Source organism: Desulfatibacillum aliphaticivorans DSM 15576, assembly GCF_000429905.1.
In the GTDB taxonomy this organism is placed as follows: Bacteria; Desulfobacterota; Desulfobacteria; order Desulfobacterales; family Desulfatibacillaceae; genus Desulfatibacillum; species Desulfatibacillum aliphaticivorans.
In genome coordinates this window covers 1-57,671 of sequence record NZ_AUCT01000030.1, presented here as the reverse complement: position 1 = coordinate 57,671, position 57,671 = coordinate 1, and the positions used below count along the sequence as shown (strand labels likewise).

Here is a 57,671-nt window from a genome sequence, read left to right as displayed (position 1 = left end):
GCCTTGGGCATCGATGAATTGACGGCCGCCGCCAAAAAGAAATTGGTGGAAGAGGGGATAGCCGAAGCCGAAAAAGTGGAAGACGCGCAGTTTAAGCAAATTCTTCTCGCAGACATGCTGCAATGCATGACCATCAGCCTTGTGGAATACCACTTGTGGCAAGGCGATTTTGTCTCTGAAGTCAGCGAAAAGCCCAAGGTCAGCCCTTTGGGCGCTGCATACGCCAAAATGCGTCCCCGGACGGTCAATCAGCGCCACGAAACCGTGCCCCTGGACGCGGCTCTGATGAACATGATTCCTTTGGCGGACGGAACCCGGGACAAGGCGGCGCTGGTGGAAGGCATGGTCGCCCTGGTGAAAGAAGGCGTCCTTTCCCTAAAACGCGAAGGCAAACCCGTTGAGGACCCGGAATTCATTCAAACGACCATGGAAAAGGTCGTTGAGAACGGACTGAATTACCTGAAGAACAACGCGCTGCTGGTTGGATGATTTCGTTCACGCCAAACTAAGGTTCAAATAAAAACCGCCGGCCCGGAAATCAATCCGGGCCGGCGGCGTTATTTTTGCGTGAAGATCTCCTTTGCTGCCGAGGCATGGCCGCGGCGCACCCTCTTAACGCAACTTTCGGGAATCAATTTTTCTGCATATATTCAAAGGATTGCAGTAGGCTATGAGGTGTAAAGCATCAAGGCCGGCGTCCCCAAAACTCCCTCCCCCTTGACGGGGGAGGGTTGGGGTGGGGGTGATATTGTACGTTATTACGGATAGTTCCCCCCCATCCTGCCCTTCCCCCGCCAGGGGGGAAGGGACCATGACTCTCGGGCTCTGGCATATAGATAAATCTGAGCCGCATACATAAATGCTTGATTTCAAAGCACTACTTCCAATCCCGAAAGTTGAGTTCTTAACTTGCCGCCCTGGGCGGCAGCCGACAAACAGTCTTGCCGGGCGCTGCCCTATAGGCCGGGCTGGACGACCATGTTGATCCTGTTATGTTCCTTATCCAAAGAGAAAACCAAACCGCCCCCGGCCGACTTGTTGGCGCTGGACGTCAACTCATTGATAACGTCCAAGCCTTCCTGCACCGTCGAAATGACCACTATTTCGGGCTCGGACTCAGGGGTTGAAAAGTCCAATGAGTCGGCGCCGGAATAAGCCCTTTCCTCCGAAAGACGCATGTCGAGATCAAAATTCCGAAACTCATCGTCCAAGGATTCCGCTCTCGCAGAGTCCCCTTCATTCCCCAGAGGCTCCAGGTCCGCGTTTTGCCTGCAAGGCTTTTCGGGTCCCTTGCAAATGCGCCCCTGGATGTTCGTCGGCGTTTCGACAGCCGCTAATTCCTCAGCGCTCATATCTTCCATGGCAAAAGCGCCCGGCATGCCCGTCGCCCATGATAGAGCAGCGAGTATGATGAAGCTCAAACAAGTCTTCTTAAGCATGGCGTACCCCTCCCGGCCGATAGTCCTGTTAGTCTACCATAGTAGTCGCAGCAAGAAGGCCATATGTTACAAAATCAGGTTTTTTCCTCCAATAGTCCTGATTTTACCAAAGCATGGCAACGGCGTCCTCCAGGGACATCTGCACGGACCTGCCCCGCACCGTAACGGTGACGTAAGGATTGGCGCAACTCGTGCTTGAGAAATCCACTTCCACGCCGTTGACCGTAATGGTTCCCCCGTTGGGAATGCCGCAGTCCGTGTCGATGGTTACGTTTTCAAACACGCATTCGTAAGTCTTGCGTCCTTTTTTGATGTCCGCAGTTCCGTTAATCCCGTTGCTGTCGTAGACCAGCTTGGCCTGGATCGTCACGGATTCGCCGTCCATTTCCAGGCTGACGTCCGTGTCTACGGTCACGGATTCCAGGGACCCGTCGTTCGTATTGATGACGAAGGCCGAAGACCCGTTAAACGTGCTGGCGCAGAACTGCAGGTTGGTGGTTTCGCTAATGAACGCCACCGCATTTTCTATGGTATCGAAGTCGAAAACGCCTGTGATCTGGCCGTTGATGGTGCAAGCCTCTGTGGTGACATTGTTGAATGTTATGGTGTATATGAAAAATTCAAACGGCTTGGACACTTCCACGACTACCTCACCCGTGGCGTTGCAGGGCTCCGAACCGTCAAAGGTGATGGTGAGCTTTTTTTGAAGCGCCTGGACGTTTATTGATCCGCAGGCAAAGGAAGAACCGTTGTATGCATTAAACCAGTCGGTCAGGGTTCCGTCAATTTTTCTTGAGCGGAGACTATTCTCCGCCTGCCATATGGCTGCTTCGTCCAACAGGTTGCCAATAGCCTCCTGGGTGGAGTTGTCGCCTCCCACGGCGGCCAGCAGGGCGTTTATGGGATCTTCCATCATAAGAAGGTTCATGACCTCGTCAATGGACATGGTTGTGCTCAGGTTTCCGGCGGAGACGGCCACGGTGGGATCGTCGCAGGTGGTTGCGGAGAAATCCAGGGTCACGCCGTTGATGGTCATGGCTCCGCCGTTGGGAATGCCGCAGGCCGGATCGATGGTTATGTTGTCAAAGGTGCAGTCAAAGGTTTTTCCGTCCACCGTCAGGATTGCATCGCCTGAAAGGCCCGCGCCGGGCATATAAAAGACTTCTGCGTCCACGGCGACGCTTTTTTGGTTGTATTCAAACTCCGCAACCGTGTCTACGGCGATGTAATTGAGGGAGCCGGTGGTGGAGTCCACGGAAACTGTAAAGGTCCCGGCCAGTTCGTTGCCGCACAGGGAGAGGTTGGAGCTTGTATGTTGAAAAAGCACGGCGCCGTCGCCGAAAATCAGGGTGGACTGGGTCTGGCCGTCAATGACGCAGCCTTCCACCTCGATCTGGTTGAAATCCATGGCCCAATCAATGCCGTCCTGGGTCTGCGTGCCCGTGATGGTCAACGTGCCCGTGATGCCGCAGGTTCCGTCAAACTCCAGGGACAGGGCGGGCGCGCCTATGATAATGGCGACGTCGCCGCATCCGAAGGTCGTTGCGATTTCGTTAAGTACGTCGTCCACGGTGTAGGCTTTGCGGTCGCCGAAACCGTATTTTTCCTGCGCTTCCTGGATGCCGGTCTGCTCCATGACCTCCTGCAGGCCTTCCAGTCCTTCCGTGACTTGATCGGCTCCGCTCAGGAAGTTCAGCATATAGGTCGCCGGGTCTTCCGCCTTAAGCAGGTTGACGGCGTCTTCCAGGGAGAGTTGCGCGCTGACGCCCCGGACCGTAGCCGTGACCACCGGGTTATCGCAGGTGGTATTGGAGAAGTCCAAGACCACCCCGTTGACGACCAGAATTCCGCCGTTGGGTATGCCGCAGGCCCAGTCAATGGTGATGTTGTACAGGGTGCAGTCGTAATATCCGTCGTCCGTGGTCAGGTCCACGTTTCCGCTCACGCCCTGGGAATCCCTGGTGAGATCGGAAACCACGGTGATTTGTCCGTTCCCCGTGTCGTAAGTGACGGCGTTGGCCATGGAAGCGGATTCCAGAGACCCGTCCGTCGCGTCCACGGTCACGGAAAAGGTTCCGTTCAGGGTCGCTCCGCAGGCGGTCAGGTTGCTGGATGTATGGGTGTAGGTGATGTTTCCCGAGTCAAAGGAGAGGGTGGACGAGGCCTGGCCGTCGATGGTGCAGGTTCCCACCGTCACCTGATCGTAGTCCATTTCAAATATAATGGCGGACTCCGGCTTGGTGACGGTTACGGTAATCACGCCGTCCACGCCGCATTCGGAGGCAGGGTCGAAGTCGAACACCACCTGCCGGGCCAAAAGGCCCACGGATACACTGCCGCAGGCGAAATCCGCCGTGCGCAGGTTGTTGTATATTGTATCCGGATCGCCCAACACTTTGCGGCTGTCGTCCATGGCGTTATCCAGGTTGAGCATTTCCACGGCGTCGTTCATGTCCTCCACGCCGGAAACCATGGAGGCAAGCTCCTCCATCAAAAAGTTGACGGCTTCTTCGCCCAAAACCAGGTTCAGGGCGTCTTTCAGGTTCATTTCAACCGGTACGCCCCGGATGTACACAACCACCGTGGGATCGTCGCAGGTGGTGTTGGAAAAATCCATGACAAAGCCGTTGATGGAAATAGTCCCGGAGTTGGGGATGCCGCAGGCCGGGTCCACGGTCACGCCGCTGATGACAAAGGAGTAATCCTGGCCGTCCATGCTGGTCGTGGCCGTGCCGTCAACGGTTCCGTCCGGGTTGTAGGTGATTTCCGCGGTGATATCCACCACCGTTCCATCGTCCATGGTAAAGGACGTGGTGTTGGCCACGGTGACCGTGCCGATTTCTCCGGTGTTTTTGTCCATAACGACGGTAATGGAGCCGTTCAGGGCCACGCCGCACACGCTCAGGGCCGTGGATTGAATAATAATCGTGGCCGTATCGCCGGAAACAGCGACCTTGACCGTTGCCGCGCCGTTGATCACGCAGCCGTTATAATTGACGTCCGTAAAGGTCATGCTGAAGACCGTGTACTGGCCGTCCGTGCTCACGGTCACTACGATGGTCCCTACCATGCCGCAGCCGCTTAGGGTGAACGTCACGGTATTGGCGCCGTTATCCGCCACGGACCCGCACGAAAAACTGGAGGCGTTGGCCAGGTAGGCGTAGGCGTCTCCGCTTTCCACGGCGGCGATCAGCCCCAGGGCGTCAAACACGGCGAGCAGGTTTTCCACCGCCGTCTCGCCGTTGGGGTCGTTCATATACAGAATGGTCTGGTCCGTGGATTGCTGGTAATCCCCTTGCTCCTCCTGGGTCAGGCCCTGGCCCGAAAATCCCGCCACGGTCTGGAGCGCATAGATGGCTTCGTTGAGGGTGATTTGTCCGTCTCCGTCAATGTCGCCTATTACGGCCCCGTGGGCTGTTGACAAAAAGGTCAATAGAACCAGAATAGCCACAATCGCCTTCTTCATGGATGCCTCCTTGGGTCAAGATGATGAAACAGTTATGCTAAAGCGCTGACGCTATGATGGACGCCGGGGTCGCCAAAAAAATGGCGTGCGGAGCGCTTCTGCCTTTCAGGTTCGTTCAAGCCGATTTTTTTAATTTTTGGTAAGATATGGGAGTTCCCCAAGCATTGTCGTCCCAAATCCATTTGCCTGCAGAATAATTAGGGCATGGATGCAATAAGCAGGCCATGTAAGCCTGCTTCCCCTCTGTCTCCAATAGCGCATATAAGCGGGGAGGCCCCGCACTGAATTTCACGCGTTACGGCTGCATTTGTCCTGATAATTCTGAATCCTGATTTGTTTCGACCGCTCGATTGTAACTGAACGCTTATTTTCAGGTCAACGAATGGACTTTGACTTTTCGCATGCTGCATGAGAAAATTCTTTAAGCCATGCAGCGTCCAAAATTTTGTTTCTATTCAGGGGGATTAAGCGGCGCTTTGGCGGGAGTTTTTTCAGGCAAATGCAACGGATTCGCTTAATACACTTAAAAAAGGAGTCTCCCATGCAGGATATTCTGGAAGCAATCGCCAAAAAAATCGCGGAAGGCGGAAGGAACATCGCCTTCACCGGCGCAGGCATCTCCACGGAGTCGGGGATTCCGGATTTTCGCAGCCAGGGCGGGATCTGGGATCAGTACCGGCCTGTGTATTTTGACGAGTTCATGTCCTCCCGGGACGCCAGAGTCCGCTATTGGGACCAGAAAATCGCCATGTGGGACGGCCTGGAAAAAGCCAGGCCCAACGCAGGTCATCAAGCCCTGGCCAAACTCTACGACATGGGCCTGCTGGAGGCGATCATCACCCAGAACATCGACGGCTTGCATCAGGAGTCGGGCATACCCGGCGATAAAGTCATCGAGCTTCACGGAAACACGCGCCGGGTCAGGTGCATGACCTGCGGAGAAACATCCACCGTGGCCGAGGCCAAGCAGCGCATCCTGGGCGGAGACCCCGCGCCCGAATGCCATTGCGGCGGATATTTGAAGCCCGACACCATATCCTTCGGCCAGGCCATGCCGCAAAAAGAGGTGGAAGCAGCCGCCCGGCTGTCGTCATCCTGCGACTTTTTTCTGGTTGTGGGGTCCACCCTGGTGGTGCACCCCGCAGCCATGATGCCGGAATACGCCCGGCGCGCTGGGGCCTATTTGGCCATCGTCAACCTGTCGGACACGCCTTACGACAACGCCTGCCAGGCCTTGGTCAGGGAAAAAGCCGGACCCGTGCTGCAGGCCATCGCCGATCTGGCGGAGGAGTATCGGTAAATAATAATTGCCATTTTTAACCGAACAAAAATAGGGAATTCAACCGACGCCGGCCGGCCGCCGAATAGTCCCAATTTCAACCATCTTTCCCGATCGCGCCTTTTGGCCTCCGGCCCCAGGCATTGCATGCCTGGGCCGCCCTGTCCAATGATCGGTCATGGTTAGCGGAGCGACTCCCGCACCCATCTGAAAAACGCATGACGGACCTAAAATGTTGGGTTCGAAGTCCAAAGACCATGTTGCCGGCGTAGCGCTATTAAGGCGGACTTCTTAACCCAACCTACTATTTTTACATGAAAAGACGTAGGTTGGGTTGAGCTTGCGAAACCCAACAAATGCAAGCTGCGATCCTCCGATAAATTGACCATCGCCCAAACAGCCTGTCAGTGGGTAGCCCTGGCAGAGCCGTATCCTGCCAGGGCGCGCAAGCGCATGTAGTAAGACGTCTTCAGACTTGGAAATCCATGGATTCTGGGCGAAAGGAAGGCGTATCCAAAACCAAACAAAAACAGGAATTCAACCGACGCCGTCCGCCCGCCGGCCATTTCAATTCCTATGATCTTTCCTGGTCGCGCCTTTTGGCCTTGCGGCCCCAGGCATTGCATGCCTGGGCCGCCCAGCGGATTCGCCCAACTCTTTTGTATCTATATGTAATGCTTTTTTCGTAGCTTGCCGTAGCCCACCCACTCAACATCGATGTTGTTCTTACGCAGGAAGTCAATAAATGCTTTTTCTGTATTCATCCCCCGAATTATTGTTCCGTCTGTAAGAACATAATTGATAGTCCATTTCATCCTGACGCTTTTTAAGTCCGACAAAGGGATATGAAGCGGCTCTTTCTTAAAAAGAACCCAAAGAGTCAAGTCGTTATCATGCATGTTGAGAGTTACTTTGTAGGCCATTTTGTGGAAAAGAACCCGAATGAAACCGTAAAGCGGTAAAAAAACAATCACTCCTACACACGTTATTACAGCAGGAAACATTTTTATAACATCGGGATAAAACTTGAAACGGGCGATGAATTCAGCCGCGCCGGCTGCTAAAAGGCCCAATAGGATGAGAATATGGCTATAATTGAAGAATAGCGCCATTGGCCCGAAATCGAATTCATATAGGTCCGATTCCCTATTTTGCATAAAAGCTCCTCCCATGAAGGTCCACAACTTTATTCCAATAGGTTGGCAGAGGTGAGTGATTTTTCTTTAAATAACTGAAATTAAATATAATGTAGCTTGCTTTACGCCTTCCTTATTTTAAAACCTTGATGATTACCAGGGTGATGTCGTCCTCCTGGTGCACGGGGCGGCGGAAGGCTTCCACCGCTTCAAAGACCTTGTCCATGATGACCTGGGCGGATTCATGGGCGTTGTCCGCAATGATCTGCTTGAAGGCTTCCTTGCCGAACATCTCGCCCTGCTGATTTCTGGCTTCCCAAACGCCGTCGGTGCCCACGGCTATGATCTGGCCGGCGTGGATTTCCCGCTCGTATTCTTTGTATTCATAATCCTCTATGCCGCCGAGGAAGATGCCTTCGCCGTTTAATTCGGAGAACTCTCCGGTGTTGGAGTCCAGGACCAGAGCGGGGTCGTGTCCGGCTCTCAGCCACTTGACCTGCTTTTTTTGTGTGTCCAGGTCCATGTAAAACAGGGTCATGAAGCGCCCGGAGAGACCCACGTCGCGGGTCAGCAGTTTGTTGACGTCCGAGACGATGCTGGTGATGCTGCCCCGCATGCTGGAGCGCTGCCGGAACAAAGCACGGGCCGTGGTCATGAGCAGGGCGGAAGGAATGCCGTGGCCGGACACGTCGCCCACCACCACGGTGATTTTATGATCGTTGGTTTCGTCAAATTCCAGGTAATCGTAATAATCGCCGCCGGTTTCGTCCGAATAGACAATGGCGCCGGCGATGTCCAGGCCCGTCACCAGGGGCGCATCCACGGGCAGCAGGTTTTGCTGGACTTCGTGGGCGAGCTCCAAAGCCTTTTTCAACCGCACGTTTTCACGCAGCCTGGGCACCATTTCGTTGAAGGCCGTGATCAGTTCGCCCCGTTCGTCGCTGATTTCAAAGTCCATGTGCACGGAAAAATCGCCCCTGGCAAGGCGTTTGACCGCGTCAATCATTTGATGGATGTGCTTGGTGAACAGGCGGGAAATGATCATGGCGCCGATCACGCCCAGGAGCAGCGCCCAGCACGCGGCGATGAAATTCACCAGCAAATGCTTGCGGGTCAGGCTTTCCACCACTTCATTGGCTTTGTTGATGGAGGAGTTGATGGAGCTCATGGGGGTCACCAGGAGCTTGTAATATTTTCTTCCCACGGGGGCGAAAGCCCAAATGGAGTCCCTTCCTTTGCAGCGGAGGCGGGCCACGCCGGTATTGCCCTGCTCCATGGATTTCAGGACCGCATGGAAAATTTCCCTGTCCTGGGAGTCCAGCCATTCCGTGAAGATCATGCCGGTCCAGTCCCGCGTGGCGGTCACATAATCGTCATGGGCCAGAACCAGGGCGCCAAGCTCTCCGTTATCCGAATTATTCTGCACAAGCAGGTCGTAGGTTTCCACTTTGCCGATCCACGAGGACGGCATGGCCGCCATGTTCAGAACTTCCTCCAAGAGCACGTTCATGCATAGAACCCCCGCCACCTTGCCTTCCGGATCGTGGATCAGGGTGGAGGCGGCAAAGACCACCTGGCCCGTCACTTCGTCCACCATGGGGAAGGTCCAGGTCACGGGATTGTCCGGGCTGGTTTGGGTGAGCGCGGCCCTGTACCAGGGCTTAAGCCGGGGGTCGTAGCCGTCGGGAAATTCTCCATGGCCCGGATAGGCTGCAAACAAGCCGCTTTCCAGGGCTATGCAGGATGTTGCACGGGATTCGCTGTCCCTATAGGCGCTTATAAACTCGTTTCTAAGGCTCGCCAAAACAGCCTTGTCCACGGGATGTTCATCAGGATTCACCCCCGGCGCCGCGGCGATGACGGGATATTCCAGGCTGATGGAATACGGCGTGACCTGGCCGTCCATATGCCGTATTTCATATCCGTCATGGGGGGCCAGGTCAGGCGGGGCTTTGGCTGGATCGTTAAAGTCCTTTTTCCAGTACAAAGAGGCGTCCGATGCGGGGACGGGCATGACGTACAGGTATTCCGCCTTGCGCGCCATGGAGGCCATGCGGAACTCCAAAGCGCTTTCCAATCCCTTTTGGATTTCAGCCGTGTTGCCCACCGTGACTTCCAGAGCCCTTTCCGAAAGCTCCAGCAGGGCCGTGCGGCTGTCGTGCGAAAGCATATTCCCCGCCGTTTTGGTAGCCTTTTGGCTAATGGCGGTCACAACCATGAGCGGTACAAGGGAAAAAATCATTAAGAGGAGAAAGACTTTCCATCTTAATTTCATAGAACGCCTCCAAACCCGATAGATGCTTGTTCATATCATAAAACCCAAAGGATGCAAGACAATCCGTGCCAAGTTTTTTTAGCGCCTTGACCCAAAGAAGGTCCTCCACTATATTCGCCTTTTGAAGTCGTCAAAAAAGAAAAAAAAGGAATATCATAATGAGCCAGGCCCTCGAAAATACACAAACTCCCGACTCTTCCGCTTACATGATCAGCAACGAGCCCTTTTATTTGCCGGTGGGCGACGAAAAGCCCCTTTTCACCGCTGCATATAACGCCAGGCTGCCGGTCATGCTGAAAGGCCCCACAGGATGCGGAAAAACCCGCTTTGTGCAGCACATGGCCTACAAGCTGGGCAGGCCCCTGGTCACCGTCTCGTGCCATGAGGACTTGTTCGCCTCCGACCTCTTGGGCCGCTACCTTTTAAAAGACGACGAAACCGTGTGGGTGGACGGCCCCTTGTCCCGGGCCGTGCGCATGGGCGCCATCTGCTATCTGGACGAAGTGGTGGAAGCCCGTAAGGACACCACCGTGGTCATCCATCCCCTGACCGACGACCGCCGTATTCTCTCCCTGGATAAAAAGGGCGAGGTGGTGGAAGCTCACCCGGATTTTTTGCTGGTGGTTTCGTACAACCCCGGCTACCAGTCCGTGGTCAAGGATCTTAAGCAGAGCACCCGCCAGCGTTTTGTGTGCCTGGAGTTCGAGTATCCCTCCCAGGAGGACGAGGCTAAAATCGTGGAAAAGGAAGGGGGCGTGGACGAAGAAACCGCCTTGTCCCTGGTGGGCCTGGCCCATCGCATCCGCAACCTGCGTGAGCAGGGGCTTGCCGAAGGCGCCAGCACCCGCCTGCTTATCTACGCGGCCCAGTTGATCCGGCAGGGCATTTCCCCCAAGAACGCCTGCCTGACCAGCATGTGCCTGCCCATTACCGATGATCCGGGGTTGTCAGAAACCATATTCGATCTCATCGAAGACCTGTTTTAGAGGATGGGGCCAGCCATGGGTCAGCCCGGCGTAAATGCACAGGAGAATCTGGCCAGGATTCGGGCCTTGATGGAGCCCCTTTCCATCGCTGATCCCGAAACCGCGGAACTGGTGCGAGGCCTTCTCCTTTCCAAGACCCGACTGGAACGCATTCCCCGACTGGCGGAATACGGCATTAAGGCCCTGGCTTCGGAAACCGCCTTCGGCAAGGCGTATTGCCTGGGCATGGCCCGGATTCTGGACGAGCCGGACCGGCGATTCAACCTGTATTGCAACCTGGTCAATCATGCGGGCCGGGAAGGCGCCACCCTGGGCAAGCTGGTGGCCGAATCCATGCCTTTGGCGATTCTTTCGGGCAAAAAAAACATGGGCGCCCGGTTGATCGGCGCCATTTACTCCGTCAAAAAATGGAGCGCCCACGCCATGGAGCGGCCCTTGGAGGCTTTTTCCTGGCTCATGCACCGGGACGACCCGGACGCCGCTGCGGCCTACCTGCACCTGGTCCGCGTTGTGTTCCATCAAAGCATGACCTACCATCAGCGCCTGCTTTTTTCTCAATTATTGCCAAAGGCCGCCAAAAACCTGCCCAAAGCCAGGCGATGCTTTCAGATGCAGGCCCTGGCCAAGGTCGGCAAGGTCAGCCTGGATTGCATCGAGCCCCTGTGCGATGGGCTGGAAAAAGGCGTGCACCTTCTGGACAAAGAAGCCCTGGAGATTTTTACGGACGAAGGCCTGGGCCGGCTTTCCCACAGCCGGGACGCGGCCATGAAGTTTTTGCGCCTGGAATCCAAGCTGGGCGCTGACGCCTTTTCCAGCCTGCAGGTTACGGTTTCCCTGGAATCCAATCGCCAGGTCATCACCCGGTATTTGCGCGCCAGGACCGGCAAGGGACTGAACGTCAAGCCCATCGAGCCTCTTCACAACCGGGGCGTGGGCCGTCACACCCTGTCAATCACCGACGGCAGGGCCGTGTATCTTCCCGGGGAAATGGGCTTTTTCCCGGATAAGGAGAACAACACCGCCCTGTACAAAGCCCTGGCCCGCCTGGAAGCCGGGCTGTGCGAGTTCGAAACCTATGATTTCGACCTGACAAAGGCTGTGTTTGCATGCCGGGCCCGGGGCCTGGAATTCAGCCTGCCCGAAACCCAGTCCCAATACTCGGACCTGTTTTTGTTTTTATCGGAATTCGACGCCTTTCAGATCGCCCGGGACCTGTTCGTCGCCCTGGAGCACGCCAGGGTAGGGCGCCTGCTTTTGGAAAAATACCCCGGCTTCGCCAAGAGCGCATTTCCCTATATGATCGCGGAAATGGAGCGCATCCTGGAGCAGGGCGCGCCTCCCATGACCTGGCTTTACGCCCCCGCAGCGCTGGGTATGGATATGGAAAAATTCCACCTGGATGACGATGTTGCACGGATCATCCAAACTTCTTTAAACGCCTTTCAATCCATGGAAGGCGATCCGCCGGACGTGCATCAAAGCGCGGCCCTGACTGCGGATCTTTACGGCCCGTGGCTGGGATTTTTGCAGTCCTGGTACGGCGTCATGATGGCCAAGGATCTGGTCAGGGAATACCAGCCCATGCAGGTACCCTTCGGCCGAACCATCCTGGCGGGCGGAAACGCGCCCATGCCGGAAAACGACCGCCGGGCGGCCCAGTTGATGGCCAAGCTGTCGCAAATGGGCGTCTACGCCCTCCGGTCCGATTTGAAAAAACGCATGGACTCCCAGCACGGAACCCTGACCGAACAGGATTTGCGCGACCTCATCGTGCAGCCTCCGGAGCAGGGAGCGACCGAGCCCCAGCCTTTGGAGCCCGGGCAGGAGGAGCGCATGGATTTTTCCTCCCTCAGGGACTCGGGCGACCTGGCCCACTCCCTGCCCCAGGACGACGACCTGAACGCCCCGGTCTTCTGGTACAAGGAATGGGACCACAATTCCCAGGATTATTTGCCCGACTACTGCCGGGTGGTGGCTTCGCCCGGCCTGCCCAGCCATGGGGAGTTTTACGACGCCTCGCTCAAGGAGCACTCCGGGCTGGTGAAAAACATCCGAAAGAGTTTTGAGTTGCTCCGGCCCCAGGGGCTGGCCATTCTCCGCCACTGGGTGGAAGGGGACGACTTCGACTATCGGGCCTTGATCGACTACGCCGTGGATCGCAGGATGGGCAGAACCCCGTCCGAAAGGCTGTACATCAAACGGGTCAAGCAAATCCGCGACGTGTCCGTGCTGCTTTTGGTGGACCTTTCCCGCTCCACCAGCAACCTGGCGGCGGGCTCCGAAAAAAGCGTCCTGGACGTGGAAAAGGAAGCCATCGTCCTGTTCTGCGAAGCCCTGGGCGCCGTCGGGGACTCCTTTGCAATCGCAGGCTTTTCCGGCGCCGGCAGGCTTAGGGTGGATTACACCCGGATCAAGGATTTTGAAGAGGCCATGACCCCGGAGGTCAAGCAGCGCATCAGCGGCATGGCGCCTTCCCGCAACACCCGCATGGGGCCGGCCATCCGCCATGCAGCCCACGTGCTTTCCCAGGTTCCCTCCAAGGTGCGTTTGATGATCGTGCTGAGCGACGGTTTCCCCAACGACCTGGAGTACAAGGGCCAATACAGCATTGCCGACACCCGCAAGGCCATCGCCGAAGCGAGGTCCCAGCAGGTCCACGTGCACGCCATTACGGTCAACCTGCAGACCAGCATCAACCTGGATCTCATCTACGGGGGAGTGCACCACAACCTCATCTCCGACGTCCGCGAACTGCCCCACAAACTGCCCAGAATTTATCGGACCCTGACGCGGTAAGAATTCCTGCAAAAAAAACAATAATCACGCCCATGGGCCTCTTTTGGATATCTCACAGCCTTTGGAGTTTCACCAAGAGTGGTTCGCGGCTCCTGCAAACAGGAGCAGGCGGTTTCGCAATCGTGCGCAGCCGGCCAATCAATGCCGACGGCAAACAGACGCCGTATATTTAATCTTGATCAGAAAAGATTACGGATGTTAAGATTATGTAAGGGATAATTCCCGTGGATAGGATTTATGATTGCGAGATCGTCCCGCAGAGCGCTGACAGCCGCCTTTTATTTTGGGGATGGAGCATTATTTTTGTATTATATCAATAGATTAATGTGTCTCCTTCAGGCGATGCGTCAGACGGAAGGGACGGCGATGAATCCAGGATGCATCCTGTTTTCATCCTGCCGCTGTTGATTTCACCCACTGTGCTTGCGGCCCAGGAAGAATGATCCCTCTCTATTCCGCAAGATCGGAATAAAGGAAGTGATGATGCCCATGGAATCTAACGAATTGCAGGGCCCTGCCTCCGCCTGTACGGGGAAGGCGCCCAAGGAAGCTACCGGAATCAAGGGGTTTGACGAAGTTCTCATGGGGGGCGTCCCCAAGGGGGCCATGACGTTGCTTGTGGGAGGGCCGGGTACGGGAAAGACCATGTTCGGCCTGGAGTTTCTCGTCAGGGGCGCAGTGAACGGGGGCCCCGGAATTCTACTGACCTTTGAGGAGCGGAAGGACGCCCTGCGACGCTACGCGAGCTCTTTTGGGTGGGACGTCAAGGCCCTGGAGGAGCAAGGGCGCCTCAGTCTTATAAGCGCGCGCATTAAACCGGACGCTGTGTTTAGCGGAGACTTCGATCTGCAGGGCTTGCTGGGCATCCTGGAGAATAAAATCGCAGAGATGAAAGCTGAGAATATTGTCATTGACGCACCGGACGTCCTGTTGAGGCTCCTTGGAGACGAGGCCAGGGAGCGGGGGGAGTTCCATTTGCTTCATGAGTGGATTCTGGATTCCGGACTGACCGCCATGGTGACGGTCAAGGCGAACGCCGGCGCCCGGACCTTTCGGCATCATGAGTTTTTGGAATATATGGCTGACTGCGTCGTGCACCTGGACCAAAGGGTTTCGGAACAGGTGGTCACAAGGCGCTTGCGCGTGGTGAAATATCGGGGTTCCTCCTATGGAAGGAACGAATATCCTTTTGGGATTACCGGCAGAGGTTTGTGGATCATCCCCGTAACCCAGGCCGATTTACAGCACCGGGCGTTTGGAGAGTCCATCACTTCAGGGGTTAAAGACCTGGACGCCCTGATTTCCGGGGGATATCGCCGTAATTCCTGCACGTTGATCACCGGCGCCAGCGGGACCGGCAAAACCACCTTTGCCTGTTCCTATTGCAGAGCCATAACATCCTTGCATGAAAAGGTTTTATACCTGGATTTTGAGGAGTCCTGGGACGCGCTGGCAAGCTGCATGCTCAGCCCCGGCCTGGACATGAACGCGGCTCTGGACACCGGCCATCTAAAGTTCATTTCCTCCATGCCGGAGTCCCAGGGGATAGAAGAACACCTGATCCAGGCTTTCAAGGCCATCGAGGATTTCCAGCCCCGGCATTTGATCCTGGACGCCATTTCGGCCTGCCGCCGGATGGGCTCCAAGCATTCCGCCTTTGATTATCTTCTCAGGCTGGTCACCCATTGCAAGAAGCAGGGAATAACGGTCCTGCTTACGAACCTGTCCTCGCCGTCCCCCAGGGAGGGAGAGATAACCGGCCTGGATCTTTCATCCATTATTGACACGGTGATTTTGCTGCGCAATGTGGAAACGGACCGGGGATACGAAAGAAAACTCGTTATACTGAAATCACGCGGCCGCAGCCATTCCAACATGATTCATGACTTCAGGATTACCAGCCATGGTGTGAAGGTAATTGAAAGGGAGGCCTCAGATGACGGCTCATGACCAGAATTGCGGCTCCGGCCTGCCGGATTGCCGGGCCGTGCTTTACATTGCCGGAGACGCCCCCAACTCCCGTATCGCTTTGCAAAACATCAAAATGATCCAGGAAAATATATCACAATGGAATTTGAAAGTAGCCATCGTGGATGTTGTTGCAACCCCTGAAGTCGCCCTGGAAAAAGGAATATATCTTACGCCCGCCCTGGAGATCGAGGCTCACGGCATGGAATCCCTGGTTTACGGCAACTTGAGCGATAAGGAAAAAATCCTAGCCCTGTTTGGAGAGAAGCACGATGACGTTCAAGACGCCGCCGTCCTATGAGGAACTGCAAAAGAGGCTAAAACGCGCTGAGGACGCCCTGCAGGCCGTTCGGGACGGTCAGGTGGACGCCATTGTGGGGAATAATCACACCCTGGTGGTGCGTCTGGCGGAGGCGGAGGCCCGGGAAGCGCACATCAAGAATGTTTTGCTGACCATTCGCAGCGTGAACAAACTTTTGGTTTCCGAGGAGACTCCCCTGAGCCTGATAGAAAAGGCCTGCATTCAACTCACGGCCGGTCCAAGCTACCAGAACGCCTGGATCGCCCTGGCGGACTCCCAAACCCATCAGGTCACGGCCGTTAAATCCGGCCGGGCCAGCGGCGGCTTTTTGCAGCTGGAGCGGCAACTGATGCAGGGTGCATATCCCCGCTGTGTGCGGCAATCTTTCCTGGCTGATGAGGTGACGGTGGTCCGGGACGCCCGGCGGGATTGTCCCGAGTGTCCGCTGACGCGGGAGTACGGGGGATGGGCGGTCTTTACTTGCCGTTTGGGGTACAAGGATCGCATCCACGGCGTGTTGTCCGTCTCCGTTCCAGAGGAACTGGCCGGCAATCAGGAGGAGCAAGTCCTGTTCAGGGAGCTTGCCAATGACATAGGGTTCGCCCTGGACAAAATGGCGGCCCAACAACAGGCTGAAAAACGAATAGCCCTGTTGGGGCGCATGCTGGACCTGGCTCCGGCCTCCATAACCATCCATGACTTCAAGGGCCGGTTTCATTATGGAAACCAAGCCACATACACCTTGCACGGCTACGCTGACGAGGAAGAGTTTTTGAACACGGATTTGCATAACCTGGACGCTCCGGAGACCCGGGCCATGCTGCCGGAGCGTTACCGGAAAATCCGGGAGAAGGGGGAAGCGCGCTTTGAAGTCCTTCACCACCGAAAGGACGGATCCACTTTTCCCCTGGAGGTGCTGGCAAGATTCATTGAGTGGGACGGCAAGCCCGCCATTTTAAGCGTCGCCGCCGACATTACGGAACGCAAGAAAGCCGAAGAGGCCCTGCGGGAGAGTGAAAGCAGGGTGCGGACCAAGCTGAACGCCCTCCTTGATCCGGAAGGCGATATTGGGCGTTTGAATCTCGCCGACGTTTTGGACGTTGATCAAATACAATCCCTGATGGACGATTTTCACGCATTGACGGACATCGGAGTGGGCATTATCGACCTGGAGGGAAATGTCCTTGTCGGGACAGGCTGGCAGGATGTCTGCACCAAATTCCACCGGGTTCATCCCGAAACCGCCTTAAATTGCCGTGAAAGCGACACGCTTCTCGCATCCACCGTGGAGCCGGGAACCTTCAAATTGTATAAATGCAAGAACAACATGTGGGATATGGCGACCCCGATTGTCATTGGCGGGAGACACGCCGGCAACCTCTTCCTCGGTCAGTTTTTCTTTGAGGATGAAACGCCCGACGTCGCGGCCTTCCGGGAACAGGCCCGCCGTTATGGATTCGACGAGGAGGCATATCTTAAGGCCTATCTATCCGTCCCTCGCTGGTCGCGTAAAACGGTGGATCAGGTGATGACCTTTTACTGCAATCTCATCAATCTTATCTCCCGCATGTCCTACGCCCATATCAAACTGGCGCGGACCAGCGAGGCCTTGCGTCAAAGCGAGCAGTTGTTCCGTTCTTTCGTGGAGAATGCCAACGACATTGTATACGCCCTTTCCGCCGAAGGCCGGTTTACCTATGTTTCCCCAAATTGGCTGGAGTTCCTGGGCGAACCGGCGGAACGAGCCGTGGGAAAGTCCTTTGAGCCTTATGTCCACCCTGAGGACGTCCACCTGTGCCGCGCCTTCCTGGAAAAAACGGTGATGAACGGCGGCAAACAAGGCGGTCTGGAATATCGGGTCCGGCATCACGACGGGTCCTGGCGGTGGCACATGTCCAAGGGGTCCCCCAACAGGGATGAGTCCGGGAAAGTCACGGGTTATGTCGGCATTGCCCGCGATGTGACCGAAGCAAAGCAAGCCGAAGAAGCGCTGAAAGCCAGCGAAATGCGTTTCAAGGAGATGCTGCGGAATGTGACCTCGGTGGCTGTCCAGGGGTACGCCCTGGACGGCGCGGTAAGCTATTGGAACCATGCCGCGGAAACCTTTTACGGCTACACCGAGGAAGAGGCCCTTGGCCAAAACCTGATAGACTTGATCATTCCTCCCGCCATGCGCGAAGCCGTGCAAACGGAGATGCGCCAAATGGCCGAAACCGGAGAGGCGATCCCGCCGTCCGAGCTGGAATTGATGCGCAAGGACGGTTCGCCCATCCAGGTCTATTCATCCCACGCCTTGGTCCGCCTGCCGGGGCGCGAGCCCGAGTTATTCTGCATTGATATTGATCTCACCGAACATAAACTGGCCGAAAAAAAGCTGCGGGAAGAACGGGAGCAACTGCTCGCCATATTCAACAGCATTGACGAGGTAATCTACATCTCCGACCCGGCAACCCATGAGTTGTTGTATGTCAACAGCTATTTCCAGCGAATGCTGCCGCCCGATTGCCTCGGCGCAAAATGTTACAAAATCATACAAAACCTGGATTCGCCATGCCCTTTCTGCACCAACGATATTATATTGAAGCAAAAACCCGCTTCCCATCACTGGGAATTCCATAACAAGCATGTTGACCGGCATTACGCGATAGCGGATCGCATCATCAGTTGGCCGGATGGCAGGGACGTCCGCTTTGAAATTGCCATAGACATCACCAAACGCAAGCATTTGGAACGGCGCAATCAGGTCCTGGCTAATATTATCAAACGCAGTCAGGATTTCATTGGCGTGGCGGATACGGACCAGGCGGCTTACTTCGTGAATCCAGCCGGGCAGGCGATGGTGGGGCTGGATGGGGAAGAGGCGGTCGCGCAGACCAGGATCGAAGATTACTTCCTGCCTGATGACTTGCCGTACCTCCGGAACACCATTCTTCCCGCCGTTATGCGGGATGGACGATGGGCGGGGGAGTTTCGCTTTCGCCATTTCAAAACGGGTGAAGCGATTCCCGTTCTTTACGACCTTTTCCATACCGAAGACATTGCCACCGGCGACATGACCGACTTGGCAACCATTACGCGCAATATTACCGAGCGCAAGCAGGCCGAGGCCGAGCGGGAACAACTCCATGCCCAATTGACGCAAGCGCAAAAAATGGAGTCCGTGGGCAGGTTGGCGGGCGGAGTGGCTCATGATTTCAACAACATGTTGAATGTGATCATCGGATACTCGGAGCTGGCTTTGGACGGCATGCCCCCTGCCCATCCCTTTTATGAAAGCTTCAGGGAAATCCTGGACGCCGCCATGAGATCCTCGGAAGTCACCCGGCAGTTGCTGGCTTTTGCGCGAAAACAAACCATCGCCCCCAGGGTTTTGGATCTGAATGAAACCTTGGAAGGCATGCTGAAAATGCTGCGCAGGCTGATTGGGGAGGACATCCGGATGATCTGGAAACCCGGGAGCGAGACATGGTTTGTGCGCATGGACCCGTCCCAATTGGATCAGTTGCTCGCCAACCTGTGCGTCAACGCCAGGGACGCTATTTCCAGCGGCGGGGAAATATGCATAAGCGTCCATAATGAAATAGTTTCACCAGAGGCCTGCATTCCCACCCCGGATCTCAAACCCGGCGATTATGTGCTTTTGAGCGTGAAAGATAACGGCTGCGGCATGGACCGGGAAACCATGGCCAATATTTTCGAACCCTTTTTCACGACCAAGAAGCCGGACCGGGGGACCGGTCTGGGACTGTCCACCATATACGGCATCGTCAAACAAAATGATGGCGCCGTTTTGGTGGAAAGCGAGCCGGGGAAAGGCGCCTTGTTTAAAATCTATCTGCCCAGGCATGGCTCGCCGGAGACTGCGTCAGAGGCTTTGCAGGCGGCTGAACCCCTTGAGGGAAAAGGGGAAACCGTACTGCTGGTTGAGGATGAAAAAGCCATCATTTCCATGGCTAAAAGCATGTTGGAAAGATCCGGTTACCGCGTGCTGACTGCTTCCTCTCCCCAGAAGGCCCTTAATCTGGTTGACGAGTTCCAGGACGGCATCCAATTGCTCATTACGGATGTCATCATGCCCGGCATGAACGGCAAGGATTTGGCCGAGGAGCTCAAATCCCGCCACCCGTCCCTGAAAGTCTTGTTTATGTCCGGGTACACGGCCGACCTTATCGCCCGGCACGGCGTCCTGGAGAAGGATGTGCACTTTCTGGAAAAACCGTTTTCCCAAAACAAGCTGGCCGAACAGGTCAGAAAAGCCTTGGAAAGCTAAACGATCCAAGTCCTGAGCCCTCCCAAACAGGCCCGCCTATCGGGAGGAGCCCCTGATGAAGTTCAGGGTGCGGCCCTTGAGGACGATGGCGTCTTCCGGGCACATTTCCTGGCAGCAATAGCAATTGATGCAGACGTTCTTGTCCGCCTTGGGATAGGATTTTTTCGCCATGGTCATGGCTTTGGTAGGGCAGTGCTTGACGCACAGGCCGCACTGCTTGCATTTGTCTTCCTGGATTTGGGGCAGGCAGTTGATCCACTTGGATAAAAACCGGTTCAAGACCATGCCCATGACGCCCGGGACAAAGGTCACGGGCATTTTAAAATCGGGGATGGGGACGATTTCCGTGTTCAGGGAGATTTGATCCAGGTCGATGGCGCCCAGGCCCTTTTCCGCGGCGATGTCCAGGTGCAGGATGGATCTGGGATTTCCCCCAATCATGGTTACGGCAACGGCGTCCAGGCTCACGGCGTTGTTACTGGCCAGGATTTTTCCCACGTTCCGCAGGCTTCCGTGGTGGGGGCCGGCGCCTTCCATGGCGACCACGGCGTCCATGATGGTCAAGTCCGGCGGCCGGACCGAAAAAATATCCACCAGGGCCTGGGAAAAGCGCTTGGGCGTCACCGCCTGGGAATGGACCCGCATTTTATCCCCGCCCACCACGTAGCCGAAGGTGTTCTTCACCGCGCCGGTGTAAAAGGTCAGGCCGTGGGTTTTGAGCTTGGGCAGGTTGATCACCAGATCAGCGGTGAGCACCTCGTTGGAGATCATGACGCAGGGGACGTCCTGGGACGGCAGGCTGGTTTTGACCGGGCTCTGGCCCAGGTGCACAAAGGCGTCGCCCACGGCGTCTGAAATCCGGGCGGTTTCCGCGGCTTTTTCCGACCTGCCGTAGCCGAACACGCCGGGGTTGTCGCCCACCATCACCTTGGCGCCTTGGGCCTTGAGCTTGTCCACCACCGCCTTCACCAGCATGGGATGGGTGGTCACGCCTTTTTCCGGCGGCTCTCCGGCCAGGATGTTGGGCTTGACCAGAACGGTCTTCCCGTCCAAATCCAGGGGGAATTCCCGGAACACGGCCTCCACCGCATCCTTTAGGGATTCCTCGTCGTAGGCCGCATCCAAAATCATCACCCGGTTTTTTGCGATCATTTTCTCCCCCCCTTCATTTTTAGCGGACCGAAAATTATCAGGCGCCGGGATTTTCCTTAGCCACGTCCGCGTCAAAGTCCTCGTCCACGTTGGCGAAGGCGTCTTCTCCGTACAGGCCCTGAAAGGTCTTGATCATCTCGGCCAGGGGAACGTCGTCGTATTCGCCCCGGAAGTTGATGTAATCCATGTGCTTGTTCCCGTCCAAATCAAAGGGATGGTAAATGGAGTCGTTCTCCCCGTCAAACTCCAGGGTTCTCAGGCGGAATTTTTCGCATAACTCCACGTTGAACGCAGGCGTGGCTTTCACCCATTTTCCGTTCAGATAAATGGTGTTGTACCCGTGCCAGTGAAACACGTTGGTCTGCATTTGCTCGCGCATGCGTTTGGTGGAAAGATGATTTTGTACGTCCGCGTAACCCACCCGGGCCGGAATGCCCATGACCCGGCAGCAGGCGGCCAGCAGGGCGGCTTTGGGTACGCACCAGGCCTCGCCCACCTCCAGGGTGGTGGAGGCTTTCAAGCCTTCCACGGTCAGGACGAATTTGTAGGGATTGTACCGGATGCCGTCCCGGACGGCGTAATACAGGCTGATTGCCTGGTCCACGGGGTTTTCGGATTTCCCCGCGTTTTCCCGGGCGAAAGCGATGACGGATTCATGATCGGAATTGATGATGGGCGTGGGCTGCAAGTGTTCTTTTTGCGGATTCATTAAACTCCCCCCGTTGAAATTGAGGTTTGCACAACGTGAACAATGGCGGAACATTAATCTTTCGGGCTTTTTGAAGGCTATACAACTGTGTAAAGGAATACCGCCTTTTTTGAAGTTCGTCCACTAATTATTCATTTTTTTAGTGGAACATAAAAAAGTGAGTCGTCGGGTGAACCTGCCTTGAGGTCTATGGCTGACATCATGATATTAGGAGATGCAATGAAATCGGATTTCAAAAAAAGTATTATTGCAGAACCACCCGACCTACATGGAAAAGCACATTATATTAGGTGGATATGTAGGTTGGATGGTTCTGCGCAAGACATTTTTTTTAGAGATGGGTTGCGTGAACTTGTGCAGGCCGTTTGGACGCCCCAAAAGGGCGTGCGCAGGTTCATCCAACATTGTCAAACCGGCGTTCAGGTTCCGGCGATCACCCGGATGGTGGTGTACACGAGGTAAATGCCTAACAGACCGCCGCCCCAGATGCGAGGGCTCAGCCTGGTCCAGTTGATTAGGGCGTAAAACAGCACCGAGCATGCGGCGACCAGGCAGTAGTCCATGAGGATGCCGGAATCCGTGGTCAGGCCGTTGCCGTAAACGATCAGGGTTCCGCCGATCACCAGGAATATATTGAAGATATTGCTGCCCAGCAGATTGCCGACGGCGATGGCGTTTTCGCCCCTGCGGGCGGCGATGATGCTGGCCATGATGTCCGGGATGGAGGTGCCGACAGCCACGATGGTGAATCCGATGATAGCGTCGGAAATGCCCAGGGTTCCGGCTATGGAGACGGCGGCCCTTAAGACCAGTTCCCCGCCCAGATAAAGCAGGGCGGCTCCGAGAATTAAAAGAAATATCCCGGATCCCAGGCGCTTGGGTTCGTTGCTTTCCACGTCGGCGCTGTTAATGGTGGATTTTTTGGAGTAAAGATAGGCGCCGATGAGGCAGAGCAGGGGAACGGCCGCGAATAAGGGCAGGGAATGATCCGGCGTGAAAAAGAAAAACAGAAGCATCAAAATAGGGCCGATGCAAAAATAAATCAGGTCCGCCCGGAAAACCTCCCGGGAAACGGCCAGCCTGCTGAACAGCCCGCACAAGCCAAAGCCCACGCACAGGTTCGCCAAATTGCTGCCCGAAATATTGGAAAGGGAAAACGCCGTGTATCCGCGCGAGGCGGCCAGAAGGTTGACCATCAGCTCAGGGGAGCTGGTGCTGAAAGCCACCACGGTAAGCCCTAAAAACGCCTTGGCCAAGTTCAGGGCGTTCCCGATTCTAATCGCTCCGGTTACGGTCCACTGAGCCCCAAAATATAGACAAACGAATCCTAAAGATACCTTCAAGATGTCAAATAACACTGTCGATCACACCCCTGCCGGATTCCGCCTGGTTGTCCGGCCCGCTTGCAACGGGTCTATTTGTCGGAAAATCTTTTAAGGTAATCACCCGCCCGGCATTGGACGGCCGCCCTATTTTTGAATGGCAATCTGCCAGATGCAAAGGCAAATAGCAATAAAAATCCAAGTCAGGCCCATATGACGGTCGAGAGGAATATTGATATTCAGTTTATCCTATGAGGTTGAAAATTGCCTGAAATTCAGGAGACAGGGAAGTCGATGAACTAAGTTTGTTAAGAAGCAGATGAGTCATGGTCCCTTCCCCCCTGGAGGGGGAAGGACAGGATGGGGGGAGTAGTGGCGCGGTCCCCGCGCCGTAGTTGCGAGGTTTCCTCGCCGAAGGAACGTCACCCCCACCCCAGCCCTCCCCCGTCAAGGGGGAGGGAGTTTTTTCGGCGCCCGCCTATCAGAAAATGTGGAGGTAATGGGTTCAAATCGACGTTTGGCGTTTGAGCGCTTATGCGCGCCTGCCGCACTCCACAACCCGGCCTTTTTCCAACCGCAGCACATGGGTGATGGACTTGGGCATTTCGTCCACATGGTGGGAGATGAAAATCATGCTCATGGAGGATTGGGCGCACAATTCATCCAGAATGCGGATGATCCGGGCGCGATGCCTGGCGTCCAGCCCCTGGCAGGGCTCGTCCAGGGCCAGCAGGGCCGGATTTTTCACCAAAGCCCTGGCCAGCAGGGTCAAACGCCGTTCCCCCGTGGACACCGCCAAAAAGGAACGATCCGCCAAATGTTCCAGGTCGAATCCCTCCAGCCACTGGCGGGCGGTTTGCTCCTGTTCGGGGCTGCATGCGTGGTACAGGCCCACGGTGTCGAAAAATCCCGAGCAGACCGCCTGAAGACAGGTGACGCCCGGGCCGTGGTAAATCTGCGATTCCGGAGACACGCATCCGATGCGCCGCTTGATCTCCCAAATGCTTTCGCCCGATCCCCGTTTTACGTCAAACAGGCTGATGTCATTGGCGTAGGCCTGGGGATTGTCCGCCAGAACCAGGCTCAGCAAGGTGCTTTTGCCGGCGCCGTTATGCCCCAGCAGCGCCCAACGCTCCCCCGGCTTCATGACCCAGTCCACCTGATCCAGCACCTTTTCCCCGCCGTAGGATATGGTAACCTTTTTCATGGCCGCCAGGGTTTTAAACCCGGCTGCCGGATTTTCCTTTGGGGCCGGAAACTTGAATTCCGGCTGGGGCGAAGAGGCTATGGATAAGGCGCCGGCGGCGGCCGGCATTTTTTCCTTGGGCCCCTGAAAAACCTCCCGGCTGTCCTCCACGCAAAGAACATGGCCGCTGCAGTCCATGATTTCGTCCTCCCGGGAAGTCAGCATCACAAAGGGCAAAGTTCCGGCCCGGGCCATGCCATTGAGGGCTTGGGCCAGAGCGTCGCGGGAGGCTGCGTCAAGGCCGGTGAAAGGATCGTCCAGGATCAATAATTTGGGATGTTTGAGCAAAGCCCGGGCGATCAGGACTTTGCGTGCCTCTCCGTTGGATATATGGATAAGCCGCCTTGGCAGCAGATATTCAATTTTGAAAAGCGCCAGGGCCTGTTCCCAGGCGTCCCGGGGAATATCAGGCGCGGGTTCGCCCGTTTCCCGCATTTGAAACCGATTGGCCCGCGCCTTGCCCCTGAGGTAATCCTCCACCGTGGGCGCGTCCTGTTCAAAGCTCTGCCACCGGGCCTGATGGTAGGAGGCGTACCGGCGCATGAGGCCTTTTTGATCGTCCTGGGAAATGCTTACGATTTCGTTGGGCCTGAGATAGGTGCGCGGCTTGGCGTCCGGGCCGTCAAAATAAAACAGGATGCGCCCCCGGACAAGCGGGATGCTTCGGAACAAGGCCTTGGCCAAAAAGGACTTGCCCGAGCCGTTGGGGCCGAAAACCGTCCAGTTTTGACCGGCTTCCAGGGTCCAGTTGAGGCCGTCAAACAAGGTTTTGCCGTTGGCTTGCAGGCTGACGTCTTCAAAAACGACCAGCGAAGCGGGGGAGTTGTCGGCTTTGGAATTCATGGGACGATGATTCAATCCCCTTCCATCCTGTTGACGATGAGGTCCGCTTCCTTCAGGATTTTCAACTCCACGTAATCGTAACGGGACCGGGAATGATGATTGCCGATAATCTCGCAAACCTTTTGGGTTTTATCCGCGGGGAAGTCAATGCGTCCAAGCAGTTCTTTTGCCGCGGGCGGGCCGAAATCCTCCTGAGTCTTGCCGTTGTTGTAACCCAGTTTGGCCTCTGAGGGCTTGATGCCCACGTCGTGCAGCAGGGCCGAGGCGATGACGATTTCTTCGTCCGCGTCTTCGTACTTTCCCATAGCTTTTTCCGCGTATTTCAGCACTTCCAGGGCGTGATTGATCCTGCGAAAGTCTTCCTCGAAAAAATCCGTGAGCAGCTTGGCTATTTTTCCTTTGCAATAATCCATGGGCGAACCTCTTCCCGCTTTTGTGAGTTTTGCCTCCCCCTCTTTGTCCAATGGCTTTACGGCAAAGCGCTTAAAAATACAACCCCTTGCTCGCAGCGAAAAAAATGGAGAGAGCCGTCCGAGGACGGCTGACTTAACTGCTTAGACAGGCTCTCCGCAGCAAATAGTATCGCCTAAAAAGCAGTGGGCGGCTCAGGCAGTGTCGTTTACTGCCTGAGTGCAAAGCACAGAAGGCGTGAGGAAGCGATTACAGAAACCAGTGCCTTTCCTGAATTGCTGTCGGCCGATAAAGCAGGGATTACTGCAAAGTCAACCGCCCGCCTGCCACGCCCGATTTCGACTATCTTTCCAGGCCGCGCCTTTTGCGCTGACGCGCCCAGGCAAAAAAAGCCTTGCCTGGGCCACCCTGGTTGGGGGGCGCACAGGTTGTTATGGAGTGATGACGGTTGTGACGCCGCATTTGGCTTTTTATCTAATGAAGAGTGTTGGTCACCAAAACAAATAGTTGCAGCCCAAAAGGTTTCGGGTGGCTCAGGCAGTGTAGTTTACTGCCTGAGTGCAAAGCACAGAAGGCGTGAGGAAGCGATTACAGAAACCAATATTTTTCCTGAACCAGTGTCGCCTGAATAGGCCGGTTTCATGTATATCCGATCGCCCGCCGACCATGCCAGGCCTTGATTATTTTCTCTGGTCGCGCCTTTTGCGCTTACGCGCCCAGGCAAAAAAAGCCTTGCCTGGGCCGCCCTGGTTGGGGGGCGCCCAGGTTGTTATGGTGTGAAGACGGTTGTGACGCCCCAATATTTGGCCTTTTATCCAATGAAGATAGTTGGTCACCAAAAATGATGATTGCGGCCTAAAAAGTTCCGGGTGGCTCAGGCAGTGCAGTTTACTGCCTGAGTGCGCAGCACAAAAGGCTTGAGGAAATGCTTATGGAAACCTTCGTTTTTTTTTAACCGGCAATGCCGAAAGAGGCTGGGATTCCTGAAAAACCAACCGCCCGCCGACCATACCAGAATCCGATTATCCCCACGGGTCGCGCCTTTTGCGCTTACGCGCCCAGGCAAAAAAAAGATTTGCCTGGGCCACCCTGGTTGGGGGGCGCACAGGTTGTTATGGAATGATGACGGCTTTGAAGTTGTGTTTGATTTTTTTTCTGAGGAAGAGTGTTGGTCACCAAAACAGATGGTTGAAGCCCGAAACGGATAGTTCGGGGCAGCCCAGGGAAGGCATGCACCTGGGCTGCCCACAATAAATTCCTATTTGGCGCGTTTGAATTGGGCCACTTGGCGGGAGACGGCGATGAGGGTACCGTTTTCGTCCCAAAGCTCTCCGTCTTCCTGCAAAAAGCCCCGGCTCATGAAGTCGGTGCGAAACCGGCATTTCAGCCATGGGGTGGCGGGAATCTCGTACACGTTCACGGAAAGCTCCACCGTGGGCACCCATCCGGCCATGCCTTTGGTCGCCATGATGGGAGGAGGAAATGAGTCCGCCATAAGCAGCACGGACAGATGGTCAAAAGGCCGGTCCTCCTTGAATTTGATCCAGCCTTTTATCTCTGAGACGTCCGACAGATTGCCCGACATCCAGCCCGCTGAATCCGGGTCCAGGTATTCGTCCATGTTGTCAAACAAGGTGAAGTTGGGCATGACCGGGACCTGGACGCATTGCTCCACGGGCGCCAGTTCGGGCGCCTGCTTTTCGCACCGGTCTTCGCTCCGGTCCATGTTGGAGGGCCGGAAGGTTCCCATGGCGCGAATGCATTCCCGGCCGTCCTGGATCAACCGGGTTTGATACCTGTCCAGGTTCAGGGACGATGCGAAGTTCTCCACAACAAGATCCGCAGGTCCGGGTTTTAGTTTGGAAAGATAGGTGGCGGTCACCACCAGGATGTTTTCGTTTTTGCTTTGCTGGAGCATGGCGTTGGTCAGCAGGGCCATCAGGTATCCGCCGTTGGGAATGCCCATGATGGACCAGTTGTCCGTCACCTTGGCTGCATATGTGGAACCCTCTTTGGGGGAGACTGCAATATCTTCGTCAAATCGGTGCATAATAATTTTTCCGCCTTTCTATATTCTTTGGTTCTAGCTTATTACCACAATTTCGATAATAAGAACCAATAATATATACACCGAAGGCGCCCGGTCAAGGCGGGCGATCAGGGAGGCGAAGCCCTATTCCCGAGGGTGGATTGGCAGATTGGCGATGGCCCAGGCGTAGGTCAGGAGGCCCGCTGAGACGATTCCCATCGTGATAAGGATTTCCAATGGGTGGGGATAGTAGCTTTGCCAGCGTTGAACCTGCAGGCCGATAACGGCCACGTTCACCCGGTTGATGATAAGCCCGCCAACCACCAGGCCGGAGGCCAGGGCCAGCCCGCTTTTTTTCTGCACAAAGCCGGGGGTGAGATACAGGATAAGCGGCGCAGCAACGCCCGCGCCCATTTCAACCCACCACATGAAGGACTGCAGGTTGAGGCTTAACAAGCCGCGCCAATCCCCGTAGGCCAGGATGTCTCCGGCTTTTATGGCCAGGTAGATAATCAGGAAAACCGGAACGATCCGGGCCATGTCCACCAAAGGGGAAAAGGGCGCCTTATGCCCCAGGAAACGCTCCCCGGCCAGGGATTCCAAGGCAACCATGGCCATCCCGGCTGCAATGGCGGAAATCAAAAACATGATGGGCAGCAACGGCGAGTGCCACAGGGGGTTCAGGGAGTGGGCGGTCATTAAGTACAAACTGCCCAAGGATGACTGATGCAAAAAGGACAGCATCACGCCTGACGCGATCAGCAAAATAGGCGTTTGTCTTTGGCGCCCCATGACTCCTTTTCTCATGAGGATTTCCCAGGCCAATAAAAGGCTGGCGACGATGGCAAGCCAGATCCAGGAATAGGTCATGGCCAGGGTGAAGACGGAAAGCAGGACAATGACCAGCCAAGGGGACAGGCTGCGCCACAGGCGCTGCGCCCGGTCCATGGAGTGTTTTTCAAACACCGGCGGCAAAAGCTCCAGGGCCAGGACCAGGGTGTACAGGGACGCGCACCAGCCTATTTCGTACAAAGGCGAGTTGTGGTTGCCCACGAAAATGTACAGCATGTGCCAGGGCCTGCCCATGTCCACGATCAGCCCCAGGACGAACATCACATATCCCAAAAACGCGGTCAAAACAGCAGGTCTGGCCAGTTCCGCAAACCGTTTTCCTCCGAAAATATACACCAGCCCGGCCGTCACAAAGCCGCCGGCGGCCAGGGCCACCCCCGCCAGAATGTCTATGGCCACCCAAAATCCCCAGGGATGCCCGTCGGTCAGGTTGCTGACCGCGCCGATGCCCGCCCAAAAACGATAGATGACGGCGGACAGGCCCAGGCAGGCCAAACCGCCTAAAAGCGCCGGGCCGGGGTGGATGGGAGCGGTTTTTCGGTTCATGATTCGTCCTCGGAGCTTTCCTTGTATGATTCCAGCCTGCGATTGATAACCCAGTATAAAGCGCCCAAGGCCAGGGCGCTGCCGGTGATGGCGAAGGGGATGGCGGCCATGGCGGTTTTGACCTCGCTGGAAAAGGGTTTGTCCGGAAGTCCGGTTGCAAAGCCCATTTTTTCGAACGGCGCCTTGGCCAGATACAAAACGCAGGCGCCGCCCGCTTCCTTTTCTCCGTAAATATGGGAGACATACCGGTTGGGGCTTTTGGCAATGCGCTCTTTGGCCAGGGACAGCAGTTCTTCACGATCGCCGAAGATCAAAGCCTTGGTTGTGCACGACTGGGAGCAAGCCGGTTCCGAGCCCATGGCGATGCGGTCCGCGCACATGGTGCATTTGCGGATTTCCGGGTTGGGATCGTTCCATTCAAAACGCGGGGCGTTAAACGGGCAGACCACCTGGCAGTACCGGCAGCCGAAGCACCGGGATTCATCGTAATGCACCGGGCCTTCGGCGGTTTTCGTCAAGGCTCCGACAGGGCATGCGGTCACGCAGGCGGGTTCTATGCAATGGTTGCACTGCCTTCTGCCGAACACCCAGTCCATGCCATGGCCGTTTTCCACTTCATTGAAGGTGATGAGGTTCCAGGTCCGGGTCGAGCGGTGCGCCGGATTCTGGTAGCCGCCCCCGTGAAAAAAGGAGGTTTGCTCGGCGTCCAGACGGTTCCACTGCTTGCAGGCCACCTGGCATCCCCGGCAGGCTATGCAAAGCGTGGTATCCATGAGCAATGCTTTCATGCCGGGCTCCTTTCCGCCTTTTTAATTCGGCATAAAAAGGCTTTGAATTCGGGAATCATGGTGTTGGCGTCGCCCACGTTGGGGGTGAGCATGTTGGCGCTGTCCCCCTTGGCGATCCCCTGGTATCCGAAATGCCAGACCAGCCCCGCCTGATGCACGGTGCGGCCTTCCAGCTTGAAGGAGGGAATGCGGGAGCTCACCAGGGCGTAGACCTCGATTTCGCCCCGGGCCGACTCTATAATGATTTTATCGCCGTTGGAAATTCCGTGCTCTTCCGCAAGCTCTGTCCCGATTTCCGCAAACACGTTGGGAACCAGCTCCGCCAGCCAGGGCGTGTTGCGGGTCATGGCGCCGCCCAGCCAATGCTCGGTCATGCGATAGGTCGTGGCCACGATGGGAAATTTCTCCCGATCTCCGAATGGGTTCTTATCGCCCGGCTTTTCGCGCCAGATTTTAACCGCCGGGTTGTTTTGGCTGCGGGACATGGGGTTGACAATGGGGCTTTCAAAGGGCTCGTAATGCTCGGGCAGGGGGCCGTCGGCCAAAAATCTGGCCCAAAGCTGGCCGTGGCCGTCCGGCTGCATGATAAAGGGATGCTTTGACCCCGGAGGCCATCCCCCGTCCGGGACGTCCCCCTCCCAGGAGGATTCTTCGGGATTCCATCTGATAACGAAGCGCTCCGGGTTCCAGGGCCTGCCTTCCAGGTCCACGGAGGCCCGGTTGTATAGAATGCGCCGGTTGACCGGCCAGCACCAGGTCCACTCGGGAAACAGGCCGATGTTGCTGGGGGCGTCATCCCTTCCCCTGCGGGCCATGCGGTTGTCTGATTTTTCCGGGCCGGTGTAGGCGTTGCAATAAAGCCAGTTGCCCGAACAAGTGGCGCCGTCGTCCGTCAGATAGGCGAAGGACGGAACCTGATCCCCCTTGGCAAAGGTTTTGCCCTTGACCGTGGTCTCGCGGGTGAAATATCCGTTCACCTCTTTGGCGACTATGTGGGGATCGGGCTCATGGTGGGGATCGCCTTCCAAGGCGTAATCCCAATTCAAGTGCACAATGGGCTCCGGGAAGACTCCGCCGGCCTGGTATTCCTTTCTTACCGCGTTAAACAGGGAATTCAGCACCCAGAGGTCGGGACGGGCGTCCCCGGGCGGCTCGACTGCCTTATACCGCCATTGGGCCCAGCGGCCGCTGTTGGTGATGCTGCCTTCCTTTTCTACGGAGGCGGCCGCAGGCAGTAGAAAAACCTCGGTGTCGATGTCCTTTGCGTTCACGCCCGGCCGCTTCCAGAACCCGGCGGTTTCAGTCTCGAAAAGATCCACGGCGATCATCCATTTCAGCCGGGAAAGCGCTTCCCGCTCCCTGCCAGCATGGGGGCCGCTGACAGCCGGGTTCTGCCCGAACAAAATCAGGCCCTGGACGTCTCCCTTATGCATGGCTTCAAACAAGGGAATATAGGAGCTGTTCACGCTGTGCCTGGGCAGCCAGTCAAAGGCGAAATCGTTCTCCGGGGTTGCGTGATCTCCAAACCAGGCCTTGAGCAGCGAAACCATGTACTTGGGGGTGTTGCCCCACCAGTTGGCGGATTTTGGATCGTTTGAGACGGGCGTGCATCGCTTGAGGTATTGCTCCAGGCTTTGGTCGGACGCGTTGGGGTTTTTCAGGTAGCCCGGCAGAATATGGAAGAGCAAAGCCATGTCCGTGGAGCCCTGAACGTTGGACTCCCCCCGCAAGGCGTTTACGCCCCCGCCAGCCACGCCGATATTGCCCAGCAAAAGCTGCAGCATGGCGTATGTGCGGATGTTCTGGGCGCCGTGGGTGCTTTGGGTGGCGCCCATGGCGTACAGCCAGGTTCCGGCTTTTCCCGCCTGGCCTGACGATGTGTACAGGTCGCAAATCTTTTCGTAGGCGTCCTGCGGAGCGCCGGTGATGCTGCAAACGGTCTGGGGATCGTACCGGTCAAAATGCTTTTTCAGCAACTGGAACACGCAGCGTTCATGGGTCAGGGTTTCGTCCCGGAGGGGAGCGCCCGAGGCGTCGCATTCGTAGGCCCAGGAGGACTTGTCGTAGCTTCGGGCTTCCTGGTCGTAGCCTGAAAACAAGCCTTCGTGGAATTCAAAGTCGGGCGAGATAATAAACGAAGCGTTGGTATAGTTGACCACGTATTCGCGATGAATTCGGTTGTGCTCCAGGGCGTAGCGGATCATGCCGCCCACAAAGGCGATGTCCGTGCCGCTTCGCAGACGGCAATAATGGTCGGCGAAAGAGGATGTTCGGGTGTATCGGGGATCCACAGAAAGGATTATGGCCCCTCGCTCCCGGGCTTTTTGCAGCCACCGGCTGGCTATGGGATGGTTTTCCACCACATTGGAGCCGCAGACCATAACCACGTCGGCGTTGGCCATGTCGATCCAATGGTTGGTCATGGCGCCTCTTCCAAACGTTGCCGCCAGACTGGCGACGGTGGCGCTGTGTCAGATGCGCGCCTGATGCTCCAGGTAGACGACTCCCAAAGCCCGGGCCAGCTTGGCGTAAAGGTAGCACTCCTCATTATCCAGGGCCGCGCCGCCCAGGCAGGCAAGGCCTTCGGTCCGGTTGACCGTGCGGCCGTCCTTTTCCTGCACAAAGGAGGCGTCCCGCGTCTTCTTGATCAGCGCGGCCATGCGGGGCAAGGCCCATTCCCAGGATTTCTCCTCCCAATGATCACTGCCGGGCGCCCGATACATAACCTTTTGCAGCCTGCCCGGGCTGTTGACCGTTTGCGAAAACGCCAGGCCCTTGGAGCACAAGGCCCCCTGGTTGATGGGATGCTCCGGGTCTCCTTCGATCTGCACGACTTTTCCGTCCAGGGCCTTGATGATCGAGCCGCAGCCCACGGCGCAGAAAGGGCATACGGAGGTCGTGGAAACCGCATTGGCAAAAGGGTCTTCCCGAGTCGGCAGGGCCGCAAGAGACTTGTCAGCCTTTCCGGTCAGAACGCCCGCCGCCGCCCCAGCTCCAGCGGTCTTGAAAAACCCCCTGCGCGAAATCTTCATACACTGCTCCTGTCGTTGATGTGCAAAGCAGCGCCAGTCCTCCACCCGGAATCATTTGCGGCCGATAGAATCCACTGCGATTGAATGGGATAGGAATTGCAGCTTAACAGCGATAAGAATATGAGATTGAAAACAGCATGTTGCGTTTGAAAAGCTAACCTGCACAGTATCACAAGAAGCAATGGATTTACAATCACAACTTGTCCATATATTGACTTATCGGCAGGGGCGTGAAAAAAAATAAATTCATGGCCCGGGCGGCAAAAGCCGTCCCAGGACCGGGGCTGAACATCCTTTTATATTTTGCGGGAAGAATCAATGAACTCCTTTTTAAAAATAAAAGCCGGCTGGATAATCGATGGAACAAGCGCTCCGGCCGCTGAAAATATTATTTTAACCATTGAAAACGGCGTGATCAAAAGCCTGGCGCCCGCCGGTCCTGAGACAGCCCAATCCGCCTCCATCCTGGACTATTCCGATTGCACCATCCTGCCGGGTCTGACGGACGCCCACGTGCATCTGGTTATGTCTGGAACCACGGACATGGAAATCCGGGAAACCCAGCTTTTCGTTCCCTACGAAAAATCCGCGCCGGTCATCCAAAGACACCTTGAGGAATCTTTGAAAAGCGGCGTGACTTCCATTCGCGACGGAGGCGATTGGGGCGGCCACGCCCTTCGTTTTGCCAGGGAGGATGCAGACATTCCGGTCATCGCCAAATGCGCGGGCAAGGCGTGGAGGGCGGACAAACGCTACGGCAAGCTGGTGGGGCGTTTCCCTAAAGAGGGCCAAACCCTGGCCCGGGCCATCGCCGAAGACGGCCAAAACCCGGATTTCATCAAGGTGGTGGGCTCGGGACTCAACAGCCTGATCGAGTTCGGCAAGCAAACTCCGCCCCAGTTTTCCCGGCAGGAACTATCCCAGGCTGTGCAGGCGGCAAAGAAGCTGGGCCTGGCAATCATGATCCACGCCAATGGGGACGAGCCCGTGCGTATCGCCGTGGAAGCCGGATGCCAGTCCGTGGAGCATGGCTTTTTTATGGGCCGGGACAACCTGAAACGCATGGCCGAACATGGAACCGTGTGGGTCCCCACGGCCGTCACCATGGAAGGCTACGCCCAATCCATCCCGGACGACGACCCGAAAAAGGCCGGCGCCCTGAAAAACCTGGAAGCCCAGATGGAGCTCATCTCCCAGGCCCGGGAACTGGGCGTCACCCTGGCCCTGGGCACGGATGCAGGCAGCACCGGCGTGCATCACGGAAGATCCCTATGGCGTGAGATGGCTTTGTTTATGAAGGCGGGGTTTAGTCTGGAGGAAGTCGTCAAGGCGGCCGCCGGTAACGGCGCTGACCTGTTGGGGCTGAAAGATCTGGGAACCCTCGCTCCCGGCAAGGCCGCAACCCTGGTTATGGTCAAGGGCTCGCCCCAGGACCTGCCCGCCAGCCTGCAGCAACCCGTTGGCGTCATGGTGCGAGGAAAACAGGTCGTTTAAGACTCTTGTTTGAAAATAGGGCCTTAAACAACGCTCTTCGCCCGCCGGTCAACTCAGACCTTGATTATCCCCTCCGGTCGCGCCTATTGCGCTTCGATGAAATGGTCTCCCCCCGCTTCACAAAACGGCGTCTATGCGCGCCCAGGAAAACGAGTTTCCTGGGGCGCCCTGGTTGGGGGGCGCCCTGGTTGGGGGGCGCCCAGGTTGTTATGGAATGATGACGGCTTTGAAGTTGTATTTGATTTTTTTGACCCAAGAAAGGTTGTTGTTCACCACAGAGGATGGATGCAGCCCAAAAGGTTCCGGGTGGCTCAGGCAGTGCAGTTTACTGCCTGAGTGCGAAGCACAGAAGGCTTGAGGAAACGCTTATGGAAGCCAAAGTTTTTCTTGAACCGGCAATGCCGGGAAAGGCAGGGCTTCAAAAATTTCCATCCGCCCGCCTGCCACGCCTGATTTCGACTATCTTTCCAGGTCGCGCCTTTTGCGCTTGCGCGCCCAGGCAAAAAAAGCCTTGCCTGGGCCACCCTGGTTGGGGGACGCCCAGGAGGTTATGCAATGATGACGGCTTTGAAGTTGTGTTTGATTTTTTGACTCAAGAAAGGTTGTTGTTCACCACAGAGGATGGATGCAGCCCAAAAGGTTCCGGGCGGCTCAGGCAGTGCAGTTTACCGCCATAGTGCGGAGTAGGGTTATGCAGCCGCATTTGCTTATTCATTCAAAGAAAATGGCCTCACATTCTCTGAAAACTTTTTTGTCGACTTTTTTTCCTTTCCCCTCGTCATATCAGTCAAAACCGGTTAGCTGTGCAAGGCAGGAAGCGCGGCCGCGGCCTTTGAAAAAAATCGAGTGCATTCAATCCCAGAGATTTCGTTCCAAAACTGAAATACTGAGAGGTGAACCATGCAGAGAAAATGGAAAATGACGGGGCTGGCCATGGTATGCGCTATCGCGCTGGCCGCAGGAAACGCTTGCGCCGGTCCGGTGGGAAAAGTCCAGGCAAGACAAATGGGCAGAATTCACCAGGGAGTGAAGTCCGGGCAGTTGACGCCCGGTGAAACCAGGGCGTTGGCTCATCAGCAAAGGGTGATCAGGCAAACCAAAAGAGCTTTCCTTTGCGACGGGCGCCTGGACCATAGAGAGCGGGCCATTTTGCATCACATGCAGCAGCGGGCAAGTGCAAACATCGCCCGGAAAAAGTATAACGGGCGCCATCGTTAGTATGCCTTGATTGCGGGAGCGCCGGCGACTTTCAAACCGCCGGCGCTCCTGGCGGCGTAAGGTAATCAACATTCCTTCCGTAAAATTCGGCGAAGCCTGAATCAAATCCCAATTAATTCCAATTTTTTATGTAAAAATATTTTTTGAATGTATATTATTGTAACTATTTAAATTCAAATGGATTTATTAGTATGTTGAATGGCCTTGCCACGGAGGCGTATATTGTGTTAAAGACAATCTAATACCAATTTAAACAGTAAAAAATAACATTTTTGGGCGGCTGCTGCCATTGTTCACCAAAGCGAAAATAGTATGGAGCGCAGGCCTTGCGATGTTGTGCGCGTATTTGTGCTGGGGGATTTTCGCCGCCAGTTCACACGAGGCGCCCGTCCCTTTAAAATCCTCCAACCCTTCGATTGTGCAACAAATGCAAGGCGTCTCAATGGAAGCCGGCATTTCCGGCGAGCACATCGTTTCCATATCGGCGGACAGGGTTGTTATGGAAAAGATACAAATTGGCCCTATGCGCTTTGGACTGATGAGCATCGCCCGGTTGGAGAACGCCAGAATCAAGGTTTTCGGCGGCTTCAATCAGGACAAGGTTCAAGCAGGGCGGCGGCCCTGCTTTTCAGGCCTGTTTTCCACGGACCCATCCAAAGAGCTTACCGGGTCTGCAAAAGCTGTCCCTTTAATATTCAAACCCCTGCGCATGGATTTTTATTCCGGCGAAATTCCCATGGCCGGCATCTCCGCCGGATCGGCCGTTCTGGATATGGACCGGCGGGTTGTGGCTTTTTCAAAGCGCGTGGTGGTTCGCTCGGAAGGAAGAAGGCTGACCGCCGAGAGAGCGGAGTTTTCGCCGGAGACGGGCGAGCTTTTCATTCCGGGGCCCTACCAACTCAGGACCGCGCAGGGAGCCTGCTCCGGAGATTGCCTTAAAACCGACGTTTTGCTCCAAGGCGATTGGTTTTCATCATGATCAGGCGTTAATTATTCATACGGCTTTTCAATGCAAAGAGGGAACGGGAAAAATTATGATTGAGAATCGAGTTTTGTGCAACACAATAGCCAATTTATTCATTATGTTACTCATTTTGGCGAATCCTTTTTGCGCATGGGCCGAAGCTTCCGGGAATTCCCAGGCTTTAACGGAAGAGGGGCGGGCGCTGTTTTTCAATCAGGGAGACCTGGAGTATTCCAAAGTTCTGGCGGCTCACGAAAAGTTCGAGGCTGCCGTCGCCGCGGACTCCACAAACCAGGAAGCCCGGCTGTTTCTCAGCGGGTCCAGGCTGGCGTCGTTCCTGCTGGACCAGGGGAGCGGGAGCGGGTTGGAAACTCTGCATGATTTGGCCGAAGCCTTTGGCCTGTATCGCAACAGCGAGGATGAGGCGGGTGAAATTCCCTACAGCCTGTCCCCCGGCGTTGAAACGGAGGAAGGCGTGTTTTTGCCCCGCGGCGCCCCAGGCGGGGAGGATCTTCGCCTTTTCCTCCATGACGCCTTTGTGGGAACGATCGACGCTTCCTTGGCGGACTTGGATGCCATTGACTCCTCTCTTGTGGTCGAGTTAACGCCTGATGAATTGGGCGATCCCACGGGCCTGGGCTGCGAAATGGACTATGGAGACGTCCTGGCCTTCAAGGCGGGGCTGAACCTGATGAAGTCCGTGCTGCTGATCGCCTCCGCCTACAATATGGATGTGGACATTCGGGCTTTGGTTGCCCTCAGCAACGCCGGAATTTTTCAGTTTCAAAGGGACGTGGTGGACGCCTGTCAAAATTTTGGGGAGTTGCTTCCCGCGGGCGCGGTTTCGGCGGATGGAGAAGCGATCCTCGCCCGGGCCAAGACGTCATTTCTGGCGGGCTTGAACGCGGCCCAGGAAGCCCACGCCTTTATTCTTGCGGAGTACGAAGGCGGGGTTGACGATCAGGCCGACGAATTTCTTTTTATAGGCTCGGACGAAGATAAACGCTTGCTGGAAATGGGCGACAAGGCCATTCAGGACCTGAAAGACTCGCTGCTCGACAACACGGAATTCGTCTACACCCAAAACATGGAAAAGTGGACCCTGACCGACTCCCGGCAATGGCCGGGCTGGGAGCTTAGCCTGGAAGTCGAAAGGGATCAGGACGGAGTATTGATATCCGGCGATTCCCATATCAGTCAATTCGGCGCTGACATGGACGACCCTCCACCCAATGACGATTTCGCAGATGCCCTGACTCTCTCAGGAACATCCGGCGCCGCCTGGGGCCATAACGCCAACGCTGCCTCCGAGGCGGGTGAGCCGGCCCAAGCGGGAACCCTGAACGCCTCGGCCTGGTGGAACTGGACCGCGCCCGAAGCCGGCGTTTATTTTTTTAACCTATATGACAACTATTGCGAGACTGTTTTGGCCGTGTACACGGGCGGAGATGTGGGCGGCCTGACGGAAATCGTCTCCAGCGACAATCCCTGGTGGGAAGAATCCGTGGTGAGCTTCACGGCCGAGGCGGGAGTTGTATATCATGTCGCCGTCGATACCAAGTCCTGTACGACCGAGTATATGCTTGCCTGGAGCAAAGGGATCAGCCCCGAAGGCAACTTTACAAGACCCTTTATGTTCCTCCACTGGCATCATGACGACGTATATCACTTTGACCCGAACGGCGCTGATCCCATCATGACCAACGGCGACTCAATTCCCTATGTGGAAATTGCAGCGACAAGCGTCGCCGCCGACAGTTTTACCGGAACCTACACCTTTGGCGGCGGCGAATGGCTGCCCTGTCAGGGAGTCATCCAGGGGACCCGCGTTTCCCAAGACTCCGAAACCCGGACTTTTGACCTGAACAGGCTATTCGGAAACACGGGCAAGGATCCCCTCGACATTCGGGATTCGCTTCCCAAATGGGATTCCAGCAATGATTTGATTGGAGGCAGTTTTGGCGGAGACCCGGTTTTAAACGGCATCCTGCGCGACATGCTCACCAATGAAGACTTGACCAATCTGCTGGAACTCCAGCCGGGAGGAGACTTCACCATTCCAACCCTGCCCATTGTCATTGACGGAGACCCCGGCGATTGGACCCAGGACGCGTTGGTCTTTACGGACCCCTCGGGAGATGGAAACAGCCCCGCCGGGACGGACCTGAAAGACGTCTACCTTGCCTATGACGGCGCCGGGAATTTGTGCGCCGCCATGACCACCTATGACGGAAGTCCCATCGGGTACAATTACAGGCTTGCCTTCATCAACCCGGTCACAAATGTTTCCGCCTGCTTGTATGCGGACCGTAACAATGACGCGGGAGTGATTGCATGGCGCGCCTATTGCTCCCGGTATTTCGGTTACCTCGGGACCGGACCTTATGAGGCCGCCGCCGGAGACTCGTTCATTGAATTCCGGGCGCCGCTGGCAGTTTTGGACAATATCTCCGGAGGCGTCAGCGGTTCCACGCTGCGGGCGGCTATCTATTCGGACGATAACAACACGCACGTCCGCGTGGATGCCAACGGCGTTATTACAGGGGAAATTACGTGCGACGATTGCGCAAGAAAATCCGCTGAAGGCAGGATATACATTTACGCCTATTCCGGCGACGACCTTTCCACCGCCGCGCTTCTCGCCAGCGCCTATGTGGACGGCGCCGGAGCTTACACCCTGGAAGGCCTGCCCGTCGGCCAGGACGTGTATCTTTATGCGATTTACGATTCGGACGGAACCGGCGTAAAAAATATCGGGGACATCCAAGGCGACTCCCTGAGCCAGACCATCGTAACCCAGGACGGAACGGTTTCCGGCATTGTCATTAATCTGGACGACCTGTTGGACGAAAACGATATCTGGACCGACGGCGAGGTCTACCGGGTGTACGGCAGCACAACCTGGAGCACGGCTGAATGCACGGAAGGCGGGGTGGACGCAGTCCCGTGGGGCGACGGATGGACCTTGTTGGGCAAGGGAAAATCCACCCAAACCATGGCCGTGGACAAAGCCTACACCGCCATTCTCATTGTCTGGGGGGAGGCGCCCCGCTTCTATCTGGACGCCTTTACTGATGAAATTGCACGCGCTCACTTCGCCGAGGAAGACGGAAGGTGTTTCAGCACATCCTCTCTCGATCATCCGGAATTTATGAAAAGCGCCCCCGACGCCCATGGCGCATGGACCACGGGGCCGGGCTACGCCCTGTTTTCCATGCCCGGCGGAACGAATACACTGGATAACGGCGCAGGCGCCTTGAAAATCACCCTGGTCGCCGGCCAATGGGGGGACGTTAACGGCGACGGCTCCGTGGGCGTGTCTGATGCGGCCGCAGCCATGCAAATAGCAACCAGGACGTCCAAAGCATACACCCCCGGTCCCCTTAGCGACTGCGACGGGGACGGAAGCCTTGGGCTGGCCGACGCCCTGATTGTCATGAATCACGAGGCGGGCGTGGACAGGCCGGAGCCCATTCGAACCGTCGCTTTGCTTGACGACCAAAGCCTGGATTTTTCAACAGGCGAAGTAAATCCCGCCAGCCAGGCTGACCTTCTGGTGCAGAATGACAACCCCTTTGTGGAATGCAATCTCTTCGGCCTCGTTTCCGGCGGCGGCATGGAATGCCACTATTTGCTGTCCCAAGAGGATTTTGAGGCCATGTGCGTTTCCAAGGAAGTTTTTGATGAGTGCATTCCGTACACCATCGCATGGAATGTGCATAATGACGCGGGGAAACGGATTCAGTTTGTCAGAACCCAGGAAGGGTTCTATGCGTTGATATTCCTGAGAGCCTACGACGGAAACGCCCTGACCATCGATTATGTATACCCCTACGGCGCCTATTCCTGGCTGCCGTAGGTTGCACGCACTTAGTAAGTTCATCATCCTTGCCGGGGCGGTCCGCTTTTCCCGACCGCCCTGGTTGGGGGGGGCGTCCAGGTTATTATGGCGCCCTGAGGGTTGTGACGCTGCATCTGTTTTTTTTATCCAAGGAAGAATGTTGCCCGCCAAGGGAAGGCATGGAGCCAAAAAGGTTCCGGCGGCTCAGGCAATGCTTCATGAAAACCCTCTCTCCGGACATGGGCGTCAGTGCTCCGTCAATATAAAATTTGATCGCCCGGACATTTTTTATTGACATTGAATAGATACTGTGGTTTGTTTTTAAACGAACAACGCCATTGTTCTTTTTTTTTGGCTCCGCGACCGACCAGGCGTCCGGTAAACAGGACGGCCGGCCGGTCGAGACCGCCAAACCCCGAAACGCTCATATTCACGCCTTGTTTTCACACCGGGCGCAAGGGGATTCTCCAAACCGAAACAAACATTCCAAGCCCATACGGAGCGCACATGCCCCCAATTCCCGAATTGGAAGAAATCCGCCGCAAGCAGATCATAGACGCCGCGCTGCTCACCATATCCAACAAAGGGTACGCCAAGGCCACCATGGCGGAAATCGCCCAGGCGGCCAATATGTCCAAGGGCGGGCTCGCCCATTATTTTAAAACCAAGCGGGAGCTTTTTCAGGAGGCATTCACCGAGTTTTACCGCATGATTTTTGAAAGGGTGGAGCGCGAGGCCGCAGAGATAGAAGATCCCCTGGACAAGCTCCTGGGTTTTGAAAGCCTGTTCGCCGCCGCCGATCCGGACGTGGTGTGGGGATACCCTCTCCTGTTTGACTGCATGTCCGTGGCCGGGCGCGATCCCGAGTATCGCGTGCTGTTCAGCGACTGGGTGGACAAATGGGTGGATCTTTTGTCCCGGATTATCCGGGAGGGCGTGGAGGCCGGCCTATTTTCGCCGCTCAAGCCCGAACCCATGGCCCGGGCCATATCCGCCGTGTACCAGGGGATAGCCACAAGATGGTTTTTGGCCAGGAAGGACCACAGCCGGGACTGGGCTTTGGAGTCGTATCATAACGCCATCCGGGGGCTTATGGCCCCTTATATAATTGCCAATCATACATAACCCTGCACATCGGTTTGGAGGGATCTCAACCTTGCCGAGCCGGATAAACAAAAGGAGGAGACATGCCAGTATTTGAAAGTACGGAAAAAATGTACGAAGTCCTGGGGGGGCTGTTTACCGGTTTGATGAACGACGAGGAAGTTTTTGAAAAGGCCTTGAAAGCCAATATCACCATTTTGTTCAATATTTCCGAGCCAAACGGCCAGATTTGGCTGGATCCAAAAAGCCAGGGCGTCATTTGCGGCAAGGCCGACCTCAAGCCGGACGTCACCATGGAGCTCTCCGGCGACACCTGCCATCATTTTTGGCTGAAAAACATTTCCTTGCCCGTGGCCATCGCCAAGAGAAAGGTCAAAACCAAGGGGCCTCTGCCCAAGGTGCTCAAGCTCCTGCCCCTGCTCAAGCCCGCCCACGAAGCCTATCCCGAAATCGCCAAGGCCAACAACCTTCCCCTCTAATCCAAGGAGCCCTGGATGACTTACAACGAACTCAACATTGACCTCACGGAAGAACAGATCGCCCTGAAACGGGAGACTCACAAATTCGCCAAGGAAGTAATGCGGCCTGCGTCCATTGAACTGGACCAGTTGGCCGATCCCGAGGAAGTCATCAAAAGCCCGGTTTATTGGAACGTCATGAAAAAAGGCTACGAGCTGGGCTATCACTCCATTTTCATCCCGGACACCTGGGGCGGCATGGGCCTGGATCCCCTGGACGTGCATATCGTCCTGGAGGAGCTTGGCTGGGGCGCGGGCGGCATGGCCATCGGCCTGTGCGTGGGATGCTTCCCGGCGTTTTTCAGCTCCATGGTTCCTACGGACAAACTCATCGACGACGTCATACTGCCGTTCTGCGAATGCGACGACGCCTCCTTTATCGGATGCTGGGGCATCACCGAGCCCGAGCACGGCACAGACACCCTGTCTCCGGGCACGGAAATGTTTTCCAATCCGGACATCTCCTGCGACGTCAAGGCCCGTCTGGACGGCGACGAATGGGTGATTTCCGGCCAGAAATCCGCCTGGGTCTCCAACGGAACCGTGGCAACCCACTGCCTGTGCTTTTTGACCATCGAGCCTTCCATGGGCATGGCCGGCGGCGGCATCTGCGTGATTCCCACGGACCTGCCCGGCGTCCGAAAAGGCAAGCCCCTGGACAAAATGGGCCAGCGCGACCTGAACCAGGGGGAATTGTATTTCGATAATGTGCGCATTCCCAGGGATTATATGATGGTGGACCAGGAAGCCTACGACGGCATTCTGGATCTTACCCTGGCCACGGCCAACGCGTCCATGGGCGCCATCTTTACGGGCGTGGCAAGGTCGGCTTTCGACCTGGCTTTGGATTACTCCAAAAAGCGCATCCAGGGAGGCAAGCCCATTTTTCAGCACCAGATGATCAAGCACAAGCTGTTTTCCATGTTCATGAAGGTGGAAGCGGCCCGCGCCTTGTCCCGGGCCGCCTTTGTGTACAACCTGAACAATTCGCCGCCTTTGACCGAGTACTCCATCGCCTCCAAGGTCTTTTGCACTCAGACCGCTTTGGAAGTGGCCAACGACGCGGTGCAGATTTTCGGCGGCGTCGGCTTGAGCAAGGAGTATCCCATTGAAAAGATTTTCAGGGACGCCCGGGCCTCTTTGATCGAGGACGGCGCCAACGACACCCTGATGATCACGGCGGCGCACCATTTTTAAGGAGTCATCTATTCACGCAAGTTAAATAAGGGGGAAATTATGCCAGGCAATTTGGAAAGTCTGCCCATTTATCAACTGGTGGGCGCCAAGGACATCGACCCGGATAAAACCGCCTACATTTTCGTCCGGGACGACGGCAGCGATGAAGTCATCTCCTACGGCGCTCTATTCGACAACGTCAACCGCATGTCCCGCGCCCTGAAAAGCGCAGGAATAGGCAAGGGCGACGCCTTCGCCCTCATCATGCGGAACCATGCGGAGTTCCTTTACGCCTTGTTCGGCGCCTTGTCCATCGGGGCGGTGGCCGTGCCCGTGGACCCCAGGTCCGTAGGCCGCAAACTGTCCTTTCAGATCAACAACACCAAGTGCAAAGGCGTGATCGTGGAGGATAACCTGGTGGGCTCCATTCGGGAGGTGGAGAGCGACATCAAAGGCGCGCCTGTGATCGGAGTCTTGTACAAGAACCACCACGGCGTAGCGCCCATGGACGACTACCCGGCCCTTAACGAGGTTCTGGAATCCCAAAGCCCGGACCTGCCAGACGACCTGCCGCCTTTGGATTTCGCCGCGCCCGCCCAGATCATCCACACCTCGGGCACCACGGGCGATCCCAAGGGCGTGGTTTTGAAGGCCGACAGGTACATGATCTACTCCCTGTTGGGACAGATCATCTGGCAATACGACGACTCGGACGTCCTTTACACCGGCCTGTCCATGACCCATGGCAACGCCCAATCGGTCACGGTCATCCCAAGCCTATCCAAGGGCATACCCGCCGTGGTTTCCGAACGCTTCACCAAAAGCAAGCTGTGGGACATCTGCCGCAAATACGGGTGCACGTCCTATTCGCTCTTGGGCGGCATGATGGCCGGCATTTACAACGAACCTCCCAAGGAAAACGACGGCGACAACCCCGTGGTCCGGGTGATCAGCGCGGGCACGCCCCTGGCTATTTGGGAGGCCTTTGAAAAACGGTTTAACGTCAAGATCCACGAATGGTACGGCGCTGTGGAAGGCGGCCTGGCCCATCAGCCTCCCGGGACCGGCGCCATCGGCTCTTTCGGCAAACCGCCCGAAGCCCTCATCGAAATGAAAGTGGTGGACGAAAACGACGAGGAAGTTCCTCCCGGCCACCTGGGCGAGTTGGTTTCCAGGATGAAAAGCGGCGAAACCACCGTGGAGTATTACGGAAAAAAGGAAGCCTCGGCGGAAAAAACCCGGGGCGGCTGGCTTAGAAGCGGGGACATCTGCCACACGGACAAGGACGGCAACTTTTATTTTGACTTCCGCAAGGGCGGCGGGCTTCGCAGGCAGGGCGATTTTATTCAGCCCGACTACGTGGAGCGCATCATCGGCGAGCACGAGTCCGTATCCGAAGTCTGCGTGTACGGCATTCCCGCCTCCACGGGAGCGCCCGGAGAGTCCGATCTGGTGGCGGCCGTCGCCCCGTTTGAGGGAGGCCGGGTGGACGTGGAAGCCGTCAAAGCCCTGTGCCTGGAAAAGCTGGAGAAAAACGCCGTGCCGTCCTATTTTCAGTTGGTGGACGAAATTCCCAAGACCATCAGCGAAAAGGCCCTGGACCGGGTGTTGAAGGATAATTTCGCCCCCGACGCGGAAAACGTGACGGCGGTGTTTTGATTTAAGGGAGAAGAGCAATGTTTGACAATTGGAAGCAAGCCTACCTGCCGGACTCCACCTTTCCCGATCGCAAGGTGGATAAGGAATTATGCAGCCGATGCAAACGCTGCTACGAAGCATGCCCAACTTTCGGCCTGGACCTGGACGAAGAAGGCTATCCCGTACCCATCGGCTACGGCGGCATGGAGCAGGCCTGCCTGAATTGCTGGAACTGCGTGGCCGTCTGCCCCACGGGCGCCATGCAAATGGACGGCCCCTACAAGGTGGAGCTAGGGCCCTTCAAAACCCAGCTACAAGGCGCCATGGCCTATCCCGACCCCTTGGGCCTGGACGGAACAAGACCTTACGAGGATTTTTGCGAAGATCTGACCCCGGTGGAGCGCACCATCTATGAACGCCGCTCCAACCGCCTGTTCAAGAAAAAGCCGGTGCCCAAGGAGTTGATCAAGCGCGTTTTGGAAGCCGGGCGTTTTGCGCCCTCCGCCGGAAACTGCCAGCCCTACAAATTCATTGTGATCACCAACAAAAACGCCATCAAGACCATAGAACGCGAGGCCATGAAGACCCTCAAGTTCTTCAAGAACCTGTACCACAACAAGGACGGTAAAAAGCCCGCGTGGAAAACCGCTTTGTTCACCGCTCTCAGTCAGGTGATGGTCAATGAAATGGACCCCCGGCCTTACACCGCCGTGGAAAAGGCCGAGCGCTGGGACGACGCCATTTACTGGGACTGTCCGGCCATGATCATGCTTTTGAAAAACACCCACGGCATCAGCAATCCGGATCTGGACCTGGGCATCTGCGCCCAGAACATGGTCCTGGCGGCTCATTCCCTGGGCCTGGGCACGTGCTACATCAGCCTGTCCATCAAGCCCTTGCACTACCCGCACATGAAATCATTCAAAAGAAAACTGGGCGTAACGCCCCCATGGGAGCCTGTGACCTCCATCGCCCTGGGATACCCCAAAGGCAAGATAGACGCAGCGGTCAAAAGGGACTCGCCCATGGTAGATTGGATCGAATAGGAGGGAGACTTTTTTTATGGAAAACGTTTACATCATCGGCCTTGGGATGATCCGGTTTCAAAAATACCCGGACCGGACCGTCCGCGACATGGCCCAGGAGGCGACCAACCTGGCCCTGGCCGACGCAGGCATTACCAAGGAAGACCTGACCGCAGCGTACTTCTCCAACACCTTTTGGGGAATGTACACCAACCAGCATTCCATCCGGGGCCAGTGCATTCTGCGCTCCATGGGCATTGGCTGCATCCCCGTAACCAACGTGGAAAACGCCTGCGCGGGCGCGTCCACGGCTTTGAATCTGGCGGTCATGGGCGTCAAGTCCGGCGCCCACGACGTGGCCCTGGCCTTGGGATCGGAAAAAATCACCCACGAAAACAAGGGATTCGCCCTGGGCGCCTACGCCTCGTGCATGGACCTGGAGCGGATCGAGGATTCCATCAAGCTCTTTGAGGAAATGGGCAAGCGCCTGAGCTCCGGCCAGGCGGACCAGGACGGCGCACCCGGCGAAGGCCGCAGCATCTTTATGGACGCCTACGCCATGGGATGCCGGTGGCACATGCAGACTTTCGGCTCCACCCAGGAGCAATTGGCGCTCATTTGCTCCAAGAACCATTTTCATGGGTCCCTGAACCCTTTGGCTCAATATCAGTCCGTGATGACGCCCGAAGAGGTTCTGGCTGACAAAAAGGTGGCCTATCCCCTGACCCGCGCCATGTGCGCGCCCGTGGGCGACGGCGCGGCGGCGGCCATCGTGTGCTCGGAAAGCTATTTGAAAAAACTGAAAGACCCCAGGCCCGTGAAGATTCTGGCCTCCATTCTGGGAACCGGGCGGGATCGGGATCTGGACGGCGAGGACATCGGCGAGCGGCTGGTCAAGATCGCTTACGATAAGGCGGGAGTCGGCCCCCGGGACATCAGCCTTGCCGAATTGCATGACGCCACCACCTACGGCGAACTGCACCAGACCGAAGCCATGGGATTCTGCCCCATGGGCGAAGGAGGCCCCTGGGCCGAAACCGGCGCCACCCGCCTGGGAGGCAAGCAGCCCGTGAACACCTCGGGCGGTTTGGAATGCCGCGGCCATCCCATCGGCGCCTCGGGCCTGGCCCAGATTTACGAACTGGGCATCCAGCTTCGGGGAGAAGCGGGCCAGCGGCAGGTTGAAGGGGCGCGCCTAGGCCTGGCCGAAAACGGCGGCGGCAACATCGGCGTGGAGGAAGCGGCCATGTGCATTCACATCCTGGAAAAGGCCAACTAAAAGGTTTTTATTCGTTGTATAATCAATCCCCCGTTTCCTTTCTTGAGGAGGCGGGGGATTTGTTGTTTTAGATCCTCCGGCACAATTGATGCATAAAAGTTCCTTTTGAAAATCTCCCTTTCTCAAAAAAGGAGCGGATCATGATAACGGAAGATTTATACAACGAGTATTTCAATCATCTCCTGGGCGGCCGGCGGATCGAATGCACTCGCATCGTGCAAGGCCTGCTTGATCAAAGAATCGATATTAAAGAGCTATATGTCGATTTGTTTCAGAAAAGCCTTTATGAAACAGGACGCCTTTGGGAAACCAACAAAATTTCCGTCGCCAGGGAGCATCTGGTCACCGCCATTACGGAAAACCTTCTGAATTTGGTCTATCCTCGCTTATTTCATGAAGAAAAAAACGATAAAAAAGCCGTGATCTCATGCACCGCCAACGAGTTCCACCAAATCGGCGGCAAAATGGCCGCAGACATACTTGAGACCCATGGATGGAGTTCCTATTTTTTAGGGGCAAACACTCCTTTGGATCATATGCTTGCTTTCATAGACGAGGTGAAGCCTGATCTTGTGGGCATGTCGTTAAGCGTCTACTTTAACATGCCTTCACTGATACAAGGTATTGAGGCCGTAAAGGCGGAGTTCGGCAGTCTTGATATCGCCGTAGGCGGGCAAGGTCTTAACTGGGGCGGGGCGGATAAAATCAAAAAATATGCCAACACTTTTTGTGTGTTTTCCTTGGCGGAACTAGAAAAAATATAAATAATGCAACGAGTTAAATGAGGTATAGGGCGGCTATGAAACTCAAGGCCTTTTATGACTACATCAACAGCAGCGGGACGCTTCTTTTTTTCAGGCTGGATTCGGAAGGCCGCATCCTGTCAATGAATCAATGCGCCTGTCAAATCTGTGGCGAACATGTCATGGGGGAACCATTTCAAAACATTATCCTGGATTTTCAAAACATTTTTAATATCCGGGAGATTGCAAAGGGCTCTGAGTGTGAAAAACCGTTTAGTATTCAAACCGTCCAGGGCGGCCCCGAGACATATTTATTGAAATTTACGCCCGCCGAGGATGATATTCTGGTTTTTGGCCGTAAGGATTTTGATGAAATGGAGCTATTGAAGACAGAGGTTATGTCATTGAATCAGGAGTTGGGAAATCTTAGCCGGACGCTTCATAAAAAAAATGCTGAATTGCAGAACGCCCTGGATCATGTAAAGACCCTGCAAGGCATTATTCCTATTTGCATGCACTGCCACAAGATTCGTGATGAAAAACAGATTTGGGATCGACTTGAAAAATATTTGACCGAACACACTTATGCAGAATTAAGCCATAGCATCTGCCCTGAGTGCCTTGAAAGGCTATACCCTGATATTGATGATGATGAATGCTGATTTCGCTGTTAGATGTTCATCTCCATGCGATGCCCGGAAAAGGATAAACAAACAGAGGGGATGCTAAAATCCAAGGAGAACGCCATGAAGGAACAAATCATGAAGACGGCCGGGGAACTTATTCAACCTTCCAAAGATATTGCCCGGGCTTTTTCACAAAAGCGCGATCAATTTGCCGCTCAAGGGAACCAGCTTATGGGGGAACGGCCTGATCTGGAAAAATTGACGGGAAAGGGTAATCGCCAAATGGCCGAGGACAATAACCGCAATTTCGCCAGATTCATGGAGTCCATGTTTTTGAATTATGACCCCAATGTTTTGGTGGAAACGGTTCTTTGGGTTTTCCGCGCCTACCGGGCGCACGGTTTTCAGACAACCTATTGGGCTGCGAATTTAAATATTTGGCTTGATTTGCTTGAACAATCGTTGACAAGGGAAGAATTTAACGCCATCTCTCCATTTTATAATTGGCTGATCGTCAATATACCTGTTTTTGTCGCACTCACGGATGAGACCGGCGGAAATGGCACGCCTTTGCCGGAAAGATTTAGGCACAATTAATGCATAATATATCCGCAAATAAATCCATCTTAATTCAATAAAGGAACGGACCGATGATATCGGAAAATGTCTACAACAATTACCTGGATCATCTCCTGGGCGGCCGCCGCGCCCAGTGCGCACGCGTAGTGCAAGAGTTGCTGGACCAGGAGATTGCAATCAAGGACCTTTATTCAGGCCTGTTCCAGGAAAGCCTTTACGAAACCGGGCGTCTTTGGGAGAGGAACAAAATATCGGTCGCCAGGGAGCATTTGGTCACCGCCATTACCGAAGGCTTGATGAATCTGGTCTATCCCGCTTTGTTCGGGAAGGAAAAAAACGGAAAAAGCGCTGTTGTTTCCTGCGTTCCCAACGAACCGCATCGAGTGGGGGCGAAAATGGCGTCGGACGTTTTCGAACTACACGGATGGAGCGTCTACTTCCTGGGCGCCGATACTCCCATAGATGATTTGCTCCACTTTGTGGACAGGGTGAAACCCGACCTGGTGGGGTTGTCGTGCAGTGCGTATTTTAACTTCCCCAATCTGATACTAGAGATAGAGGCGTTAAAGGCCGAGTTCGCATCCCTGGACATCGCCGTGGGCGGCCGAGTGCTCGCCATAGAAAACCTTGACAGCATCAACAAATACCCCAACACCATGTGCATCCACTCATTACCGGAGTTGGAGGACATGCTGCAATCCAGTCGTTTTGTCGTTGCTTGAGGCCCAATGAATTTCAGCGCCTTTCACGAATACCTGAACGGCCCTGCGCCGGTTCTCTTTTTTCGGCTGGATGGGCAAGGCCGCGTCTTGTCAATGAACAACTACGCCTGTCAAATTTGCGGCGACCTGACCGCGGGAACGCCTTTTCAGGATATTCTCATTGATTTTCAGGAGGTTTTCGACTTTCAAAAAATCGCCCATTCCCGCGCGAAAGAAAACTTGTTGAGCCTCCAAACAGTCTCAGGCCATCCCAAAAGTTACCTGTTCGTGTTCAAGCGTCTGGGAAACCTGGTGCTGGCCTTTGGGCGTCCCGATATACAAGAACTGGAGATGCTTCGTACGGAAATGGTTGCTTTAAACCAGGAATTGGGAAATTTGACTCGGGACCTTCACAAGAAGAATGCAGAATTGCAACACGCCCTGGATCACGTTAAAACGTTGCAGGGCGTCATTCCCATTTGCATGCACTGCCATAAGATTCGCAACGAAAAGCAGGTTTGGGACAAGCTGGAAGAATACCTTATCGAGAAAGCGGACGTTGATTTGAGCCACAGCATTTGCCCGGAGTGCATGGAAAAGCTCTATCCCGAAGACGGCGATGACGAGTGCTGAGTTCAGCATGCCGGCCAACCTTCCGTCAACATGGCTCGGGCTCAGCTTGCTCCCTGCCGGCTCTCTATGTTTTCAGGTTGCAGGATGGCTGGTTTGCATCCATGTTGTTTGAATCCTTGCCGGCTGCGTCCACGTCCAGGCCCATGGCTTTGGCCCGTTTGCTCCACTGCTTGCGGGCAAGGGCCTGCATGTCCTTGACCTCGTCCATTTCGTCCATGATTTCCATACCCAACAGGGTTTCCACCACGTCCTCCAGGGTGACAAGGCCTTTGGTTCCGCCGTAGGTTCCGGCCACCAAAGCAATGTGCTGGCGCTTATCCAAAAACAATTCCAGCAAGCCGGAGATGGGCGCGTCCTTGGCGACGACAGGCATCTCCCGCTTCAGACTTTCCAGGGAGACGTCCACCTGGCCTTTGGCCATGGCCAGCAGCAGGTCGTCCTTGAGGACGAAGCCGGTGATGTCGTCCACGTTTTCCCCATAGACGGGCAGGCGGGAAAAAGGCGCGTCCCCGCAACGTTCCAGGGCCTGGGCTATGGTCAATCTGTTGGGCAGGGCGGATATGACCATGCGGGGAGTCATGATGTCCTCAGCCTTCAGGAACTCCAGGCGAAACAAGTTGCGGATGATCCGGGACTCCCGCTCGTTGATGTGCCCGGATTCCGCCCCAACCCCGGCCATGGCGATGAACTCCTCCCGGCTGAACACGTGGATGTCAGCATTCCGGGCGATGACCTTGGTCAACTGCTCGGAAATGAGGATCAGGGGATACAAACAGAAGATCAAGGCGCGGACGAATTTGGCCGTAAGGCCGGACAGGCTGCGCCAGTAAACGGCCCCCAGGGTTTTGGGAATGATCTCGGAGAAAAACAGGATCATCAGGGTCATGACCGCGGAAAACACCCCGAACCACGCACTGCCGAAAACGGCCGTGGCCTTGGCGCCCGAGCCGATGGCGCCCACCGTGTGGGCGATGGTGTTCAGCGTCAGGATAGCGGCCAGGGACCGGTCCACGTCGTCCTGCTTGAGCTTTTTCAGCAAGGCTGCCTTTTTGGGGGCTTTTTTCTCCATTCCGGCGATAAAGGAAGGCGTTACACTTAATAGCACGGCCTCGGCCACGGAGCACATAAAGGAAAACACCAGGGCCAAAAGCACGTAAAGGACCAAAAGCGCCGCGTCGGATTGCGAAGCCTGGGCCGGCGCCCCGGTCGTATCGGCGATCCCCATGGCGAAAGCCGCTCCGCTCAGTACTATGAGTATAAAAAAAAGAAGCGCATTGAATATGATTCTATGTTTTTTCACTCGGGACAAGAGGCTTTCTTCCTAAACCATAAAAAGTGCATAAACGCATAATAACCCAAATTAATTTTCACTTCCTGATTCCGCAAAAAACAGCGGAAGGCCAACCTGTTGCATCCGACGGCCTTAGGATGAGGTTATTTTAAACCATAAGTACGCTGCGAATGCAAAGACAAAGACAGCTCCCTCCCACCGGTCAATGCTTCTTTTTTTCCCGGTGAACATAAACAGGAAAAGAGCCAGGCTGGCCAGGGCTACGGCCGCGTTGTCCAGAAAATCCCCCGGGCTGAGGGGGGCGGGGCGTATGGCCGCGCTGACGCCCAATACGAGAAACACATTGAAGATATTGGATCCCACCACATTGCCCACGGCCATGCCGATCCTGCCCCGGTAGGCGGCCATCAGGGATGACGCCAGTTCCGGCAGGGACGTCCCTGCCGCCACGACGGTCAGGCCCACCAGAGACTCGCTCATGCCCAGCTTTTTGGCCAAGACCACAGCGGACGCCACAAAAATCCGTCCGCCCAGGATGAGAAGCACCATGCCGCCGGCGATGAATCCGGACATGAGGAGCCCGGACATTTTCTCCGGAGGGCTTTTCCCGGTCTCCTGGAGCTCCCCGGAAGATTTGGCGATGGAAAAGGTATAATACAGAAAGATAGCGAAGAAGCACAGCAGGACATATCCGTCAAAGCGGGTGAGAGCGCCGATCGTGTCAGGGCATCCGGCCGCGGGTTCGGCCAGGAGAAAAACCGCGGCGCAGGTGAGCAGTAAAAAGGGAATGCCTTTCCAGACGGTGTTCTTATCCACCTCCAATGGAGTGATTAGGGAGGATGCCCCCAAGATGACAAGAATGTTGAACAGGTTGCTGCCAAGCACGTTGGAGACGGCCAGGGCCGTGCTGCCTTGAACGGCCGAAACCACGCTCACGATCAACTCAGGGCCCGAGGTGCCGAAAGCCACGATGGTCAGCCCCACCACCAGTTCGGAGATATTAAAGCGCCGGGCCAGGGCCGAGCCTCCGCGAACCAGGATCTCCGCCCCTAGGATAAGCAATGCCAATCCGCCCGCCATACCCAGGATAAACATGTCACCCCTTCGGCCGATGGGTCTCACGGCCCCTGACCGCTGGAAGAAAGATAACCGGAACGGCTCCCGCCCTTACTTTTTTTTCAAAACCGCTCTCCAGCCGGTGGGCGGCGCCATGAACGGCCTGATCACCTTGCTGACGCTTCCGGCCCTTTCCGTGATATAAAAAGCCTCCGGATCGACCGACTTGATCATGGCGATGATGGCCCCCACGTCCCTGCGCCTGCAGACAATGAACAACTGCATGACCGGGCCTTCCAGGCCCTCCCCCGCAAAGGTGGTGACCTCGTAGCCTCGCCCCCGAATCAGTGAGGCCATTTCCCTTCCGTTTTTTATGGAAATGGCCCGCAGTATCATGTGCCCGGCCGCCATCCACCGCTCCAACTTGATTCCCGCGAAATTGCCGGAGGCGAAGCCCAGGGCGTAAAAGAAAATCAGGCCCGGCCGGTCCTTGATGAGGGGCACGACCGTGGATATGACGGACAGCCAGATAAAGACCTCAAAAAAGCCCAGGCAAAAGGAAATCCAGGTTTTGCCCTGGACGATCATGATGGTTCGTATGGTGCCCAATGACACGTCCACAATGCGCAGGCAAAAAATAAGCGCTCCCTGGACAATGAGAGGCAGGTCCGTAAAGAATTCCATTTACTTGACTTTCTGATAATCCTTTGATTCCAAATTTTCCGTGGAAACAACCTGGTCGACCGCCACGGGCGGACTTGCGGAGCCCCAGTATAGGGTCTGGTGGGGAAAGGGGATCTCCACGCCTTTTTGGTCAAACGCCTTTTTCAGGCGGCGCAAATATTCCCTTTTCACCACCCACTGCTTCAGGGGTTTGGTCTTGAGGCGGGCCTTGATGACTACGGCGCTGTCCCCGAAGGCGTCCACGCCCAGCAATTCGAAAGGCTCCAGGAGCAGGGGGGAGATTTCGGGGTCCGCGGCCAGGTCCCCGGCGATTTCCTCCATGATGGCGGAAACGGAGTCCGTGTCCTCCTTGTACGCCACGCCAATGTCAAAGACGGCGGCGGACCAACCCTTTGTGAGGTTGGACATGGAGTTGATCTTCCCGTTCTGAAACATATGGATGACGCCTTGGGGGTCTCTCAGGGAGGTGGTCCTCAAGCCGATATTCTCCACCACGCCCGTGGCGCCGTTTATGGAGGCCACGTCGCCTGTTCGGATATGGTTTTCCAGCAGGATGAAAAAGCCGGAGATGACGTCCCTCACCAATTCCTGCGCCCCGAACCCCACCGCCAGGCCGGCGATGCCGGCGCCCGCTATCAGGGGGGCTATGTCCACCCCGATCTTCTTCAGGATCAGCATGCCCACCATGGTCCAGAGGACGATTTTCACCAGGGTGGTGAGAACCCGCGTCAGGGTTTCCAGCCTGCGGTCCGCCTCGTCGGAATCAATACGCCCGCTGGATTTCATTCTCTCCGCCATGAACACCTTGACCCGTTTCATGCCGAAGCCGAAACTTTTCAGGGCGATGACGGCCAGGATCAGAATGAACAAAATAGACGGGACGGAGGTTATGAACCATAATCCCGTTTTCTGAATTATCGTCTGCCAGAAGTTTGCATCCAGCCATTGATCCATAGTTGGTTGCTCCACTATTTTTCAGGGGCTTTCAGAGCCACCTCATGCGTTTGAAAACAAAAAGCAGGACGCCGCCCAGAAACAACAGAAAAATGCATACGATCAAAAAGGCCCAGCGGTAATCCGCCCCGGGAATTCCGCCCACGTTTATGCCCAAAAGCCCGGTCAAAAGCCCTAACGGCAAAAATATGGCCGCCACCACGGATAAAATCAGCATGGCGCGATTCATTTCCTCGGCGAGGCGGTTTCCCAACTCCTCCTGGGTGACTGCGGCCCGGTCCCTGGCCGCGTCCATGTCCTCCACAAAACGGGCCGTGCGCTCCGCATCCTCCCGGATTTCCATTTTGTGGAGTTCATTAAGGATGGGGCTTTTTTCGTTTTGCAGCCTTAAAAGAATGTCCCGCTGCGGGGCGATGTACCGCCGGAGGGCGATGGCCTGCCTCCGTATCCTGGAAACCTGGGGCCGCAAGCCCCTGGCGTCCGACTCCAGGACGGCCTCTTCCATCTGATCCGCCAGGTCGTCTATCTCGTAGATCACGTCCCCCATGCGGTCCGTGATGCGGCTGCATACAAAGGTGAAAAATTCCCCGGGATTTTTAGGCCCGTCTCCTTCCTCCAAAGCGGTTGCCGCGTCCTGGACGGCCATGACCCTTCTGTGGCGCATGGATATAATCCTGCCGGGCTCCAGCAGCATCCTCAGGGCCACCATGTCTTCCGGGTCGGAGCCCGGATTGGCGTTGATTCCCCGCAGAATAATAAGGAGGTCCTCTCCATGCCCCACGCAACGCGGCCGGGTTTCATCCGCTATCAACCCCTGCACCACAATGGGATTGAGGCCGCTTTTTTCATCCAGCCACGCCATGGCGTTCGGGTCGCGAAAATCCACATGGAGCCACAAAATCCCCTGGTCGGGCGTCCACCGCAGAATATCCTCCCATCCCACGCTTCGGCCCCCGCCTTGGCCGTCAAGCAAATAGGCGTATATCAACCCGCTGCTGTCTTGCATTCATCCCCCGCGTCAAATAAAATAGGCGTCTCTCCTATGACTCAGGTGCTTTCGGCGTCAGCCTGTTCTTTCACCTTGTCTTTGCCGGCGCCCTCTTTCTTTTTTGTGATTCGGAGCGGGAGCCACCCAACGATAAGCCCTAATGCGAACACGCAACACAGCACCAGAGCCCGGGATGCCTCTGCGCCCCAGAACAAAAAGCGCACCTCCACAACCTCTGCATTTTGAACCACAAAAGTGACGAACAACAAGCCTATCAGAATTCGCACAACATTTTTGACGGTCATTCACAAGCTCCGTTGCTGACTATCGGCTTTCATGCAATCCCAAGGCTGTGAGCGGGGATCAGACTTCCAGCACATGATTTTCCGTGCCGAACTCGTTGGTGCAGGTCTCTTCCGTGTCCGGGTTCAGAGCCCAGTCGCCGTCCACCAGAAATTTGTACTCGCAACGGCCCGGGGCGACCATGACAATCTTTTTCCACAACCCGGTTTTATCCAGCTTCATGGGATGCTTCTTGGCGTCCCAGCCGTTAAAATCTCCGGCGACCGAAACCTCTTTGGCCTCGGGAGCTCTCATAAAAAAAGTCACTCTTTTCTTTGCAGACGCATTTTTGGCGGACTTTGCTTTGCCGCCGGTCTCCATCTTCTTTTTGGCCATGGTTCAGACCTCCTTTTGCCTGTCCTGAACAGGGTCGGCGTCGACCCGAAAAAGCCTTGCGCTCCCAATACGGCCCCTAATCCCTGATGGTATCTTGCAATTTCTTAAATATACGCCCGCCAATGCATGGTGTCAAAAAAGATTCGTGTTAGGGCGAGGTGTATTTATTCGTCTCCCGCGAAGGCGCCATGAACCGAACGCGCGAAAGCGCGGCAGGCCGCCATTGACAAAATGCCGGATCTATTGCACTGTTTGCGTGACTCATAAAGAGAAATTTTGCCTGGATCGCCATACAATTTTTCCGGGGACTTTACCTTGTTTAAGCGGCACGCCATCTCTCATTCCTTGGTATCCGAAGCCTTGTTCGGATTAACTCCTTTTCGTGGCCCATTAGGCAGGGCCGCCCGTACTTCTTGCGACGGCCGGTTGACCGCCGCCTCCATGGACCGGGTCGCCGAATCCGCCAGCCAATACGGTTACGGCTACGACGCCCTCGGCAGGAGAACCAGCGTAACCAACAGCGGGAATGCCTCTGACGAGCCTGCGTTTAATATCTATGGGTATAACTCCAGAAATGAGTTGACCTCCTCCAAACGCTACCTTGGGACCAGCATTCTTGATACAGCCAGGTCAGTTGATGATGAGTGACTTTTGGGGACGTCTTTGACTAATTGACTAAGTCCAGAGGGGCTTTCACGACTTCAGGGGACGTGTTTAAGAAATAAAGAAACTCTGTGGTATATTGATTTTGTAAGATGTTTGAGGCGGTTGGATTGGTTGGCAAGCCCCCTGAGAGGGGCCTGAAACATAAAATTTCGGTTTTCGCCCGCGCGCAGGGAAGCGGTTTTTTTCCGATTCCTTTAAAGACGATGCGGAGAAGGATGAGGCGGAGGTATGCATTCCCACGTGCAACATGGGAGCGAGTCGGAAAAACATGAACAACAAAAAAACATAAACCACGGAAAACACGGAAGCCACGGAAAGATCGTTTTCTGTGTTTTCCGTGTCTTCCGTGGTTAACATTGTTGTTTTAAAGGCCAGGGACGCTGGATTCCCGACAGGGACGCTCGGGAATGACGATCCCCCCCATCCTGACCTTCCCCCGCCAGCGGGGAAGGAATGGACAGGCACAGGGACCTGTCCCTACAAAATAAGGATGCCGCTTCGCGGCGTTTATTTGGGTAGGAAGATGGGCAGGCCAAAGGCGGCATTCCAGCCGATTAATTCCGTCATCCTCGCGAACGAGGGGACCAAGCGTCGTTGTCTTTCTTTGTTGGGTGGCCGCGGCAGCGTCTTTGTTTTATGCTGCCGGGGTCCGTAAGGACTCTTTTTTCAAAAGGCAAAGGCTTGCATACATCCCGCAAAGCATGAACCACGGAAAACACGGAAGCCACGGAAGGGTCGTTTTCAGTGTTTTCCGTGTCTTCCGTGGTTAACATTGTTGTTTTAATGGTCAGGGACGCTGGATTCCCGACAGGGACGCTCGGGAATGACGATCCCCCCCATCCTGACCTTCCCCCGCCAGTGGGGAAGGGACTTTATAGGATGCCGCTTCGCGCCGGAATTTGTTGGGTTTCGCAAGCTCTACCCAACCTGTTATGGGTAATACGTGTCAAGAGGCAAAACCGCTCCCTG

Annotated in this window: 43 protein-coding genes (1 of these 43 running past the window's edge); 23 read left to right on the top strand and 20 right to left on the bottom strand. The window is 55.8% G+C overall.

The annotated features are described in order from the left end of the window. Positions 1 to 489: the end of a methyltransferase regulatory domain-containing protein gene (locus tag G491_RS0122280; RefSeq protein ID WP_028316138.1), read on the top strand. It extends 1,104 nt beyond the left edge of the window; only the last 489 of its 1,593 coding nucleotides appear in the window; its start codon lies beyond the left edge, outside the window; the stop codon is at positions 487 to 489. Positions 490 to 956: 467 nt separating this feature from the next. Here the strand turns inward: G491_RS0122280 and G491_RS0122275 are convergent, their stop codons facing one another. Further along, positions 957 to 1,439: a hypothetical protein gene (locus tag G491_RS0122275; protein WP_157468494.1), complete on the bottom strand. Its 483-nt coding sequence runs from the start codon at positions 1,437 to 1,439 to the stop codon at positions 957 to 959. Positions 1,440 to 1,542: 103 nt separating this feature from the next. Then, on the bottom strand, positions 1,543 to 4,905 hold the full coding sequence (locus tag G491_RS0122270; RefSeq protein ID WP_028316136.1) for an autotransporter outer membrane beta-barrel domain-containing protein: 3,363 nt from the start codon (positions 4,903 to 4,905) through the stop codon (positions 1,543 to 1,545). A 541-nt stretch (positions 4,906 to 5,446) separates the two neighbouring features. Here G491_RS0122270 and G491_RS0122260 point away from each other — a divergent pair. Further along, the gene (locus G491_RS0122260) at positions 5,447 to 6,205 is read left to right on the top strand and encodes an SIR2 family NAD-dependent protein deacylase (RefSeq protein ID WP_028316135.1); all 759 of its coding nucleotides are present in this window, start codon (positions 5,447 to 5,449) and stop codon (positions 6,203 to 6,205) included. Positions 6,206 to 6,849: 644 nt separating this feature from the next. Here G491_RS0122260 and G491_RS0122250 read toward each other — a convergent pair. Both G491_RS0122250 and G491_RS0122245 read right to left on the bottom strand, forming a co-directional pair. Beyond that, positions 6,850 to 7,341, bottom strand: a complete 492-nt coding sequence (locus G491_RS0122250) for a hypothetical protein (RefSeq protein WP_028316133.1) — start codon at positions 7,339 to 7,341, stop codon at positions 6,850 to 6,852. A gap of 112 nt (positions 7,342 to 7,453) precedes the next feature. Further along, positions 7,454 to 9,595 (bottom strand): SpoIIE family protein phosphatase, encoded by a 2,142-nt coding sequence (locus G491_RS0122245; protein WP_028316132.1) that lies wholly within the window; start codon positions 9,593 to 9,595, stop codon positions 7,454 to 7,456. A 158-nt stretch (positions 9,596 to 9,753) separates the two neighbouring features. On the opposite strand from G491_RS0122245, the gene G491_RS0122240 reads away from it, so the two are divergent. The 5 genes from G491_RS0122240 (at position 9,754) to G491_RS34465 (ending at position 19,916) form a co-directional block, all read left to right on the top strand. After that, entirely contained in the window at positions 9,754 to 10,581 is an 828-nt protein-coding gene (locus G491_RS0122240; RefSeq protein WP_012611000.1) for a CbbQ/NirQ/NorQ/GpvN family protein, read from the top strand. Between the two features lie 15 nt (positions 10,582 to 10,596). Then, the gene (locus tag G491_RS34470; RefSeq protein WP_028316131.1) at positions 10,597 to 13,377 is read left to right on the top strand and encodes a nitric oxide reductase activation protein NorD; all 2,781 of its coding nucleotides are present in this window, start codon (positions 10,597 to 10,599) and stop codon (positions 13,375 to 13,377) included. A gap of 489 nt (positions 13,378 to 13,866) precedes the next feature. Beyond that, positions 13,867 to 15,327 carry a circadian clock protein KaiC gene (kaiC, locus tag G491_RS0122230; RefSeq protein WP_028316130.1) on the top strand — a complete coding sequence of 487 codons (1,461 nt, stop codon included), beginning with the start codon at positions 13,867 to 13,869 and terminating at the stop codon, positions 15,325 to 15,327. After that, positions 15,314 to 15,646: a circadian clock KaiB family protein gene (locus G491_RS0122225; protein ID WP_028316129.1), complete on the top strand. Its 333-nt coding sequence runs from the start codon at positions 15,314 to 15,316 to the stop codon at positions 15,644 to 15,646. The genes kaiC and G491_RS0122225 overlap by 14 nt, the downstream gene beginning before the upstream one ends. After that, positions 15,618 to 19,916 (top strand): PAS domain S-box protein, encoded by a 4,299-nt coding sequence (locus G491_RS34465; protein WP_051327457.1) that lies wholly within the window; start codon positions 15,618 to 15,620, stop codon positions 19,914 to 19,916. The genes G491_RS0122225 and G491_RS34465 overlap by 29 nt, the downstream gene beginning before the upstream one ends. Before the next feature lie 36 nt (positions 19,917 to 19,952). On the opposite strand, the gene G491_RS0122215 is transcribed toward G491_RS34465, so the two are convergent. The 9 genes from G491_RS0122215 to fdnG all read right to left on the bottom strand — a co-directional run bounded on the left by G491_RS0122215 (position 19,953) and on the right by fdnG (position 32,846). Beyond that, positions 19,953 to 21,068 carry a DUF362 domain-containing protein gene (locus G491_RS0122215; RefSeq protein WP_028316128.1) on the bottom strand — a complete coding sequence of 372 codons (1,116 nt, stop codon included), beginning with the start codon at positions 21,066 to 21,068 and terminating at the stop codon, positions 19,953 to 19,955. Positions 21,069 to 21,105: 37 nt separating this feature from the next. Further along, positions 21,106 to 21,777, bottom strand: a complete 672-nt coding sequence (locus G491_RS0122210) for a transglutaminase-like domain-containing protein (RefSeq protein ID WP_012610994.1) — start codon at positions 21,775 to 21,777, stop codon at positions 21,106 to 21,108. 419 nt (positions 21,778 to 22,196) lie between these two features. Then, entirely contained in the window at positions 22,197 to 23,135 is a 939-nt protein-coding gene (locus tag G491_RS0122205) for a sodium:calcium antiporter (protein WP_084511641.1), read from the bottom strand. A gap of 496 nt (positions 23,136 to 23,631) precedes the next feature. Beyond that, complete coding sequence (locus G491_RS32025) at positions 23,632 to 25,203, bottom strand: ATP-binding cassette domain-containing protein (RefSeq protein WP_169829499.1); 1,572 nt, start codon at positions 25,201 to 25,203, stop codon at positions 23,632 to 23,634. After that, a complete protein-coding gene (locus G491_RS0122195; protein WP_028316126.1) occupies positions 25,200 to 25,601 on the bottom strand; it encodes an HD domain-containing protein in 402 nt (133 codons plus the stop codon). The genes G491_RS32025 and G491_RS0122195 overlap by 4 nt, the downstream gene beginning before the upstream one ends. A gap of 1,256 nt (positions 25,602 to 26,857) precedes the next feature. Further along, on the bottom strand, positions 26,858 to 27,649 hold the full coding sequence (locus G491_RS0122190) for a thioesterase family protein (protein ID WP_028316125.1): 792 nt from the start codon (positions 27,647 to 27,649) through the stop codon (positions 26,858 to 26,860). A gap of 123 nt (positions 27,650 to 27,772) precedes the next feature. Continuing rightward, complete coding sequence (gene nrfD / locus G491_RS0122185) at positions 27,773 to 29,026, bottom strand: NrfD/PsrC family molybdoenzyme membrane anchor subunit (protein WP_028316124.1); 1,254 nt, start codon at positions 29,024 to 29,026, stop codon at positions 27,773 to 27,775. Beyond that, positions 29,023 to 29,814: a 4Fe-4S dicluster domain-containing protein gene (locus tag G491_RS0122180; protein ID WP_028316123.1), complete on the bottom strand. Its 792-nt coding sequence runs from the start codon at positions 29,812 to 29,814 to the stop codon at positions 29,023 to 29,025. The genes nrfD and G491_RS0122180 overlap by 4 nt, the downstream gene beginning before the upstream one ends. Continuing rightward, positions 29,811 to 32,846: a formate dehydrogenase-N subunit alpha gene (gene fdnG, locus G491_RS0122175; protein WP_084511640.1), complete on the bottom strand. Its 3,036-nt coding sequence runs from the start codon at positions 32,844 to 32,846 to the stop codon at positions 29,811 to 29,813. The genes G491_RS0122180 and fdnG overlap by 4 nt, the downstream gene beginning before the upstream one ends. A gap of 318 nt (positions 32,847 to 33,164) precedes the next feature. On the opposite strand from fdnG, the gene G491_RS0122160 reads away from it, so the two are divergent. From G491_RS0122160 to G491_RS34445, 15 genes are all read left to right on the top strand, one after another. Further along, the gene (locus G491_RS0122160) at positions 33,165 to 34,340 is read left to right on the top strand and encodes an amidohydrolase family protein (protein ID WP_028316120.1); all 1,176 of its coding nucleotides are present in this window, start codon (positions 33,165 to 33,167) and stop codon (positions 34,338 to 34,340) included. A gap of 900 nt (positions 34,341 to 35,240) precedes the next feature. Further along, a complete protein-coding gene (locus G491_RS34460; RefSeq protein WP_028316119.1) occupies positions 35,241 to 35,558 on the top strand; it encodes a hypothetical protein in 318 nt (105 codons plus the stop codon). Positions 35,559 to 36,000: 442 nt separating this feature from the next. After that, positions 36,001 to 36,537, top strand: a complete 537-nt coding sequence (locus tag G491_RS0122150) for a hypothetical protein (RefSeq protein ID WP_028316118.1) — start codon at positions 36,001 to 36,003, stop codon at positions 36,535 to 36,537. A 55-nt stretch (positions 36,538 to 36,592) separates the two neighbouring features. Then, complete coding sequence (locus tag G491_RS0122145; RefSeq protein ID WP_028316117.1) at positions 36,593 to 40,381, top strand: hypothetical protein; 3,789 nt, start codon at positions 36,593 to 36,595, stop codon at positions 40,379 to 40,381. A gap of 489 nt (positions 40,382 to 40,870) precedes the next feature. Then, complete coding sequence (locus G491_RS34455) at positions 40,871 to 41,488, top strand: TetR/AcrR family transcriptional regulator (RefSeq protein ID WP_028316116.1); 618 nt, start codon at positions 40,871 to 40,873, stop codon at positions 41,486 to 41,488. 62 nt (positions 41,489 to 41,550) lie between these two features. After that, positions 41,551 to 41,946 carry an SCP2 sterol-binding domain-containing protein gene (locus G491_RS0122130; protein WP_012610978.1) on the top strand — a complete coding sequence of 132 codons (396 nt, stop codon included), beginning with the start codon at positions 41,551 to 41,553 and terminating at the stop codon, positions 41,944 to 41,946. Between the two features lie 15 nt (positions 41,947 to 41,961). Continuing rightward, a complete protein-coding gene (locus G491_RS0122125; protein ID WP_028316115.1) occupies positions 41,962 to 43,182 on the top strand; it encodes an acyl-CoA dehydrogenase family protein in 1,221 nt (406 codons plus the stop codon). Positions 43,183 to 43,221: 39 nt separating this feature from the next. Continuing rightward, positions 43,222 to 44,820: an AMP-binding protein gene (locus tag G491_RS0122120; RefSeq protein WP_028316114.1), complete on the top strand. Its 1,599-nt coding sequence runs from the start codon at positions 43,222 to 43,224 to the stop codon at positions 44,818 to 44,820. Between the two features lie 17 nt (positions 44,821 to 44,837). Continuing rightward, positions 44,838 to 45,845 (top strand): nitroreductase family protein, encoded by a 1,008-nt coding sequence (locus tag G491_RS0122115; protein ID WP_028316113.1) that lies wholly within the window; start codon positions 44,838 to 44,840, stop codon positions 45,843 to 45,845. 16 nt (positions 45,846 to 45,861) lie between these two features. After that, positions 45,862 to 47,103, top strand: a complete 1,242-nt coding sequence (locus tag G491_RS0122110; RefSeq protein WP_012610974.1) for a thiolase family protein — start codon at positions 45,862 to 45,864, stop codon at positions 47,101 to 47,103. 140 nt (positions 47,104 to 47,243) lie between these two features. Beyond that, positions 47,244 to 47,867, top strand: a complete 624-nt coding sequence (locus G491_RS0122105) for a cobalamin B12-binding domain-containing protein (RefSeq protein ID WP_028316112.1) — start codon at positions 47,244 to 47,246, stop codon at positions 47,865 to 47,867. A 35-nt stretch (positions 47,868 to 47,902) separates the two neighbouring features. Continuing rightward, positions 47,903 to 48,508, top strand: a complete 606-nt coding sequence (locus tag G491_RS34450) for a hypothetical protein (RefSeq protein WP_051327455.1) — start codon at positions 47,903 to 47,905, stop codon at positions 48,506 to 48,508. Positions 48,509 to 48,592: 84 nt separating this feature from the next. Next, positions 48,593 to 49,069, top strand: coding sequence for a hypothetical protein (locus G491_RS0122095; protein ID WP_028316111.1), 477 nt, complete (start codon positions 48,593 to 48,595; stop codon positions 49,067 to 49,069). A gap of 53 nt (positions 49,070 to 49,122) precedes the next feature. Then, positions 49,123 to 49,773 carry a cobalamin B12-binding domain-containing protein gene (locus tag G491_RS0122090; RefSeq protein WP_028316110.1) on the top strand — a complete coding sequence of 217 codons (651 nt, stop codon included), beginning with the start codon at positions 49,123 to 49,125 and terminating at the stop codon, positions 49,771 to 49,773. A gap of 6 nt (positions 49,774 to 49,779) precedes the next feature. Next, positions 49,780 to 50,385: a hypothetical protein gene (locus G491_RS34445; protein ID WP_028316109.1), complete on the top strand. Its 606-nt coding sequence runs from the start codon at positions 49,780 to 49,782 to the stop codon at positions 50,383 to 50,385. A gap of 64 nt (positions 50,386 to 50,449) precedes the next feature. On the opposite strand, the gene G491_RS32000 is transcribed toward G491_RS34445, so the two are convergent. From G491_RS32000 to G491_RS31990, 7 genes are all read right to left on the bottom strand, one after another. Further along, positions 50,450 to 51,685, bottom strand: coding sequence for a CNNM domain-containing protein (locus tag G491_RS32000; protein ID WP_345917603.1), 1,236 nt, complete (start codon positions 51,683 to 51,685; stop codon positions 50,450 to 50,452). Positions 51,686 to 51,808: 123 nt separating this feature from the next. After that, positions 51,809 to 52,771 (bottom strand): calcium/sodium antiporter, encoded by a 963-nt coding sequence (locus tag G491_RS0122075; protein ID WP_028316108.1) that lies wholly within the window; start codon positions 52,769 to 52,771, stop codon positions 51,809 to 51,811. Between the two features lie 72 nt (positions 52,772 to 52,843). Next, entirely contained in the window at positions 52,844 to 53,416 is a 573-nt protein-coding gene (locus G491_RS0122070) for a DUF2179 domain-containing protein (RefSeq protein ID WP_028316107.1), read from the bottom strand. Continuing rightward, entirely contained in the window at positions 53,417 to 54,370 is a 954-nt protein-coding gene (locus tag G491_RS0122065; RefSeq protein ID WP_028316106.1) for a mechanosensitive ion channel family protein, read from the bottom strand. A 31-nt stretch (positions 54,371 to 54,401) separates the two neighbouring features. Then, complete coding sequence (locus G491_RS0122060) at positions 54,402 to 55,376, bottom strand: zinc transporter ZntB (RefSeq protein ID WP_028316105.1); 975 nt, start codon at positions 55,374 to 55,376, stop codon at positions 54,402 to 54,404. Positions 55,377 to 55,417: 41 nt separating this feature from the next. Then, entirely contained in the window at positions 55,418 to 55,663 is a 246-nt protein-coding gene (locus G491_RS31995) for a lipopolysaccharide assembly protein LapA domain-containing protein (protein ID WP_035219837.1), read from the bottom strand. Positions 55,664 to 55,721: 58 nt separating this feature from the next. Next, positions 55,722 to 56,036: a glycogen-binding domain-containing protein gene (locus tag G491_RS31990; RefSeq protein WP_028316104.1), complete on the bottom strand. Its 315-nt coding sequence runs from the start codon at positions 56,034 to 56,036 to the stop codon at positions 55,722 to 55,724. A gap of 276 nt (positions 56,037 to 56,312) precedes the next feature. Here G491_RS31990 and G491_RS35985 point away from each other — a divergent pair, with 276 nt between their 5' ends. After that, complete coding sequence (locus G491_RS35985) at positions 56,313 to 56,684, top strand: hypothetical protein (RefSeq protein ID WP_169829498.1); 372 nt, start codon at positions 56,313 to 56,315, stop codon at positions 56,682 to 56,684. Positions 56,685 to 57,671 lie beyond the last annotated feature (987 nt).

What these genes read in the sequence shown, in the direction of transcription:
- G491_RS0122275 (WP_157468494.1), bottom strand. Translation starts at nt 1,439, where the DNA reads ATGCTTAAGAAGACTTGTTTGAGCTTCATCATACTCGCTGCTCTATCA.
- G491_RS0122270 (WP_028316136.1), bottom strand. Translation starts at nt 4,905, where the DNA reads ATGAAGAAGGCGATTGTGGCTATTCTGGTTCTATTGACCTTTTTGTCA.
- G491_RS0122260 (WP_028316135.1), top strand. Translation starts at nt 5,447, where the DNA reads ATGCAGGATATTCTGGAAGCAATCGCCAAAAAAATCGCGGAAGGCGGA.
- G491_RS0122250 (WP_028316133.1), bottom strand. Translation starts at nt 7,341, where the DNA reads ATGCAAAATAGGGAATCGGACCTATATGAATTCGATTTCGGGCCAATG.
- G491_RS0122245 (WP_028316132.1), bottom strand. Translation starts at nt 9,595, where the DNA reads ATGAAATTAAGATGGAAAGTCTTTCTCCTCTTAATGATTTTTTCCCTT.
- G491_RS0122240 (WP_012611000.1), top strand. Translation starts at nt 9,754, where the DNA reads ATGAGCCAGGCCCTCGAAAATACACAAACTCCCGACTCTTCCGCTTAC.
- G491_RS34470 (WP_028316131.1), top strand. Translation starts at nt 10,597, where the DNA reads ATGGGTCAGCCCGGCGTAAATGCACAGGAGAATCTGGCCAGGATTCGG.
- kaiC (WP_028316130.1), top strand. Translation starts at nt 13,867, where the DNA reads ATGGAATCTAACGAATTGCAGGGCCCTGCCTCCGCCTGTACGGGGAAG.
- G491_RS0122225 (WP_028316129.1), top strand. Translation starts at nt 15,314, where the DNA reads ATGACGGCTCATGACCAGAATTGCGGCTCCGGCCTGCCGGATTGCCGG.
- G491_RS34465 (WP_051327457.1), top strand. Translation starts at nt 15,618, where the DNA reads ATGACGTTCAAGACGCCGCCGTCCTATGAGGAACTGCAAAAGAGGCTA.
- G491_RS0122215 (WP_028316128.1), bottom strand. Translation starts at nt 21,068, where the DNA reads ATGATCGCAAAAAACCGGGTGATGATTTTGGATGCGGCCTACGACGAG.
- G491_RS0122210 (WP_012610994.1), bottom strand. Translation starts at nt 21,777, where the DNA reads ATGAATCCGCAAAAAGAACACTTGCAGCCCACGCCCATCATCAATTCC.
- G491_RS0122195 (WP_028316126.1), bottom strand. Translation starts at nt 25,601, where the DNA reads ATGGATTATTGCAAAGGAAAAATAGCCAAGCTGCTCACGGATTTTTTC.
- G491_RS0122190 (WP_028316125.1), bottom strand. Translation starts at nt 27,649, where the DNA reads ATGCACCGATTTGACGAAGATATTGCAGTCTCCCCCAAAGAGGGTTCC.
- nrfD (WP_028316124.1), bottom strand. Translation starts at nt 29,026, where the DNA reads ATGAACCGAAAAACCGCTCCCATCCACCCCGGCCCGGCGCTTTTAGGC.
- G491_RS0122180 (WP_028316123.1), bottom strand. Translation starts at nt 29,814, where the DNA reads ATGAAAGCATTGCTCATGGATACCACGCTTTGCATAGCCTGCCGGGGA.
- G491_RS0122160 (WP_028316120.1), top strand. Translation starts at nt 33,165, where the DNA reads ATGAACTCCTTTTTAAAAATAAAAGCCGGCTGGATAATCGATGGAACA.
- G491_RS34460 (WP_028316119.1), top strand. Translation starts at nt 35,241, where the DNA reads ATGCAGAGAAAATGGAAAATGACGGGGCTGGCCATGGTATGCGCTATC.
- G491_RS0122150 (WP_028316118.1), top strand. Translation starts at nt 36,001, where the DNA reads ATGGAAGCCGGCATTTCCGGCGAGCACATCGTTTCCATATCGGCGGAC.
- G491_RS0122145 (WP_028316117.1), top strand. Translation starts at nt 36,593, where the DNA reads ATGATTGAGAATCGAGTTTTGTGCAACACAATAGCCAATTTATTCATT.
- G491_RS34455 (WP_028316116.1), top strand. Translation starts at nt 40,871, where the DNA reads ATGCCCCCAATTCCCGAATTGGAAGAAATCCGCCGCAAGCAGATCATA.
- G491_RS0122130 (WP_012610978.1), top strand. Translation starts at nt 41,551, where the DNA reads ATGCCAGTATTTGAAAGTACGGAAAAAATGTACGAAGTCCTGGGGGGG.
- G491_RS0122125 (WP_028316115.1), top strand. Translation starts at nt 41,962, where the DNA reads ATGACTTACAACGAACTCAACATTGACCTCACGGAAGAACAGATCGCC.
- G491_RS0122120 (WP_028316114.1), top strand. Translation starts at nt 43,222, where the DNA reads ATGCCAGGCAATTTGGAAAGTCTGCCCATTTATCAACTGGTGGGCGCC.
- G491_RS0122115 (WP_028316113.1), top strand. Translation starts at nt 44,838, where the DNA reads ATGTTTGACAATTGGAAGCAAGCCTACCTGCCGGACTCCACCTTTCCC.
- G491_RS0122110 (WP_012610974.1), top strand. Translation starts at nt 45,862, where the DNA reads ATGGAAAACGTTTACATCATCGGCCTTGGGATGATCCGGTTTCAAAAA.
- G491_RS0122105 (WP_028316112.1), top strand. Translation starts at nt 47,244, where the DNA reads ATGATAACGGAAGATTTATACAACGAGTATTTCAATCATCTCCTGGGC.
- G491_RS34450 (WP_051327455.1), top strand. Translation starts at nt 47,903, where the DNA reads ATGAAACTCAAGGCCTTTTATGACTACATCAACAGCAGCGGGACGCTT.
- G491_RS0122095 (WP_028316111.1), top strand. Translation starts at nt 48,593, where the DNA reads ATGAAGGAACAAATCATGAAGACGGCCGGGGAACTTATTCAACCTTCC.
- G491_RS0122090 (WP_028316110.1), top strand. Translation starts at nt 49,123, where the DNA reads ATGATATCGGAAAATGTCTACAACAATTACCTGGATCATCTCCTGGGC.
- G491_RS34445 (WP_028316109.1), top strand. Translation starts at nt 49,780, where the DNA reads ATGAATTTCAGCGCCTTTCACGAATACCTGAACGGCCCTGCGCCGGTT.
- G491_RS0122075 (WP_028316108.1), bottom strand. Translation starts at nt 52,771, where the DNA reads ATGTTTATCCTGGGTATGGCGGGCGGATTGGCATTGCTTATCCTAGGG.
- G491_RS0122070 (WP_028316107.1), bottom strand. Translation starts at nt 53,416, where the DNA reads ATGGAATTCTTTACGGACCTGCCTCTCATTGTCCAGGGAGCGCTTATT.
- G491_RS0122065 (WP_028316106.1), bottom strand. Translation starts at nt 54,370, where the DNA reads ATGGATCAATGGCTGGATGCAAACTTCTGGCAGACGATAATTCAGAAA.
- G491_RS0122060 (WP_028316105.1), bottom strand. Translation starts at nt 55,376, where the DNA reads ATGCAAGACAGCAGCGGGTTGATATACGCCTATTTGCTTGACGGCCAA.
- G491_RS31995 (WP_035219837.1), bottom strand. Translation starts at nt 55,663, where the DNA reads ATGACCGTCAAAAATGTTGTGCGAATTCTGATAGGCTTGTTGTTCGTC.
- G491_RS31990 (WP_028316104.1), bottom strand. Translation starts at nt 56,036, where the DNA reads ATGGCCAAAAAGAAGATGGAGACCGGCGGCAAAGCAAAGTCCGCCAAA.